The following is a 57671-nucleotide window of genomic DNA, read 5'->3' on the forward strand; positions in this document are numbered from 1 at the left end:
CTTCGACATGTTTCGGTTGGAACCAGCTGTTTCCGGACTCGATGGGCCTTTCACCCCTAAACGTAAGTCACGAGAGGGTATTGTAGGACACCAACTCTAACAGGCCTCCACGCACCTTTCGGCACGCTTCACCTTGCTCACGCCTAGATCGTCCGGTTTCGGGTTGTGCCCGTTTGACTCCCCGCGCTTGAACACGGTGGCCCTCGTCGTAAGACTGCGGCCATATCGGTTTCCCTACGCCTTCCTCGATAATCGAGTTAGACTCGTCAAACAGGCACACTCCCTGGTTCGTTTTTCAAAACGTACGACGGAACATCGGCTTCCTGTATGGCTTACTATAGGTTCGCACCTAGTTCATTGTATACAGGACCTTGTATGCCCCGTCGCTCTATCGCCAACTGATTTCACGCCCTATTGCACCTCCCTTCTGGGGGTACTTTTCAGCGTTCGTTCACACTACTTGTTCGCTATCGGTCTTGAGGAGTGTTTAGTCTTTGCAGTCGATGCCTGCAATATTCACGAGGGATATCCAACCCCCGATACTCTGGAGCTGACTCGTCTCCTACTGATCTACACTACGGGACTGTCACCCTGTTTCGTGCTCTATTCCAAGAGACTTCCTGCAGATGGTCAGAGAGTGGTCGTCAGTCCGAACACCACATTGCCCGTGAAGGCTTCGGTTTGGACTTTATCGCGTTCATTCGCCATTACTAACGACATCACATTCGTTTTCTTTTCCTGTCGATACTAAGATGTTTCAATTCTCGACGTTCCCCATTGCGCGAAGCAATTGCGGTGGGGATTCCCATTCGGAAATCCTGAGTTCTTAGCCTCCGTGCGGCTCCCTCAGGCTTATCGCAGCTTGGCACGTCCTTCTTCAGCTCTCAAGCCGAGCGATCCACCAGCTGGCACAGTAGCCACGTTCATCGGATCTGAATTGCAACGGAAGTTGTAATTCAAGAGTGACCCGGGAACGGGTCCAGTGGACGCCTGGACTACACGTACACACGGTCTCATCTGCACGCCGTAGACGCGGCATGCATTAACCCTTCCCAGCCACGTTTACACGGGCTGGTGCATCGGTTTTCGTTCGGATTAGATCAGAATCGCTTGCCCCACTTAAGGGGCACGATTCGATCGCCTCCGAGTGATGGACCCACAGGGATTCGAACCCTGGGCATCCTCCTTGCAAAGGAGGCACTCTACCACTGAGCTATGGGCCCACGTCCACACAAAGTGGACATCGAGACGAAAGCGTTAGCCTTGGTAGTTCTAAGGTGCCCGATCGGCCAACGGTTGGGTCGATCGAACGTGGAGTGTGTGGCGTAAAACGCCACACGAAAGGTGGGTCAGGCCATCGGCCTGATCCCGGTCTGTGGAGGTGATCCAGCCGCAGATTCCCCTACGGCTACCTTGTTACGACTTAAGCCCCCTTGCGAAGCCCAGATTCGACCTGGGAATCCAGGCCTCATCCGGACCTCACTCGGGTGCTTTGACGGGCGGTGTGTGCAAGGAGCAGGGACGTATTCACCGCGCCCTTCTGAGGCGCGATTACTACCGAATCCAGCTTCATGAGGGCGAGTTTCAGCCCTCAATCCGAACTACGACCACGTTTCGGAGATTAGCGTCCCCTCTCGGGGTTGCATCCCACTGTCGTGGCCATTGTAGCCCGCGTGTCGCCCAGCACATTCGGGGCATACTGACCTACCGTTGCCCGTTCCTTCCTCCAGTTTGGCACTGGCAGTCCTCTTAATGTACCCAGCCACCACAAGGGTGCTGCTGGCAATTAAGGGTGCGGGTCTCGCTCGTTGCCTGACTTAACAGGACGCCTCACGGTACGAGCTGACGGCGGCCATGCACCTCCTCTCAATGGCTCAGGTAAGCTCATCACACTGACCGTCACTGCACATTGTCGATGCTGGTGAGATGTCCGGCGTTGAGTCCAATTAAACCGCAGGCTCCTCCGGTTGTAGTGCTCCCCCGCCAATTCCTTTAAGTTTCATCCTTGCGGACGTACTTCCCAGGCGGTCTGCTTCTCGGCTTCCCTACGACACACCACAGGCTCGTAGCCTGTGGCACATCTAGCAGACATCGTTTACAGCTCGGACTACCCGGGTATCTAATCCGGTTCGTGACCCGAGCTTTCGTCCCTCACCGTCGGATCCGTCCTCCAGAGGCGCTTTCGCCACCGGTGGTCCGTCCAGGATTACGGGATTTCACTCCTACCCCAGACGTACCCCTCTGGTCTTCCGGTCCCAAGCCACACAGTTTCCACCGGACGCCTGCTCGTTAGGCGAGCAGATTTCCCGATAGACTTGCGCGGCCAGCTACGGACGCTTTAGGCCCAATAATAGCGGTCATCACTCGTGCTGCCGGTATTACCGCGGCGGCTGGCACCGGTCTTGCCCAGCACTTATTCCACCACCACCTTACGGTGGTGAAAAGCGAGGACTATATGCCCTCGCACTCGGAGTCCCCTTATCGCACTGGCGTGCAGTGTAAAGGTTTCGCGCCTGCTGCGCCCCGTAGGGCCCGGTATCTTGTCTCAGATACCGTCTCCGGGCTCTTGCTCTCACAACCCGTACCGATTATCGGCACGGTGGGCCGTTACCCCACCGTCTACCTAATCGGCCGCAGCCACATCCTATGGCGCCGGGGCATTTCGGATTCTCTGCAGTTCCAGCGGGAGAATCGTATCCAAGATTAGCCTCAGTTTCCCGAGGTTGTCTTGGTCCATAGGGTAGTTTGGCCACGTGTTACTGAGCTATCTGCTACGAGTCTAAACTCGTACAACTAGCATGGCTAAATCGGACTCCAATAGCAATGACCTCCGGCAGGATCAACCGGAATGCTATATTACTCCCGACCTTGTGGTCGGGAGGGTTCATTTGGCGGTGAATGTAAATTCTTGTACACACTCACACATAAATGGGTCCACGTTCGGCGACCTCAGACCGCGACCGGTCGAGCGTCACCGAACTACCAAGGCTAACATCAGATCCCTTCTGTACGGCGGACCGCAGGGGAAGGATCCTCATTTCCTTCGGATCTATTCATAGGTTGTCCGGGGTACATAACCCCTTCGAACCCTGTTGATCCGAGATGACGGAGCGAGTTGAACGCCCCGTCGATCACATATTCGTTTGCAATCCATCCGAGTGCCCTCGTACACTTAAGGGCATCGGATCGCAGATCGCCGAAAACCGCATCCGGCGAGTCGGTTGCGATCCGAACTGAACGCCCGGCCACGTATAAGGGCAACGGATCGTCGCGACCGGCGAAGCCGGCCACGAGCACATCACGTTCGGAACGCCCATATACGGATAAGGCCATCGGATCGAACCGATGGCAGTCGTGCGAGAGTGGATGGAGTGTCTACCTCCGTGCCGGGAAACGGCCAGAGGGAACGTGGCGTCGTGCGCCACGTTGTTCGCATTAGTATCGAGTGCCGGGTTACTATATAAGGCCGTCGAACGATCCGGCCATCGGAACCCGCTACCATGGCACGGTTTTCCATCGGTCAGTCACTGCGTTTACACGACCACACACAGCCGTTGCTCGAGCCCGAGTCGTTCCGGGCGATCGAACTCCGAGTAGAATATCACGCGGGCGGAGGTCGGCCGGTCATTCCACCCTTGCAGGCGCGGTCGGGCCGAATGAGACCCGCGTACGTCGTGTTCGAGCGTGCACGCGCAAGAACCTGTCGTGATTCGAGTGGCCGTGCCGGACAACCGAACGGGTTCGGACGTAGCGGGGACAAAGAGCAGATGCATCGATGCCGATAAACCACGTGCGTCGTAAGAGCTAGACGAATGGTCCGGAACCCGATCGCTTCGGAGTCAACGCCGTCAGCGGAGGAGATCTGCTCCGCGCTCGACGACCCCGACTGCCGAGAGATCATCCGGAATCTCGAGGAACCCATGACGGCTTCAGAGCTGACGAAACGGTGTGAGATCCCGCAGTCGACACTCTATCGAAAGCTCGAGCTGTTGACTGACTCGACGTTACTCGAGGAGTCGACCGAGATTCGCCAGGACGGTCACCACGCGAGCAAGTACGCGGTTGCGTTCGACGAGATTACGCTCACGTTGGACGAGGACCGGTCGCTGGCGGTGCAGATCGAACGACCGGCCCGGACGGCGGACGAGCGGCTGGCCGAACTGTGGTCGGAGGTTCGAAAGGAGACATGAGCCCACATCACACCGGCGCGACCGAACTCGCACTCGCACTCGCGGTCGTCAAGACGCTGGTGCTCGTCGTCGGGAGCGTCATCACGTACTTCGCGTTCAAGGCGTATCGGCGGACACGACAGCGTGCGCTCGGGATGCTCGCACTCGGGTTCGGACTCGTGACGCTCGGGCTCGTCCTCGCGGGAATGCTCTACGAACTGCTCAACGTCCAGTTGGCGCTGGGAATACTGCTTGAGAGTCTGCTCGTTCTGGCCGGCTTCGTGGTGATCGCGTACTCGCTGTACGTACAGTGAGCTACCCCGGAGTCAAGTGATTCGAGAAAGCAACACTCTCTCGTCACCACGTGGAATTTTCGATCCCGAGAGGTCGTCGGGCGGCAACGCCGCCCGAGTGCTCGAGGGACCGAAAGTCCCTCGCTGTCCGCGAACCCGAAGAGTTCGCTCGATCACGAAAAGTTTTCTATCTTCCGTACCCCCTGTTCAGCGAAGTCGACGACCTGTGGTGGCTCGGTGTACTCGTAGTCGGTCAGCGGACCGTCGTCGCCGTCCGCGTCGTCACCATCATCGCTCGAGAACAGAACCCGTACAGCCGGCGAGCGCACCGAGTGCGCCCGTGCCGGCGACAGAGTGGACGGCGTCGACTGCGGCGAGAGGTGTTGGATGTTATGGTCACACCTGAACCGAAGGGCCGACACGTGAAGGGGTATGAAGCGACTTCCCCGCCGGGCAGGAAGTCCGTCCCCGGTTTTCGGGCGTAACGAGTCTGTTGGGGTCGAAAAATCGGTTTCGACGATTCGATGGGGGGTACCGTCCCTATCGGTTCAGCGTGTGGATTGCGTGGCCGAGCGCGTTTTCGGCGGCCTCCATCACCGACTCCGAAAGCGTCGGATGAGCGTGGACCGTCGACGCGACGTCCTCGAGGGTCGCGCCGAGTTCGATCGCCAGTCCGAGTTCCCCGATCAGTTCGGAGGCTTCGGGGCCGACGATGCTGGCGCCGAGGACGTACCCCTCGGATTCCTCGGCGACGATTTTGACGAAGCCGTCCGAGTCACCGGTCGTCAACGCGCGGCCGCTGGCCCGGAACGGGAACTGACCGACGACCGTCTCGAAGCCGGCTTCTTCGGCCTCGGACTCGGACATCCCGACGGTCGCGATCTCGGGATCGGTGAAGACGACCGCTGGCATCGCCTGGTAGTCGATCGCCGACGGCTCGCCGGCGATCACCTCGGCGGCGATCTGTCCTTCCATGCTCCCCTTGTGGGCGAGCATCGGTTCGCCCGCGACGTCGCCCACGGCGAAGATGTGATCGACGTTCGTGCGTGCGCGCGAGTCGGTGTCGATGAAGCCGCGCTCGTCGGTCTCGACGCCGGCCGCCTCGAGATCGAGCGTGTCGGAGACGGGGCTGCGGCCGACGGCCACGAGCACCCGTTCGACGTCGAGTTCGAGGCGTTCGTCTTCGACGGCTTCGGCACTTCCACCGTCCGCTGCAGCGTCCTCGACGGGGTCAGCGATGACGCGAAGGCCCCCGTCCGGTTCGTACCACTCCGTGGCGGTGTAGCCGAATTCGAACTCGATCCCCAGTTCTTTCGCGCGCTGTTTGACCGGGCGTTTGAGGTCGTCATCGTAGCCCGGCAGGATCGAATCGAGCATCTCGACCACCGTCACATCGGTCCCCAGTTTCGCGAAGACGCTGGCCAGTTCCATCCCGATGTAGCCCGCGCCTACGACGACCATCGAGTCGGGAATGGAGTCCAGCGCGAGCGCCTGTCGCGAGTTCAGGACTGGCTCGTCGTCGAACGAGAAGTCCGGAATCGAGATGGGGCGCGAGCCGGTCGCGACGATGGCGTGTTCGAACTCGAGGGTCTCCGATCCCTGTCCCTCACCGCCGTGAGAGACGCGGACGGTGTTCTCGTCGACGAAGGTGGCCGTCCCCTCGAGCAAGTTGACCTGATTCGCCTTGCAGAGTTTCTCGACGCCGCTGGTAAGCTGATCGACGACGCCGTCTTTCCACGCGACCATCCCCGAGAGGTCGATCGCGGGGTTGGCGTGAATACCCATCTCCTCGGCCGTAGCGGCGTCGTGGGCGACATCGGTCGCCGTGATCAGCGCCTTCGACGGGATGCAGCCGTGGTTCAGGCAGGTGCCTCCGTAGGCTTCCTTCTCGACGAGCGTGACGTCCAGGTCGAGCTGTCCGGCCCGGATCGCGGCCACGTAGCCGGCCGGACCGGCGCCGATAATCAGCACGTCAGTCCCGGTAGTGACATCTCCGACAACCATCAGTTCGTTCCCTCCCTCGTGTGTGGTGTTACTGTGTACATGATAGTGGTAGTTGCTGGTAGGTATCCTACGCTACTCGAGCAATAGTAGGTGTGGATTCTCGAGGTACTCCATCACCGTGTTCGTGAACTGAGCGCCGACAGCGCCGTCGATCAGTCGGTGATCGAACGATAGCGACAGCGTCAGCACGGATCGCGGTTCGATCGACTCCTCGCCCGTCTCCTCGTCGACGACGACGCGCGGTTTGCGCTTGATCTCGCCGAGCGCGAGGATGCCCGCTTCGGGGTAGTTGAGAATCGGCGTCGCGTACTCGCCGCCGATACCGCCGACGTTGGTGATCGTGAACGTCGAGCCGCGGAGTTCGTCGGGGCTGATCGTCCGTTCGCGGGCCTTCTGGACGACCTCGTTCATCTCCGAGGAGAGCTGTAAGAGCCCCTTCCGATCGGCGTCGTCGACGACCGGCACCATCAGGCCGACATCGGTCGCCGTGGCGACGCCGATGTTGTAGTAGTCGCGGTAGACGACCTCCTCGTTTTCCTCGTCGATGACCGCGTTCATCTCGGGGTACTCCTGGAGCGCCGCCACGACGGCTTTCATGACGAACGGCATGTAGGTCAGCCGGATGCCCCGGTCTTCGGCTCGAGGCTTGAGTTGCTCTCGCGCTTCGACCAGGTCCGTCACGTCGACCTCGTCGTGGTGGGTGACGTGGGGCGCGCTGTACTTCGACTCGACCATGGCGTCGGCGATCGTCTTTCGGACGCCCGTGAACGGTTCGCGGCGCTCGCGCTCGCCCTCAGCGAACTCGGTTCCCTTCGAACCGACGGACTCGCCGGCCTCGATCGCTTCTCTGTCGGCCTCCTGGGCGCGTTGTTGGGCGTCGGCGTACTCCCGAACCGCCTCGGGTGTCACGAACGCCTCGCCGTCGCGCTCCTCGTCCGTCGGAACGGCGTCGATATCGACGCCCGACTCCTCGGCGATCCGTCGGGTCGCGGGCGCGGCGAGCGTCTTCTCGCGGTCGGCGGACTCGACGTTCGCTGGCGGTTCGCTCGACGGTTGCGCCTGGGTCTGGCCCCGACTCGAGGCACCGGCTGCTGTCCCCTCGCCAGTTCCTGCGCCGCTCGAGTCATCGGCGTCCGCCGCGGTCGATTCGTCCGCGGTTGCTCCGCCGGATTCCTGCGTCTGCACCTGTCCGTCGCCGGCGGGTCCGTCACCCGCGGCGGCCTGGACGTCCGCAGCGGTGATCCGACCACCGGGACCGCTGCCTCGAACACGCGTGAGGTCGATCCCTTCCTCGCGGGCCATCCGTCGCACGCGCGGGGGCGCGAAAACTCGATCTTCCGGCGTCTCGGCCTCCTCCGTCTCGGCACCGAGCGCGCCGGGACTGCCGGCGGGTTCGCCGCCTTCGGCCTCGTCCGCCTCGGCTGTCTCGTCCGGCGAGTCGACGCCTTCGGGTTCGCTCGCTCGCTCCTGTTGCTCGTCAGTCGTCGCCTCGCTCTCTTCTCCTTCCACGTTGAACGAGATAATCACCGTTCCGACCGGGACGACCTCGCCCGCTTCGACGTGTAACTCGCGGACCGTTCCGTTGACTGGCGAGGGAACCTCGACGAGCGCTTTGTCGGTCTCGACCTCCGCGACCGGCTGATCCTCGGAGACCTCGTCGCCCTCTTCGACCAGCCACGAGACCAGTTCGCCCTCTGCGACCCCCTCGCCGACGTCCGGTAGTTCGAACTCTCTGACCATCTTAGAACCCCACGGCGTCGCGGATGCCGTCCTCGATTCGTGCCGGTTCGGGCAGGTAGTAGTCCTCGAGCGCGTACAGCGGGAACGGCGTATCGAAGCCCGTGATTCGCTCGACCGGTGCCTCCTGATAGAGGAGCGCTTCCTCCTGGAGGGTCGCGGTGATCTCCGCGCCGAGCCCGCCCGTCTTCGGTGCCTCGTGGACGACTGCGGCGCGACCCGTCTTCTTGAACGACTCGACGATGGTGTCCTCGTCCAGCGGCGATAGCGTGCGGAGGTCGACCACCTCGGCGTCGATCCCCTCCTCGGCGAGGTTCTCAGCGGCCTCGATGGTCGGTCGGGTCATCGCTCCCCACGTGTAAACCGAGATGTCGCTACCCTCGCGGCGAACGGCCGCCTCGCCGAGGGGCACCTCGTAGGACTCCGTCGGAACGTCCCCGCGGAACGCCCGGTAGATGAGTTTCGGCTCGAGGAAGAGTACCGGGTCCGGGTCGCGAATCGCACTGATGAGCAAGCCCTTGGTGTCGTAGGGCGTCGAGGGGATGACGACTTTGAGTCCGGGCTGGTGGACGAACATCGCCTCCGAGGACTCGGAGTGGTGTTCGGGGGCGCGAATGCCGCCGCCGTAGGGTGCTCGGATAACCATCGGGCACGTATATCGTCCGCGCGAGCGCGTCCGCAGGCGCGCGGCGTGGGAGACGATCTGGTCGAACGCGGGGTAGATAAAGCCGAGGAACTGCATCTCGGGAACGGGACGCATCCCGTAGGCGGCCATCCCGATGGCCGTGCCGACGATGCCCGACTCCGCGAGCGGGGTGTCGATCACTCGATTCTCGCCGAACTCGTCGTACAGCCCCTCCGTCGCGCGAAAGACGCCGCCGTTCTTCCCGACGTCCTCGCCCATGACGACGACATCGTCGTCGCGTTCCATTTCGGTGTGCAAGCCGTCTCGAACCGCCTGTACGAGCGTGAGGCTCTCCGATGCTCCGTCCGCGTCTCCGTCCGTCTGTGTCTCTGCTGCCATTGTGTTACTCCAGGAGTGCGTCGTCGCCGTGTCGTTCGCGAACCGATTCGAAGTACTCGAGCTGTCGTTGCAACCGTCGTGGCATTCCCTCGTAAACGTGGGCGAAGATTTCTTCGGGGTCGGGCCGCGTAACGGCCTCTGCGGCGTCGATGGCGTCGGCCACGCCCGTCTGAATCTCCGATTCGATCTCCTCGACGCGTTCGTCGTCGAGGATCCCCTCGTTCCGGAGGTACTTCTCGAGGCGCGGGATCGGATCCTTCTGTTTCCAGCGTTCGACCTCGTCGTCGTCGCGGTAGACGGACGGATCGTCGGCCGTGGTGTGGGCACCGAAGCGATACTGGACCGCCTCGATGAGCGTCGGCCGGAGTTCGCCCTCGCCCGGGTTTTTGGCCTTCTCGACGGCATCGCGGGTGACCTTGTAGACGGCCAGCGGATCCATCCCGTCGACCTGGACCCCTTCGAAGCCGTACGCTTCGGCCTTCTGCGCTAAGGTGTCGCTGGCCGTCTGGCGCTCTCGAGGAACCGAGATCGCCCACTGGTTGTTGTTACAGAAGAAGACGTTCGGCGTGTCGAAGACGCCGGCGAAGTTGAGCCCCTCGTGGAAGTCGCCCTCGCTCGTCGCGCCGTCGCCGAAGTAACAGAGGAAGGCCTTCTCCTCGCCCTTGAGCTTCGAGGCCCAGGCGGCCCCAGTCGCGTGAGGGATCTGGGTCGCAATGGGCACGGCGACCGTGAAGATGTTGGCGTCTGCAGGGATCTGGTTGCCCTGCTCGTGGCCCATCCAGTAGAGCAGCGTGCGTTTCAGGCTCATTCCGCGAACCAGCGCGGTGCCGTGCTCGCGGTAGCTGGGGAACACCCAGTCGTCCTCCGCGAGCGCGTAGGCGCTGCCGATCTGTGCGCCCTCCTGGCCCGACAGCGGCGGATACGTTCCCATCCGCCCCTGACGTTGAAGGCTCACCGCCCGCTCGTCGAAGTGGCGAATCAGCCGCATCTGTTCGTACATCTGGACGAGTTCATCGGCGCTCAGGTCGGGCACCTCGGCGCCCTCGAGGACCCGACCGCCCTCGTCGAGTATCTGTACTCTGTCCCGGGGGTTTCGCTGTAACGTACTCACGGATAGACCCACCTGTACATAGACTAGGGAACTATCGCTCGGGATAAAGGAGTTTCCCAAAAAAGTTTACTATGAGAGAGATTCTTGCCAGCCACGCACAGGAATATCGGTTGCTCTCCGCCATATTCGAACGGGGTTGTTCAGATATGGATATTATGAATCATTCGTCTAATTTTGGCTCGAGTGGAGAGCGAAGAGTGGACAAAGCAGGAGTTTGACGGGAAGCGATGCGTTGACAAGCGACACAGCGTTCACGACGAGGCGTTGTCTCTCGTTCAGAAGCCGGTTCGTTCGGTTTGTTGCACACTCGAGTCGCGGGCGTCGGCTCTCGCTTCCTCGACGCTCTTGCCCTCCCGAAGCACGGCGTCGACGAACAGTTCGCCGGCCTTGTACGACGAGCGGACCATCGGGCCGCTGGCGCAGTACAAAAATTCCAGTTCGTCCTCGGCGACGCGACGCCATGTCTCGTACTTGTCCGGGTGGTCGTAGCGTCGCACCTCGAGGTGATCCGTCGACGGCCGGAGATACTGACCCAGCGTCACGATGTCGACGCCGCGCTCGCGCAGGTCGGCCATCGTCTGGTAGACCTCGTGGTCGTACTCGCCGTGGCCGAGCATGATCGAGGTCTTGGTGTAGATGTCGGACTCGCGATCGACCTGCTCGAGCACCCCGAGACTCTGCTCGTAGCCCGCGCGCCGGTCCCGGACGGGAAACTGCAGGCGTTCGACGGTCTCGACGTTGTGGGCGATCACGTCCGGATCGGCGTCGATGATCTTCCGGACGAGCCGTTGCTCGCCCTGAAAGTCGGGTATAAGCACCTCGACGAGAATGCCCGGATGACGGTCCTTGATCTGCCGGATCGTCTCCGCGAAGTGGCCCGCGCCCTGATCGGGCAGGTCGTCCCGATCGACGCTCGTCAGGACGACGTAGTCCAGCCCGATTTCGGCGATCGCCTCCGCCACGTTCGCGGGTTCGTCGGGATCCAGCGGCTCCATCCCGCCGGTCTCGACGTCACAGAAGTTACAGGCTCGAGAGCACCGATCCCCCATCAGCATGAACGTGGCCGTCCCGCCCGCGCTCTCACCGGTTCCCGCTCCGCCGGACCAACACTCGCCCAGATTCGGACAGTTGGCCTCCTCACAGACGGTGTGTAGGTTGCGTTCGCGCAGCGTCTCCCGGATGCCCGCGAACTCCCGGCCCGACGGCGGCCGCATCTTCAGCCAGTCGGGCTTGCGTGCGCTGCTCATACCCGTACGAAGGGGCCCTCGGTGAAAAACCGTGGTGGTTCCGGGGGTTGACATCCCCTGCCGCGCGACCTCGAGATCGCCCAGACCGTTCGAGTATCGCGTATGTCCGGGTTACGTGAGTTTAGGGGCCTCGTACCCCCGATAGCGTTATGCGGGCGAGTGGAATACCCTCGAGCGATGGCCTTCAGCACGACTCCCGACTGGTTTCACATCAGCGACGACGACGACGTCGTCTGGGAGAGCCGTCCGCACCCGATTACGATGGGCGCGGGGCTCCCGGTCGGGGTCGTCGTCGCGCTGCTCGGCCTCGTCCTCGCCGGCTGGACCGCGGGCGACGGCGCCGGGTTCCTGACGATCATGGGTGTCCTCGTCGCCCTCGGCGGCGCAGGGCTGGCGTTCGCACGCTACCTCGTCTGGACGAATACCCGCTACGTGATCACCACCTCCGAGCTGTACAAGAAGTACGGCGTGGTCTCGCGGGACGTCACCCAGTTTCGCCTCGACCGCGTCCAGAACACCAGCCTCAGCCAGGGCGTGGTCGGCCGCGCACTCGGCTACGGCGACCTGACCGTCTACACCGCCGGCTCCGGCGACCCCGAACTCACCTTCGAGCGAGTCCCCAGCCCCGAGCGCGCCTCGAGTCTATTGAGCGACCAACTCGAGGAGACGTCGACCGACGAGTCGGTCGTCTGAACTCCGACCGATCGACGGTATTCGGGAGCGGACGGAGGGCCACGAGCGCGGCCGTGCAAAAACCTGCACGTTGAATCGCATCTGATCGCGCACAAATGTTCGAAAGGGAGATATTCAAGCTGGCCAAAAGTTATATACAGCTATCATTAGTAGCTGAAACAGGTATTCACTAATGGCAGAAGCAACTGCAGGAGCAACCACGAACGACAAAGAAATAAACGAAGTGCTCGCAGCACTCATTTCGTTCCTCATCCCGGGTGTCGGACAGATTTACAACGGACAAACCTCTCGCGGACTCGCCTTCCTCGGCATCTACTTCGCGTTCTGGGTGTTCACTGTAATTATGATGTTCCTCCTCATCGGATTCATCATTATGTTCATGGCACCGCTGATTCACATCGCTGCCGCCGCCGACGCCTACATCCAGGCGGGGAAGATCAACGCCGGTGAAGTGAGGCTGTAAGTCGGAAAGAGTGAACGGATCGGCGTTTTCTGCGCGGTTGAGAATTACACGAATAGCCGATAGATGGAAATATTCTTCGAGTCAAATCACAAAGCCCATTAGATAAACCGACATCCAGGCCGACACAATGACGCCACAACTGTCGACAGCCACCGACGGCGCGGTATCGCGCGGTTCGAGCGTCGCGGCGAGTGCGGGACTCGGAGTCTTGGCCGCCGCGATCGGCTACCTCGTGAGCTACGTGCTGATCGTCGACGAAGTCCGCGACGCCTTCGGCGGCGACGTCGCCGACTGGAAGGGCGTCGCCTGGTACTTCTACAACGCACACCTGGTCGACATCGAGACGACGGGTTCGTTCGGCGGGTTCGGCGGCTCGAGCACCGTCGATTTTATTGCTGAGTCCAGTGCGACGAGCGCAACGCTGCTGTACGTCGTCCCGCCGCTCGTCTTGCTCGGGATGGGAGCCATGCTCGCCCGACAGTGGAACGTCGCCGATATCGGCGAGGCCGTCACCGTCGGCGCGCCGGTGACCATCGGCTACGCCGTCGTCGTGGGTCTCGGCGCGCTCGTCGCCGAGTCCAGCGCCGAGGGATCGTTCTTCGGCATCGAGGCGAGCGGCTCGGTCGCGCCGGAACTGCTGCCCGCGATCGTTCTCGGCGGCATCCTCTACCCGCTGGTGTTCGCCACCGCAGGGGCCGTGCTCGTGGCCGTTTTCGGCTCGCGGTAAGCGAAAACTCGAGTTCCGTCACTCCGCCGAAACGCGCCTCGAAGGAAACGCCTTTGACCCGTCACTCCCCGTGTGAGGGTGATGGAGGTCGCCGAGGTTCTTCCCGAATTCGCGGACGCTTTTGCCTTCGAGGAGTTCAACCGGATGCAACGCGAGGCACTGCCAGGGCTGCTCGAGTCCGACGAAAACGTGGTCGCGAGCGCGCCGACGGCCTCGGGCAAGACCGCGCTCGCGGAGCTGGCGATCTGTAAGGCGCTCGCCGACGGCGGGACCGCGCTGTTTATCGCCCCGCTGCGAGCGCTGACGAACGAGAAAGAAGACGACTGGGATCGCTTCGAAGAACTGGATTACTCGGTGTACGTCGTCACGGGTGAGCGGGATCTGAATCCCCGACGCGCGCGACGCGCGGACATCCTCGTGATGACGCCCGAGAAACTCGACTCGGCGACCCGCAAACACGACTCTCGACGCTACGACTTCGTCACCGACATCGACGTCTGCGTCATCGACGAGGTCCACCTGTTGGACGCCGACCGCAGAGGGTCGGTGCTCGAGGTTACGATCTCTCGCCTCCGGCGACTCTGTGACCCCCGCATCGTCGCCCTCTCGGCCACGATGCCGAACGTCGACGACGTGGCCGCGTGGCTCGACGCGCCCGACGAGACCACCTTCGAGTTCGACGAGAGCTATCGTCCCGTCGACCTCAAATCGGGCGTCAAGACCTACACGCACGGTGACAACGCCTTCGCGGACAAGTACCGCCGTCTGTATCGTGCGATCGACCTCGCGGAGCCACACCTCCGGGAGGACGGCCAGTCGCTCGTCTTCGTCTCCTCCCGCCAGGACACCGTCCAGGCGGCCAAGAAGGCGCGAGACGAAATCGCCGAACGAGACATCCCGATGGGCGTTCGCGGCGAGTACGAGTTCCACACCGATCTGAAGGAACGACTCGACGACGACACGCTCTATCACTCCGTCCTCGACGGCGTCGCCTTTCACCACGCCGGGCTCTCGAAGAACGACCGCGACCTCGTCGAAGAGTGGTTCAAAGAGGGACACATCGAACTCCTCTTCTCGACCTCGACGCTCGCGTGGGGCGTCAACCTCCCCGCGCGCTGCGTCGTGATCCGGGATACGAAGATCCACGACCCCCTCGAGGGCGAGGTCGATATGAGTCCCCTCGATGTCCTCCAGATGCTCGGCCGCGCGGGCCGACCGGGCTACGACGACGTCGGCTACGGCTGGGTCGTCTGCGACGGCGCGGACGCGGACAAGTACCGACGGCTGCTTCGCGACGGCAAGGAGATCGAATCCCGCCTCGCGGAGACCTTAGAGACCCACCTCAACGCCGAGATCGCGATGGGGACGATCACCGATCTCGAGGACGTGATGGACTGGCTCGAGACGACCTTCTACTACGTCCGCGGCCAGTCAAAGCCCGAGGAATACGAGTTCCCGAACCTCCGCGGGCGCGTCCGGGACTGCCTCGAGCAGCTGGTCGAGCGCGGCTTCGTGGAGATGGACCCCGAGACCCTCTCGATCGAGGCGACGCCGAGGGGCGTGCTGGCCTCGAAGTACTACCTGCGCCTTGCGACGGCCGTCACGTTCGCAGAGCTGTGCGACCGCGCCGGCGAGGACGGCGGAACACTCGAGGCCGACGACATCCTCGAGGCGGTCGCGACCGCCGAGGAGTTCGACTCGGTCTCGGCCCGCCAGTCCGAACGCGACGCGGTTGACGCGGTGCTCGTCGGCCGAGAGACGGGCGACCTCGAGGCAGGCCAGCGGAAGGTCCTCGCAATTCTCCGGGGGGCCGCGGACGGATCGACGCCCGCGGAGCTCTCGAGCGACGCGTGGGTGATCCGTCGCAACGCGACGCGACTCATCTCCGCGCTTGGGGCGTTTCTCGACCGTCTCGCGGGACCCCACGCGGCCAACCTCGCCCGCCGGGTCGAAGCCCGAATCGAGAACGGCGTCGCCGAAGACGCGGTCGGCCTGACCGCCATCGACGGCGTCGGACCGGGGCGAGCGAGCAAACTGGCCAAAGACGGGCTCTCGACGCCCGGCGACATCGTCGAGACTGGTATCGAGGGGCTCGTCGCTGCCGGCCTCTCGGAAGGGGTCGCAGAGCGCGTCTACGAGGGTTCCCAATCGCTCCCCGCAATCGAGATCGACTGGGGTGAGTTCCCCGAAACCGTCGCGACGGGCGAGAACGAGGTCTGTGAGGTAACGGTTCGGAACGTCGGCGAGCCTTCGCGGGCCGGCCTCCGGGTGACGGTAAATGAGGTGGAGATGACCGCCACGAGCACCTACCTGCGCGACGAGGACACCGTCCCCGTCGGCGTTTTCGGAGCCGACGCCGAGGACCTCGAGTACACCGTCAGTATCGTCTTTCCCGAGGAGCCACTCCTGCCGATCCGAGAGCAGCGGACCGTCGACGTCGTCTGAGCGCGCGGCGGGCGACGACCACGCCCACGCCGGTAACTCGAGCGCGGTGGGTGACGCTCGCTGAAACGCGGGTTAGTCGCTCGCCCGACCCGGCGGATACGGAAGGCCGATAGCTCTTTACAGTTCTGTTGACCAGTTGTGCTATATGCAACCGGACCGCTGGGTAGCGGAACGGGCGTCGATCGCTGATTGGTCGGTCGCTACGGTTCGGGAGACGCAGGCGACCGGGTGGGGAATCGACCGATCCGATGCGGTCGTTGCCGTTCTCGGAAACACGGGGCTGATAGCGACGCTCGTAATCGGAGTGCTCGTACTGCTCGCTGGTGGACTGATAGTCGTGATTCGATCCGGATCGGCGGCGTCGACTAACTCCAGCGCTGAGCCGGCGAACCAGACCGAGACGGAGGCGACGACAGCGACCGAGACGGCTGATCCGAAAGCCGAGTTCGAAGAACGAATCGGATCCCAGACACTCGATCGACTCGAGCCGATCGCACCGGAGGCGGTCGAGCGCGTCCGGACCCGTCGACCGGGCGACCGTGAGGAACGGACTGAAACGGTCGATCAGCTCGAACGCGAGTTGCGTCGAGGCGTCGAGGATGCGATTGTGAACGGCGACCTCGACCCGAGCCTGACCTCGCGATACGGAGAATCCTACGAAATCGTCAATCTCCCGAGCCGGTACCGCGAGGTTACACTGCCGCCGTCGAACGAGACGATACACATCACGGATCTCGAGAGCGTCGCAGGAGATGCCCTCGAGCACGAAGCGGGGGTTCGGACCGTCGAGAAAACCGTCTCGCCACTGTACGATCACTGTCGAGAGATCGAATCGTACGTCGAGCAACGGGAAGAGGCGTTTGCAACGCAGTATACGGCCCTCGAACGGACGCTCGAGGATATCCGCGAGCTGACCGACAGGCTCGAGGGGTCGCTGGGCGAACGGATCTCCGAATTCGTCCTAGAGGGACGACACGGCGAAATCGACGGCGTCGTCGAAATCGAACGGCAGCTCGAAGCAGCGACCCGATCACTGCACCGCTGTGCGTTCGACGAGGCAACACGGACGCTTCGCGACGCACGCCGAGAGAGCGACGAACTACTGCTCACCGTGGACTTTCTTGGCGGACTCGTCGGAACAATCGAGCACGGGAGCGCCCAAATCGAGATACCCGATGGCGTTTCGGTGGCGTTCATCACCGACCTCACGTCGGTCGTCGAACGCGCGTACGACGTCACTGTCGAACTCGAGGGTCGAACGATCATCGTTGACGACCATTCTGAGTCGGTGACGGGCAGTGACCGAACGGCTGATTCGACGGTGACATCGGTGTCGTCGGACGATAGCGCATCGCAGACTGGTCAGCAACGAGAGCGAATCGCGCCGGAATCGGTTGCCGACGAGCTCCTGTTCATCCTCCGGGAACTCGACAGCGTCGGCGATAGCGAGACTGTCGAATGCCAGACCGAACAGCTGCCGGAGACCGTCGCACGACCCGAGGTGCTCTCGGAGTTGGCGACGTTCTGTCGGCGACAGACGGATATCGTTGCGACGGTCGAGTTACAGGACGGCGCGCCGCCGGGATTTCTCGAGCTCGAGTTCGTCGACCAGTTCGGGGCAAGTAGCGGACTCAAAGCGCTTCGAGAGCGATTTACAGATCGGTACGGCGGCTGAAAAGTAGGAAAATCTACTGCCCCGAGAGCGGAGGATAATAACCGTACTGGCCGTTCTCCGGTATCCACCACACGTAATACTTTAGATAGTTCCGCCGTACGGGTAAGATATCCGGAATGACCAACATCTGTAAAATCTGTATGCAACGGGCAACTGAATGGCAAGGTGACTCGCTCACCGACCACGTTCGAGCCGCACACGGTGACGAACCGGCCTCGGTGGAACAAGTGTATCCGGAGTTAGCGGGCGCGCTCGAGGAAGCGGCTCCCGACGGAGAGTCACCGGTGACGGACGGCTCAGCGATCGACGGTCCAGACGACCGGCCAAGCGACGAGTTGATGGACGACTCCTACGGGAAAAAATGGTTCCTCATCGGTGTTGGCGGCGCAGGAAACAACATTCTCGACGCGGTGTTGCTTCGACGCGAGACGCTCGAGGAGAACAACGAACGACGGGCGCGGATCTGGAAGGGGGGCCTCGCCGGCTACGGGCTGTTGAACACGAACGTTAGCGAACTCGAACAGACCTACTACGCCCAAGAGGAGAAAGAATACAGCCGTAACGACCTCCTCCCGAACAGCATCATCGGGTTCGGAAAACACGACTACGCCGGCGCTGGCTACCGCTGGGACATCGGCAAAGAACTCATCGAGGCGGATTTTGCAGACGACGCCGATCCCTTCCGGGAGCGATGGGATCTCCGAAAGGATCGGATTCAGGACTCCCAGGCCGTCATGTTCGTCCACAGCGTCACGAAAGGGACCGGCTGTGGGTCGACACCGGTGCTGGCCGAGAAGATCCGCAACCAAGTTCTCGAGAACGATTTCGTCGTTCCGAAACCGTTGTTCAGTAGTATCGTTATCCCATCAAAAGGGACCGAATACTCGGAGTTCGGCGGGCGAGCAAAAGTCAACGGGATCGTTGGTCTCGCGCGTGCCTCTCGAACGGTCGACGCGATTATTCCGTTCGACAACAACCGTCTCGAGAACGTGCAGGCGGATATCCGTCCGCGAATCGACCGCCTCGACGAGTATAATCCGCCACAGTACCAGGAGATCAACAAACCGCTCGTCGCGTTTCTCGAGGCCTTTACCATGTCGTCGGTCCCGCAGTTCCTCGATCGGGACGCGACGATGTCCATCATGGGCGACGTGTTCGACCCTGCGGACAGTTTCCGTCCCGTCCAAGACAAGTACCGGCACGATCCGGATAACGAGTTCACGCCGGCAGTGATTCTCGCCCCCGTCTTGGGGCGGTCGCGCGCGAACTCGTTCGACCGCTCGAAACTCGAGATTCTCGTCCGGAACGCACTGTTCCAGAACAAACTCGCCGAGTTCGATCCGACGACCGCGTGGGGCGGAACCTTCCTCGTCTACGGTCCCGAAGAGAAGATGGCCGAAGTCTCGGAGTTCGTCGCCGACGGAACGCTCTCGAATATTATCGCGGGCGAGCAGTTCTTGGATGCCGGCGGAACGAGCGGAATCGAATCGATCGACATCCATCTCAAACAACTCGTCACCCCGTACCTCGACGACGTTTACCTCTGGGGAACGCTCTGGAATCCAGAGATGCCGTCACTCGAGGAGATGTACAACCACGCCCAGACGCTCAAGCAAGAGGGGAACAGCCAACAGGCCGAAAACGTTCGAGACGCGTGGGAGAACGTCGAAACGCTGTTCTCCTGTCTGGGACGAGAGAATATGGCGTGACGTGGTTTGCTGTAACGACGTACCGGTGAGGCCGTAGGACCGAATCACGGCCCCACCGAAAACGACTGACAGTAGACAGTTCGAGTCGATCGAGACGTACTCGACGGTGCGGCGACAGCAACCGACCGGTCTCGTCGGCGTCCTCGATCGGCCTCGAACACGGCCAACGCCGAGAGGGGAAACGATCGGACGGGACCGAATTTCGATCATCCAGCCGAGCTAGCCTCGGAATAATCCGTAAACGAGACATATCAGGGCAGAAGGTTAATCACGGATTGCACTCATGCGTTCGCTGTGCAATGGCAGCGGATGGTAATACGCTCCGGTGGAAGCTCGGGTGGTCACCGTGGCTCGTGATCGGCAGTATCGTAATCGTCAGTACAATCGTCGGCGTGGCACTGGAAGCCACTGGTTGGTTCTTCATCCTCGGACTCGCGGCGGGATTCGGGACATGGTATTGGGGTGTTGTAGAGATCAACAACAGCTATCAGCCGTATATCGAGAGCTTTCTCAGTCGATCCGAACAGAACGCGAAACGCGGAATCAATGTCGAAGACGGTGAGCTGTACAACCTGACGTACACATCTGGACAGTCCCCTCTGCTGGTCGAACCCGATGATACGTACTTCAACACTACGATCGTCGTGACCGAGACATCGATCAACCTCAATAAAGGGGCGACGTACAACATGAAATCCCGCTCAGGAAAGGGTGGCGGGACGAACGAAGAGATTTATTATGATCAAGTGACCGGAGTTCAGTCCCATCAGGGCGGGAACGTCACCGAACTCGAGATTCAGATGTCCGGCGGCAACTCGACTAAAATCCGATCGAACAAGACGGATACCGTCGATTCGGTCGTCTCCGACGTCAGACAGCGTGTCCGCAAACTCAAGCGGCCCGGAGCCGGCCGTCAACGGCCGGATACTACCGGCTCGATGGCTCACGCTGCCGGCAGTGAACAACAGGAACCCCCACGAAGATCGTCGGCAAACGATTCGACGGACCGCTCTGCGCCCGATGACACAGGAACCGAGTCCTCGAGCCACGATTCGTCACCCCACCCCGTCACAGCAGTCGCGGACAGTGTCGGCAGGGACGCGAACCCACGTGACCCGCTCGCCGAGGAGTTATGTCGCATGCTCGCCGATCCGTCAGCAAACGAAGCGCAACTCGAGACGACGCTCGAGACCGTAGTCGACCGACTCGAACGGACGAAAGCGGTTACGGACACCGTCGAACGGATCGACGACCCGACAGCGACGACACAGGTCGAATCAGCAAAACGAACGCTCGTCGAGCAGGACGACACGCTTTCGAACACCGTCGAACGACTGCTCGATCGACTCCTCGAGGGTGAGGAGGCGTCCACCGTTACCGAACTCGAGGAAACGCTATCGGAGCGTGAAGCCGAACTGGAACGGCACAAAGCTGTCGAGAACCGCCTCCGAGATGCAGCCAGTTCGATCTGCCGAGATGCCAGCCAGCGCGGTGTCGTTTCCTTCCAATCGGAGGATGTCATCGATCGATTGGATCGGCTCGCAGCCGCACTCAAACGCGAGGATATCGTACTCGAGACGCCAGATTCGACGGGAGGATTTTCGTCGGTCGTCGACGATGTCGAACGGACGGCCCGACCGCAGACGGCTCAATCCAGACAGCTCCTTGAGACGATCGGTAACCCCGAACAAACCGAAGCGCAGAGACGGTCGGCTCTGCAGTCGGCGGTCGAGACGCTCGACGAGTTCGCCGATTTACAGGCCGCTGTCGCGGATATCGGCGAGCGCGACGTTCGTCGGCGGCTCGACTCGCTCGACGATGAACTGCAGTCAGAAGACGGAGCGGTCTATCGCCACCTCGCCGATCGAGTTCGGGAGTTGGAGTCGATGCTCAACCGCGGTGGCGTCGATGACGTGCAGTTGTACGCGATCTATCAGGAGAGTACGTTCTACGATCGGACGTTTCTGCCGCGGTTGTCGCGGTCCCAAACCGAGTCGGAGTCGGTCGATACCGATCAGCTCCGCAGCACTGTCGACGCGCGCATCGCGTCCATCGAGAACGAATACGTTTCCGTCAGAGCCGATCACAACCATACGATCCCGACGCACTTCCTGTCGCTCGCGGAGGAACTCAGCGCGGAAGCGGACTCGCTCGAGAGACGACATCCCCAACGCGCGGCCGGTGTCCTGTCAGCTACAGATGACCTCCTCGGCCACGTAGAACAGCTGTACGAGCGAAACGAGTACAGCGTCATGCTTCGCCGGCTCCGTGGGTGATCCCCGCTCGAGGCGTGCATCGATATCAGTCGGTCGACCGTCACGCGACACGGACGTGTATTCTTTGTTAGTACGCATTCATATTTCAGCATATACTCCTCAAATTACGCCTTAATGGCGCGGAAGGGGCGATAAACGCGGAAGGGCCAATATCTTTAATAGGTGATATTCGAGAAAGTCTATTATCAATACATGTGCCAGTCAATTACTATTTTCAGCGGAAAGCAGAACCGCTGGCTGATACGCAAATGACGTACCTGTTCGTAGGGGCGGGACAGGCGGGTGGTGCGATCGTCGATTCCATCTTCGAATACACCGACGATTCGATGCTCGGACTGTTCGAATCGACCGACATCTCGACTCTCGGTCGACCACTGGTGTTCAATTCGACGATGCGTGATCTCCAGAACCTGTCGAACGTTCCCGCCGAAGATCAGTACGGTGTGGCAGAACAGCACGGACTGGTTCAGGGAACCGAACCGGGATTCGAAGAGATGGTGACTGGCGGCTTCGGGCGGAATCCAGTTGCCGCCGACGAGGTGATGGACGAACACGCGTCGGAACTCCAAACGATTCTTGGCGAGAAGTTCGGTACCGCCTTCGAGTCGGACCTCGACGAAGAGAGCGACGAGGACGCTGGAGAGATCGATCCGAGTGGGAGCGACACGATTCAGTTTGCGTTTCTCTTTCTCGGACTCGGCGGCGGAACGGGCTGTGGAATCGGTCCGCACCTCGCCCGTCAACTCAAGGAGTTCACCGATGGCCGGACCCAAATCGTCGCGGTCGCAGTGCTCCCAAACACCCGAGGAGGAGCGACGGGGGACGACGACACTAGTGCAGGCCGGCAGGCGTGGAACACACGGTACGGTCTGGACCGCCTCGAAGACGAAGTCGACGGCGTCATCCTCGTCGATAATCAGCGCCTCTCCTACCTCGATTCGGCAGGTGGCGAGTTCGGAAAGTACAACGAGTACGTCGCCACGGCGATTCACGATATGGTTGCAGGACCGATGCTGAATAGCGTCGACGCGAGCGAGGTCGATGGGATCGACACACCGGACATCGACGTTCGAGACCTCCTCACGTCGCTGTCGTTCGGTGTCGGCACCGACGAGGCGAAGCCGGGATACGGTGCGATCGGCCGGTCGGTAACCATGACCAGATCATTGGCGGGCTATCTGTTACCGGTCGTCGGTAAGCGCGCGATCGACAGCGCGGCGATTTCCAGACTCTCAGTGTCGAAACAATCACTCGCGAACGCCGATATCGGCGACGCACAGAAGGCCATCGCGTTGATCAGAGCACCTAGCTCGAGGCTGGGTGCTGGTCCACACAGCGTCGAGACGGGAACGGTGAAAGAGTTCCTCGAGGGGAGTTCTCAGTTGGGAGAAGTCAACCTCGGCGTCGCACTCAGCGATCGGAACCTCGTCTCGGTGACGAGCGTCCTGACCTACCGTCGCGAGGATATCGATCGCCTCGAGGAGATCGAATCGGCGGCCGACGCCTACGAGGAAGAGACGGAGGAACTGCTCGCATGAGACGCGGGCGGGTGCGGATCGTGACTGGCGTGCTCGCGTTCGTCCTGACAGTCAGTGTGGCTGCCGGAACGAGCGTCGCAGCTGGCACGTCGTCGGTCGGGCAGGCCATTGACGCAACCGAACTGGCGATGACGACACAGACGCTCGCTGGCCAGCCACTCCTCATCGCGGCCGGCGGACTCCTTCTCGGCGCAGGTCTCGGCGTCGCGGTTGCAAGTGGTCTCACCTACTGGTACAAGAACAGAGAGATCCAGGGGCGACTACGATGATCGGGCGCAGACAGCTCGCAGTGGGCCTAGTGATACTGGCGATGGGACTCGTCGTCGTCACCGGGACTGGCGTCGCAGACACGGCAGAACACTGTGACGACGAGGAGGCGGCGATCGTGAGTGAGTTCGACGAGACCCTTGCGAATAATGAAACGCTCTCACTACACGAAGAGACGACGTTCGAGGTCGCCCACTGCGGTGAGACGAGAACGCAAGACGACTGGTTGAACCACTCGAACGCGGAGGGGTTCAACGTGTCAGATCGGAATAACGGCGTCTACACCGTCGAAATTACCGGGAAAACGCCGACGTTCGACTTTGCAGACTACGCTGAAGTTGACGAATTCGAAGACGAACCCGACGGACTCGTCGTCGAGGTCCCTACGCCGGCGACGTTCGGCGAGGGCGGCGAACCTGCCGATCCCGACGGAGAGTACGAAGCACTCGTCGCAGAGTACCACGATGCAACTGTCAATTTCGAGAACGCAACCGACGAGTTGGACGCGGTTCGGGAGACCATCGAGTCGAGCGACGATCCCGATTTGGAAGAGGCACTCGAGACGGTGAACGCGGTCGAAGAGCGCCAGGAGAGGATGACCGGCGCGGAAACCGCGGCTATCGAACACGTGATCCAAGAGATGGATGATGGGAATATGACGGGCGCTTTCGGAGCCATCGCGACGATCGAAGCACAGCAACACGAACGCGCGGATTCGCTCGAGAAGTCGACCGAGACCTATCGGACGACGGTCGAGAACGAACGGGACGAGCCACAAATGACGGTTCGACTCACGCTGGGTGGCTCGCTACTGGGCGGGCTCCTGGCCGGGGTTCTTGCGGGCGCGGCGATACCGCTCGTCGCCGCGAAGCGCGTCGAGTCGAAAATGCGACTGAGTCGGAACGTGACGTACAATCGCAACACTGCACTGTTGCCGATTCTCGTGGGCGTCGTCCTCGTGATCGGCGGGATCGCGGTGCTTGCCCTCGTCGGCTGGGCGGATCTAGTGGGGGTGATTCGATGAACGCGAACGCGAAGACCGCGTTCGGCATCGGCGCCCTCGTCGCCCTCGCAGCAGCGGCCAGTGCCGGCGTCTTCGTCTGGTCCGGCTCGCAGGCGGCAACCTGGTTCGTGATCGTGGGCATCCCCCTGATCACCGTGGCAGGAATCGCACTGTATGTCCGCGGCGTCATCGCACGGAGCGGGACGAGCGAACAGCAGTTCGTTCGAACCCGTGCCCAATCGACTGCCGAGGAGTTTCAAACGTGTATTCGTCGGATAAACGAACTGCAGAACGCTTATTCCGACTGGAATCCCGCAATCGACGCACGGCTGGACTCGGTCGCCGGTGACTTCCGAGCGGAGGGCGTCGATTTCGATCTCGAGTCGGGCGCGTACGATCTCGGAAAGGGAGTCAACAACGCCGATCTACCGGCGTTCGAACAGCTTTCTACGGAGGTCGACAATCTCGAGACGACCGTCGATGCGTCGTTGCGAGAGTTCGGAGAGGAGGAGCTCTCACGAATCGAAACAACCCTCGAGCGACTCGATGAGGCCACCCTCGTCCAGTTCGATCGACGGCTGCAGCGTCCCGTAGACGACGCGCCGATTCCGGAGTTTCGGGACGCAATCGACAGTGCTCGGGAGGACGCAGTCGAGACGATCGAGACGGCCATCGAAACCGTCCGCGAGATGGGGCGTGGCGAGACTCGGCCGGACGACAGTGAGGCGGTCGAGCGGGACCTCGAGTCGGCTAGCGAGGCGGTCGACCGATACGAGTTCGAGTCGGCCGCCGACTCAATTCTTGCCGCACAGGACCGGCTCCGAGACGAGTTCGCCGGTTCGTTCGAGATGGAACGAGACGCCGTGTTGGCACTCACTGCCGCAGTCACGGAGGCGGACGTTGCCGAACACGTCGACGCAGACTATCTCGACGACGTCTCTCGGATCGAATCGACCGTCGACGGAATGGATTCGGCACTCGATCTCACGGAACTGAGCCGTCCACGGTCGGAGCTCCGTCGAACCTGCGTCGACATGATCGCGACGATGGAGCGCGAACTCGCAGCAGACGTACGAACGCTTCGAAACGCGGACCTCCCGTCGGGCTACTACACGGAGCCCGCAGTCGTCGACGAACAGTTCGTCGACGAGATCAACGAGATCGACGACTTCGGCGAGTTTACCGAACGGTGGGCGACGATTGCAGCGGAGTTACGTGACGCGCTGGACACTGCGAGTACGAAAGCAGCCGTCATCGATGCCTACGACGATGTCGCCGAAACGATCGAGACGGAACTCGAGCAACACGGGGAGGTGACGGGTGACGCGTTACCGGTTCGACATGCCGATCAGTTCCTCGGGCTCTACTTCCGTCGAAACGACTCAGTGGAGTTCGATCCGGATACTCCTCTTCTCAGGCGGGGAACCGTGGAGACGCACGAACTGACGATCGATATCACGTACGATCGAGGCGGAGAAACCCGGACGGCGACGATCGAACTAACCGACAGCGGGTACACGGAGACGGTGACGATCGAGACGCGAATCGCCGGAACGGCCACCATCACCGACGTTCCGGCCGGAACCTACACGCTCTCAGCCGATCCCGGCGACGAGATGTTCGGCCGCGTCGAGCGCGAGATCCGTCTCGAGGAGGAGACGACGACGAGCATCGAGTTTACCGAGCAAAGCCTTCGCGAACAGGTTTGTGCGGACGTCGAGACGGATATCGAAGCGATCCTTCCGGAGGTACGTCCCCGGCTCGAGACGCTATTCGAGGACGAAGGCTACGTCTCGACGGCGACCGATCTCCCCGTACGGTCGTCGTACGCACCGTGCGTGCTGGCGGTGTGGGCAGATCAAACCAGCTACGACGTGTGTCGAGACGGCGAGGCGGTCGTCGTCTACGATCGGGACCAACTCGAGCGGGAACTGACCAACGTCCTCCGGTACAACGTCGAGTCCGGCGATCGACTCGCGTTCGACGAACTCGAGCAGAACTTCCTTTCGGCACCGGTTCCCGGTCCGGTTATTCGAGACGTGATCGAGGGAATCGACAGCGAACACCGCGTGACGGCGACCGAAACGGCGATCGAGGTACACTGACAAATGGCACAATCGGATACGTTTACGAGATGGAGCGTCATCGCCTCGGGAGAGGGTGGCGGGCGCATCGCGTCACAGTTTTTCGACCGAAGCGAAAACCCAGGAATCGACGATCGGATTCTGGTGATGAACACGAATCGGGCCGATCTCCGAAACACGATCGATCGGATGAAGGGGGAGTTGAGGGCCGGTCAAAACAGCGAAGAGGTCATGGAGTCACACGCCCTGGAGTTCGGGTCACAGCAGGGCGCGGGAAACTTCTTCCCGAACGGCGAAGCCTGTGCACAGGAGGACCTCGGCCGGATCGTCAGCCGGATCAAGGACTTCAGTTCGACTGACGCGTTCATGCACGCCGTTACCCTCGGCGGCGGAACTGGGAACGGCTCGATCCCGTACGTCGTCGATCAATTCAAAAACGGACTCCACGATCTGGACGACGACAACGTGTTCGAAAACTGGATGGACAGCGTCATCCACACTGCCTTCGGCGTCTGGCCGCACTACTACGAGCAGCCACAGCGGCACTTCAACGCGGTTTGTGGCCTCTCTCGACTGCTTCGGACCGAAGACGGTGAGCAGAACGCCGACATGGTGTTGCTCGCATCGAACTCACATCTCGACGAGCAAGAGAGTGGGACCGGTCGCGAGTACGATTCGATCAACGAAGCGATCATTACGGCGGTCGATCTGATGATCGGTGCCGGACGCGAGACGCGAAGCGTCATCGACGTCAAAGACTACGTGACGCTTCCGTCTCAGATGGACGCCTACCACTTTACGCCGGCAGTCGCGACCGATCTCAACGGCGACGTGTACGAACTCGAGTACATGTTCGACAAGGCGACGGAGAACGCGTATATTCCGATGGACGTCGGGACGACGGCGGCCGCTTACGCCATCGTGCGTGCGCCCGAACGAATGATCGAGAACGGGGAGATCACCGAACCCGACGTGTACGGCGCGTTCCGCGAGTGGACGGGAAAACACGAGATCAACGTGGCCGGCCAGGCCACCCTCACGCCGAAGCAGGGCCGTGGCTCCGACGTCGACGTCCTGTTGTTGCTCGGCGGGTTCGACCTCAACCCGCTGCTCGAGCACTCGTGGGATGACTTCGAGATGCTCGGTGACAGCCTCACCGGACACGGTGGCGGAAGTGGTGACCTCTCTCGAGCGGAACTCGATCGGATCGTCGACAACCTCGATTCGTACGTGGCAAAGAACGCGGAGTGATCGTCGAGGATGAACGCACACGAAGTCACCGCAGACGGCCACCGACAACCGACGAGCCGTCTCCTGCTCGCACTCACCCTCGTTGTCGCGCTCGCACTCGCCGGCACGCTCTTCGCCGGCGCCGTCGCAGGCGAAGACGATGGATCACTCGAGCGCGATGGACACAATCTCTCGGTCGATCTATCGGGCATCGACGGAGACCCGGACGAGTTGATCGTCGAGGTGAACGAGCCAGCAGGGATCACCTACACGGAGAACGCGAGCGGTGAGACGGGCGACATCGACGTCGACCTGACGGATCCGGACGAACCGATCGGAAACGAGTCGCTGACGGCGGCGAACGTCACGGTAACGGTGACGCTTGCCGACGACGAGCCAGAGACCGTCCCCCGCAACGAGATCGTCGGGCTCCACTACGCGACGTTCGACGAGACGGTCCCAGTCTGGATCGCGGACGGCGAGGTCCGAATTGCACTGGCCGACGACGGAACCGGCGGACTCGTCGGCAACGAGACCGTCCAGATCGCCGCCGACGAATCCGGAGACACCATCGACGGGACGATTCGGAACGGTGGGACACAGCTCGCGATCGACCATGATGAGTTCGTAGACCACGTCTCCGCAACCGACGAGTTCACCATCGATATCTACGAAAACGGAGGGACGGTAACGGAGGGCCACCGATCACTCGGGCCGGAACTGCGATCCGTCGACGATCAACTCGTCGTCTGGCACCCGCTCCTCGAGACCGATCGGGAGTACGATATCGACGCAGAAGACGCCGACGGACGGTACGTAGCGACCGACGAACCATCCGAGCCGGGAACGCTCGCGCTCTCGACGCTCTCTCTCGGCGACGACCTTTCCGTCGAAGTAAGCGAGACGGACGGGGACGAACTCCAGTTCGAGATCGACGACGCAACCGCGATCGATCCGATCGAATTGAACGCGACGATCGTCGACGACTCGACGCTCGAGTTCGAACAGGGCGTCGCTGGACTGGACGTAAGCAACGCGGTGCTCGCGTCGAACGACACGCGGCAGTTCGACGTCGACGGCGCTATCGACGAGAACGGCCGGCTCGACCTCGGCAACGAAACCGTGACGGCAGACGACGACTTGCTGCTCGCAACCAGTGCCGGCATCGCGTCGGTCGAGCTCGACAAGAGTGAGAGCGAAACGGAAAATGAGGGAACTTTCAGCAGCGTTCTCGACTACATCTGGTACGGAATCGCGATCGGCCTTCCGCTCGTGTTCGGCGTCGTGGTCGGAATCATCGGAACGCGAATCGGTGGCTACCCGACCCGAAAGAGACTCGGGGTCGCTACCGTTCTCGGATTCGGGGTCGTGCTGACGATCGTCATTTCGGTCCTCTGGCTCCAAACGACCGGGTTCTGGCCGCTAGAATCGACCGAACCGAGCACGTACGGCCTCATCGCTGGGGGCGTGCTCGGAATCGCTCTCGTCCCGACAACCTACGCCGTGCTCGGTCCGCGAATCGCGGGCAGTAGTCCCGCGTTTTCGGCAACCGTGACCGTCACCGACGGCAATCAACCCCTCCAGGGACAGACGACGGTATACTATCGGAGCGCGGCCAACGAAGATATCAACGGAGCCGAGACGGTTACCGATGGAACAGGCGCGATAACGATACCGGAGCGCGGAACCTGGGAACTCGCCGCCAAACACGGTTCACAGACATCCAATCCCGTCACCATCACCGGTCGACGCTCGAGTGCGACACTCACGATCCCGTTCTCGTCGACGATCACCGTCACGGATCAGCGCGGGGATCCGATTCCCGGCGCGTCGATCACAACTGACGACGAGACTGTCGAGACGGATACCGCCGGAACGGCGACTCTGTCACCCTCGGACGACGCCTCAAGCATCGATGTCTCGGTCGAGCACGAAAAGTACCGACCTGAGACGATGACAGTCGAGTTCGGAAAGCGTTCGGACAAGCGGCTCACGCTCACGGCCCAAACCGGACGCGTCAAGCTTATCTCCCAGATCGACGGCGTTCGAACCGGGGCGACGAGGCTCCAGCTCACGCCAGCACGTACCGAACAGTACCTGCAGCAACGATCGGCGGGAACGACCGTGACGACGGGAGCCGATGGCGTCGCCACGGTCGATGGGGTCATGATCGGCAACTATCGCGTCGAATCCTCGATTTCGACCGGACCGACGAGTCCGTTCGACGGAGCCGACAGCAGTCTGACAGTTGCGACGGACGGGACGGCGAGTGCAACGCTCGAGACGCGGTTCACCTGGTCGCTCTCGCGGAGGCAGCGGGAACGGATCGACGAAATCCGGCAGGATGTTCGATCGCTTTCCAGCTACTCAGGACGGGACACGAGCATCCCGAAATACTACGGCTCGGTCATCGAATCGATGCTCGAGACGGTCGAGTCGATGCCCAACGCGGGCCACCACTTCGTGGCGTTCGACGACGAGCCGGATGTGGTTGCAAACGCAATTCTCGACTCCGCGTCGCGGACGACCGAGGCGATCAACGAGGCGATGACGACCAAACGGAACGCCGACCTCTTCGCGGCCTGTGCGGATATGCCCGATCCCAGAATCGACTGGAGCGGGGAACATTCGCTGTCGGAACTCCTCGAGCGCCTCGAGTCCGATCCGGGAACGCAGCGCAAAGCGGTCAAAGAGCGCTACAAGGAGGTAGGAACGCGGATCGAAGCGCAACGCCGGGAGGTCTCGGAGATCGCACCCGCACAAGAGATGCACCAGTGCGCCTGGGACCTAATTGGTGAGACCGACCGCGGGGGGGACGCGATCGTGATCGGCTACACGTCCTTGCTCCTCCTCGACGCGGTCGAACAGCTGTTCGAACACGATGCACTCACCGAACGACTCTCACGGACGGTGTTCTAAGTAGATGACCGACACACACACGACTCGGCTGACGCTGATCGTCATCGCCGTCGTCGTTGCGACGCTGGTGACGATTCCGCTGTTCGGCGCCAGCGTCACCGCTGCCGATGGCGACGACCCCGAAACGGCGAACGAATACTTCGAGACGTTCCGTGCGATGGAGGGTGTCGACGCCTACGAGGAGTACGACGAACTCGAAACGATTCGTACGTACGCCGTCTCACAGACCCAAGAGACCGGGACGCTCGACGACGACGAACGCGACGAACTCGCGGCCGTCCTCGCAACGATGACGGCGTTCGAGCGTGCGTACACCGAGGCCGAAGACGGGTCTTACGAAGAGAGTCTCGGAGCGGCCGAGGAGACCGGCGAAGCGATATCGGAGCTCGAAACGCACGAACAGACACAAGCGACGCTTGCCGATCTCGCCTTGACTCGTTTCTACGAGACACTCGGCGACGGACTCCACGACGACGTGGAAGCTGCCGAGCGAACGCCGGAGCGGATCGATCTGCTCTCGATGACCGCGACAGCGTACGAACGAGCAAACATGCCCGAGGAATCGGCGGAGTTCAACCTGCAGGCCGAACAACTGACGGCCGAGTACGACGGTGCACTCGAGGAGATCGAGACCGCCGAATCCGACAGCGAGTCGTTCCTCGAGACGTGTGCCGACTGTACCGAGTTCCAGGCGGCCCTCGTCGGAAGCACGAATCCGCTCGAGACGTTCGAAAACTATCGGAGCGCCCTGGACGTAAGCGCCACGCTCGGCGATGCAGAAGACGAGGCGGCGACACACGGGCTCGAGGAGCGCGAGGAAGCGCTTGCTGCGGCCGGCAGCGACGTCGGCGACGCACGGCTCTCGCTCGCGCTCGCCTCGAGTGCGGTGCTGATCGGATACGGGACCGTCGTGGGACTGTTCGGAGCGATCGTCGTCAGCCGGATCTTCAGCTGGCGACGGACGTACGACAGGGCACAGATCGGTTCCGTCGTGACGGCAGGTGAGAACGATGTCTAAACGAGTGGTAGTATTGGCAGTCGTCGTGGCCGTGTTCGGATTAGCGATGCTTCCGGTCGGGCAGGCGGCTCAGGTCTCCGATGTGACCGTCGACGAGGGGAGCGTAACCGTTGCACCCGACTCCAACGAGGAGACGACGACGAATGAGATCACGATCAGTACCGACGGAGAAGATGGAACGGTTAGCCCCAGTGTGAGAATAACAGAGACTCCGTCGGGCATAGATGTCGATTCCACCGACCCCGGAGAAATCGAGGCTGGCGACTCGGATACCGCAGAGTTGACGATTACCGTCGCCGCCGACGCGGACAGCGGAACGGTCGAGGGTGATGTCGACGGTGTGGCGTTCTCCTTCGACGTCACCGTGGATAACCCGCCGCTCGCCGAGATCGATGACGATTCGCTGGATCTCGGTGACGCGTTGGTCGGCGAAACCGAGTCCGGCGAGATCGTCGTCGAAGAAGTCGGCGGTGATCAGGGACTCGACGGCGTCGACTGGGAAGTGGTCAACGACGACTTCGACGGTGATCTCTCGCTCACCGATATGGATGGAAGCGGCTTTGGTGAGGGGTCGATCGAGACGACGCCCGGTGGCGAGGACACCGCTCAGTGGGAGGTTACCGTCGATGACAGCGTCGACCAGCACGAAACGCTTGAGTGGACGGTCGAACTCTCCGACCAAAGCACGCAGGCGACCCGCGAAGTCGACGTCGAAGCTCGAGTGATCTATCCCGCCGAGTACGGCGAGATCGAACTCGACGCCGCCGGCATTCGGCCACACCCCGAGTTCGTCTTCGACGAGCCGCGCGACCAAAACGACGAGCTCACACAGACGTTCGAGTTCGATCTCACCAACGACGGAGATCTCCCGCTCGAGCCCTCCGACGTGTCGGCATCGTCGTCCGAAGCGGGACTCTCGATCACCGTGGGAGATCTTCCGGACGAGATCGAAGGCCAGTCGAGCGAAACCGTCGAGGTGACCGTGACCGCCGACACCGATCTCGAGGAGGGCGAGTACGACTTCTCCATGTCGGCGAGCGCCGAAGACTTCGACATCGACGACGAAACGTACGACGAGGACCTCGAGATCAGTCACGAGGCCGAACTCGGCGTCGAGCACACCGTTTCGATAGGAGATGTGCCGATCGGGGAGAGCGAACAGGTTGCTACCGAGATCGGTGAAGAACTCGGTTACTACGACGTGTCCAACCTCGAGATCACGCTGGACGAGGGACCCGATAGCTGGCTCGAACTCGAAGAGTCGCCGACGGAGCTCGAGGCCGGCGACGCGAGCCAAGCCGTATTCGAACTCGAGTTCGATACCGAAGCCGATCTTGGAACCGACTACGAGTGGCAGTACGAGGTCGAGGGGGACGATGTCGAATCGGAGACGATAACGGTCATCGCGTCGCCGGTTCCGCTGGACCTCGATCCGATTCGGAACGACCTCTCGAACCACGACGGAACGGTCGCATCGGACACGCTCGAGATCGTCGACGCGATGGACGACGAGATGGAAACAGCAGACGCGGGCGACGTCTCGCTGGTCCTGAGCTTCGGGAGTTCATCGACGCTGTACCTCGAATCGATGGCTGACGCCACCGAGCTGATAGAGAACGGCGAGCACGACGACGCCCAACGCGAAGTCGTTCAGGCTGCGGCCGCGTACAACACCATGGCGCTCTACGCAGAGCAGTTCGAAAGCGCAGAGTATCGCTCGGACAGCGAAGCCGTCCTCGCGGAGGCGGAAACCGATCTCGAGGAGTTGACCGATACCCAAGACGCCCACTACGAAGAGCGCCTCGAGTCGGGCGAACGCTCTCTCCTCGAAGCGGCGACGATTCATCGAGAGCTGTCGCGCATCGCGCTGCTTCAGGGAGACGAAGACCGTGCCGACGAACACCAAGACGACGCCGACGAGGCATTCGAGGCCTACAGCGAGTCTGTTTCGGAGGGGGAAACTGCAGCTCAAGAGGCCGAGGAAACGTGGACGGCGATGGAGGACGACCAGTTCGTGACGGTTGCCGGACAGCCCCTACTGTTGAACCCCGCGAACTACGACGCGGTCACCCGGCAGAGTGAGGAGCTCCGCGATCAGTACGAGGCGGCGACGGCAGCCCTCAACGACGCGGGCGAGACGAGTCGCGCCGATTCGGTGGCCTCCGAACGCGACGAGCGCCTCGCGACCCTCGGAACCGCCCAACTGTCACTCGTTGTCGCGACCGGCATCTACGGACTGGTCACGGTCGGAATCGTCATCCGAACTGCGAGGAGAATGTACGTCTACGTCCAGGACACTCGCGAGTCAGTCAGCGGCGATTTCCTGTTGTAACCTCGGGACACCGTCGCGGGCTCCGTTTTCGAGTGGAAAGAGAGTACAAACGGACTGTTGCTCGAATGCTGTTGAGCATCGTTCGCAGAAATGCAAGGAGGGAGCCAACGACTTCAGTCGTTGGGGGAATCCGACTTGCGACCGACGAACAGCGTCGTCGACACGATTCGGTCCACGAGGCGACGCTTACCGCGTTCGAAACGACGTCGAGAGTGACGGTGGTAATTCCGGACCGGTCCCGGACGATCCCTCGAGGCGATCGATCGACCACGCCGACAGGTGCTCGTCGGACCAGTTCGCCTCCTCGTCGACGGCCGGCCCAGACGCTCGAACGCTGTACTCCTGTTCGGTGTCGTCGACCGTGTAGCGAACCGCGGCATCGAACGTCGGTTCGTCCACGTCCGGGCGCAGGTCGACGAAGTGCTCGATCCAGTCGCCAGCCTCTAACAGCTCTCGGTGGGCCGGCGAATAAAACGTCTCGTTGATCGGGTCACCCGTCGCGTCCACCGACACGTTCGATACCGCGCGATCGCTCTGATTTTCGAAGACGAGGACGACGGATCCGTACTCGCCAGCGGCCCGGGTCTCCGAACCGATCTCGCACCCGAGTAACACCTCGCTCGTGTCCGCTTCCGAGTCGGCCTCGGACGGACGATCAATCGGTGAGACGGCCGCAAGCGCGTCGATCGTCTCCTCGGACCCATCGTCGTCTCGAACCGCGATCGATACCTCGAGTGCATCAGCGTTCGACGGTGTACTATCCGTCGGTATCGTCAGCGTAGAAAGACCGCCGGCCTCGAGTCGCTTCCCGACTGACTCCTGGTGGTCTCCGACCACGAGCCCGAGAAGCTGGCAGCCTCGCGGACGGTGGTTCTCGAGTTCCAGACCGACTGTTCCGTCCGTCGGGTCGACAGCCGCTCTAACGTCGATCCCGTCCCCAGCGACCTCGAGCGTGCGTTCGGGGATTCGATCGACAACGGTTCCGTTTACCTCGATCGTCGCTGACGGCAACACGAGTTCGTCACTCGAACCGACGGCGACGGCCCGCGAGAGTGCGACAGTCGCGCCCGGTTCCAGCGGTCCGAGATCGATGCGTTCGTCATCGGCAACGACCGTGACCGCGTTCTCGGAGTCACCGCCGTTCTGGACGGAAATCCGATCGCGGACGACGTGGCCGACGGCCGGAGCGTCACCGTCGATCTCTCGCGTTGCAGTGATCGAGCCGCCAGTCGAAGGCGACGCGGTCGACGGCTGACTGCCCTCGAACGCGTTCGAGTCAGGTTCAGCGGACTCGTTTTCCGCTGGTTTGGACGATACGGCGTCACCCACATCGACCGTCGAACGGGTCTCCGAAGGAGCGTCGGTATCGGGGTTGTCGTCCGTCGGGGTCGAGGTCGGCGTGTCTGGCGGTTCAGACCGGTTTCCAGCCGCAGTGGCAGCCGTAGTTCGCTCGTCCTCCGGTTCGAGACGATCGGTCGAGCCGGTTCGGTCCACACCACCGACGCTACTGCGGTCGCGACGGTCACCGGTCGGCCCGGCGGGCCCGGCGGATGTCGTAAACAGCCCCGATCCGCGAACGGACGCCTGCTCGGCGACATCGATCGAATTAAACCCGATTCGAGCGGTGCCCGACTCGTACTGTGGAACGACGAGTATCACGTCGTCGTCCGCGATGGTTACCGGCGTTCGAACCCGACCAGCACCGGGAAGTTCGATCACGAGCTGGTCGACGATTGTGACGCTGTCAGAACCCGTGACAGTCGCGTGTAGCGCGTCACCGTTCGATTCGATATCGATAGCCGGCGGCGACGGGAGCGTACACGTCGGCGCGTGTTCCCGAGATCGGTCGCCGACCGAGACCTCGATCCCGGCAGTTACGCGTCGTTCGGGTTCGTACGGCCGCGTAACCGTCGTCGTCCACTGTTCGCCGGCTCGCAGATCGGTTCCCGAACCGGTCTCGAGAACCCGTACCGAGTCGAGCGCCCCGTCACCGACGTTGTCGACGGTAAGCGTCAGTTCGGCGACTCCATCCTCGATCACCGTCGGCTCGAGTCCGATCGCAACGCTCGGAATCTCGGTCGCGGTATCCTCGACCGAGATCGATTCCTGCTGGACCACCGAGCCCTCGATAGCAACGTCGACCTCGGCTCGTCCAGTCGACTGGACTGACGTGACTGGAAACGCGACCGACGTCGTTTCGCCCGGGCCGACGGAGACCGGACGCTCGTTCGGTGACAACGTACACGCCGAGACATCGACGTCGAGAGTGAGCGCTCGCTCGCGATCCGACGGATTCGTAACCTCGATATCGATCGTTTCACCGACCTCGACGAAATCAGTCGTGACCGCAATTTGGACCTGTTCTCGACGGAGAGCGTACGTCGAGACCGTTCCGTCGCGAATCGTACAGGCAACCGATCCATCGGTTGCCGCGTAAACGTCGCCACTCGAGAGATCGGTGACGGGGTCCGTCGATCCATCAGAACTGATCGCTTGAATCCCGGTAGCCGTATCCGCCAGCACCGATGTCTGACCGGCCGGCGACACGTGGGTCGTCTCGAGATCGGTGTCCCACCGTGAGTCCCCACTCGGTACGTCGAGTCCGACCAGACGATCGTTCTGGAGGGCTGCGACGACGACATCCTCACAGTATCCGACGCTTCTGATAACGGCCGCGAGGTCTCGGTCGAATTCGATTTCGCCACCGCTCGAGACCGCGGTGAGAAACGACCAGGTGGCGATCAGAAAGCCGGACGGCACGGCGACGAGCGTATCGTCGGGACCGCCAGGGCGCGTCCGCTCCACGTCGAACCGGTCCTGACCGGTCGGAACGTCGATAGCGCGGAATCGATCCGGTCCGAGGATGCCACAGCAGTCGCCGTCGACGGTTGCAGCGATCGCGTGCGCATCCTCGATCGGCCGCTGCCAGATTTGGTTTCCATCGCGCGAGTATGCAGTCAGGTCGCCCTGCGAGAGGACGAGTATTCGGTCGGCAACGGCGACGTCGACGATACGGTCACCGTGGCTGATCCCGTCCAGTTGTGTCTCTGTCACGATCTCGAGGTGGTCGTCGATTCCGATCGCGATAACCGACTCACCGATACCGACGGCCTCGACGCGACCGCTCTCGAACGACGTGATCGATTGATAACTACTGGCCATCTGGGTCACCACCGTGAGCGCTATCACCGTCACTGCGGCGACCAGTTACAGGCTCCTCTTGGCCCGCGTGACGGCTAGTCGGCTCCGATCCATTTCCGGATGAATCCTCCGGCCCATAACTGGCTGGACCGTCGTCGCCAGCCGCTGTCGAATCGCCGCCGAACAGTTGTTCGAGTGACGACGGGCCGTTGCCGAGTTGCATTCCCAGTCGGTCGGCCTGTTCCTCGACGTATCGACGGAGTTCGGGGTAGCCTTCGAGGTCGTCGATCTTCGTTCGAACACTCGCGACGTACTGGCGGATCGTCTTGGGTTCAGTCCCCTCGAGTCGCTCGAGGAAGTAGTCGGTATCGGGGTCGATCGGCTCCCGGTCGGAGAGATACACGCTCTCGACGAACTCCCGCTGCAGTTCGCTGCCGAGAACGCGGTCGGCGATCTCCGCCGGTGTGTATCCCTCCGAGGCCGAACCGAGTCGATCGTATCCGATGTCGTCCGTGCCGGTCATCGACGAGAGATGCTTGCGCCAGACCTCGGCCATCACCTCTTTGTCGGGTTGGGGGATGAACTGCTGGATCGGAAATCGTCGAGTGGCTGCCGGATCGATGGTGAACGGCATGTTCGTCGCCCCGATCACGAGCAGGTTGTCTTCGATCTCGTTCATCTCCTGTAAGAAGGCGTTGGTCAGCGAGCGCTCGTGCCGTTGCAGCGAGTCGTCCCCGCGATCGGGAATTAAGGTATCGACCTCGTCGAAAAAGAGGACGGCGAACCCCTCCTGGGCGATCCCGTGAGCTTTCTCGAAGATCGCTTCGACGCGTTTCTCGGATTCGCCGGAGTACTTCGAGAGGACGTCGCTTCCTTTGATCTCTAGGAATTTAACTTCGCCGTAGCTGTCCTCGATGTTCGAGTTGTACTTCGCCTCGTAGGCGATCGCCTCCGAGATCAGTGTCTTTCCACACCCCGGCGGCCCGTAGAGTAACATGCTGTTCCCCCGGGAGGCGAACTCGTCGCCGTAGCGGTCGACGACCTCGTCCCGGACGTCGGGATCGAACAGCGCCAGCAGATTCTCTGCGGTTCGCTTGACTGTCGGGAGCCCCGCCACGTCCTCTTCGAAGCTGACGGTCGGTTTCTTCGGCTCGAGAGAAACCTGGACCGCTTCGTCATCGCTGGCCCCCTCTTCACCGCGGCCCGCGGGACCGCCGCGGCTCGCTGCGTTTCTGGTAGCCCGCAGTTCTCGGAGTTCGCCGGCATCGATGAACTCGAGGTCAGTATTAGGGGTTACCCGCAACGTGTTGTAATCCGACGGCTCCAGCGAAGCGACCTCGAACGTCGTTAAGCTGTCACCTTTTGGCACGACTTCCTCCATCGGGTGAAGCAGATAGTTGTTCTCGCGAAGGAACGGTTCGAGTTCGTCCGGAGCGAGTTCGCTCGTATGGATCTTCGCCGAGGAGCACTCGACGACGTCACGTTTGGCCGCGTCGGGATCGACGAGAAAGTCCTTACCACGATCGATCCCCCCGAACACGGTCTTTACATTCCGGTGCATCCGGACCTTGTTTCCGATTCCGTCGACGATCGTATCGTCGATCGGTTCGACGTAGAAAAACGCCCGGCGGTCGTTGTGACGGATCTCGACCATGTCGGTGTTCGGTCCGACTTTTTTGGCTCCGATTTTGATGCGGGACGTCGGCTGATCTCGTTTCAGTATTGGCGTCAGATTAAGCATTGTGATCGCTCCCTAACTGTGTCGTGGCCCGTTCGATCGTGGATAACAGTTCAGCCTGGCGCTGGTCGGTCCGCCTGTGAACGTATCTGGAATCTGCGACGGCACGACGAATAACGAATACCAACGTCTCGAGCATCTCGACGACCGTACCACAGTCGGCCCGCAGTGCCCGATCGCTTTCGGCGACTCGAACGCGGCGTTCGACCCGCCTGAAATCCTCGAGGATTTCGTCGAGGTGCTCGAGAAGCGTCTCGATGACCGGATGCCAGTTATCCGCGTACGGTGCGATCGACGAGAGCGGAACGATCACCCACGAGTCGACGGTCTCGAGTCGGTCGTCGGTCGTAACCCGATCGACAGTCTCCGAATCGAACAGTTCGATCGGCGCCGACCCTCGCTCGTAGCTTGTTTCGAGCACCCGACGAACGAGGTCGTCCCGTCGCGAGTGAGTATCGGTCGCTCCCCCGCCCTGAAAACCGCCATCAGGACGGTACTCGAGCGATTTTCGTTCGGTGTCCGTCCCGCCACTACGACTCGGATCGCCCTCGGTCCGCGGCGGGAACGGTGCCCCGGCGCGCAACAGTTCAGCGAGGTCGAGAAGTACGTCTATCGTCTCGTCGATCCGCCGAGAGGGGTCGGTATCCGAGAACGTTCGCACGGCGAGAAGTCGGTCCCCCTGTTCGTCGACCCGGCGAACCCCCTGTAGCAACGAGTCTGCGCGCATCCTACGACATCTCGAGTTCGGTCGGTTCGGTTTCCGCGTCCTCCTGTACGGCGTCGCCGGCGGTCTGTTGGGCTACCTCGCCGACACCGTCGATTCCGCCGAGCACGTCGTCGACCAAACTATCGACCTCGTGGTCTGGCGTTTCCGAAATCGCCTCCTCGATGCCGCCGACACCCGCGAGTTGAGTCGTCAGTTCGCCCATGTTGTCGACGATGTTCATCGCCTCATCCGGAAACGTCTGCTTTTTGAGCGCCTGGGTGCGGACCTGCTCGCGCTTGTTCGCAAGCGTGGTTTTGGCGGATTTGAGCATCTCGATGTTGTCGGCGAGTCTGTCGGCTCCGCTTTCGACTTTCTTGGCCAAGTTCTCCTGATCGGCCTCCTTCATCTTCTGGTGATAGATTAGCTTTCGTTTGAGTTGCTGGAACCGCTCCTGTTCGTCTTGCGAAAGCGTCGACGGATCGCTCGGAACGCCGGCACCGTCGCCGAGGCTTTTGAGTTCCTGGGCCGTTTCCTCCAGGTGTTCGTCGATCTGTCCCGACTCCTGATCGATATCAGCCATTCGGTTTTCGAGTTTTTCTTTGGCACCGTTGACTCGATCGATCGTCTCGGTGATCTTTTCGACGCAGGCGTCGATCGCCGCCGCCCAGTTGAGGACCATTCGACCGTTTATTTCATCGGGGTTCTCGCTCGGGTTGCGCAGCATCACGACCTCGCCGTGTTGGAGGTCTAGAATGTCTTCGTCAGCGAAAAACTCGATGAGCGCCTCGGCCTGTTGTTGGCTGGTAACGATGTCGCCGTCCTCGTCGCTAGCCGACGCGAGCGTCTCGATCGCCTGTCGTCTGTCGATCCGACCGTTCCCCTCCTTGAGTTCCATCGATCCCAGAAGATCGGACTTGATAATGGCTCGAATAGCCCGTTCCCACTCGCCTTCGACATCGTCGCCGTCGATCCAGCGTGCGTCCAGTCGAACCGACTCGTTCGTCTGGTTAACCGGATCCGCGATTACGTATTCCTGCCCGTCACTTTCGATGCGTTCGAACTTGTATTTTTGAGACATTTTCGAGTCGTTGAATCGTTTGATATCAGTTCCGCGTTAGTTACTCCGCCATACCGCCGAACTCCTCCTCGTTGACGAGCGATCGATACCGCTCCCGAACCGCGTCGCGGACGTACTCGTTGACCGCCGTCGAGTTACTGACCTGTAACTCCGCGAAGTGGTCGTCGGCCAGTTCGACCCACTCTGGAAGCGTTCCGGGCAGTTGATCCTCCTCGGCTTTCAGATTGGTACGGACTCGCCTGGCGTGATCCTCGACGATATCTTCGAATGGACCGGTCGCTTCGACCATCTCTCGTCCCTCCTCGAGACCGAGCTCGTCGAGTAACGTGTTTCGAGTCCCCTCGAGGATTTCCCGGCGAACGCTTCGAGCCTGCGAAAGGACATCGAACTGGCTGTCTATCTCGTTTTTGACGATCTGTTCGAACTCGTCGATTCGGAGCACGTAACTCGACTCTTCGAACTCAGTTTCGATGGCGTCAGCGATCTCTTCGCCGAGATACCGAGCGTACTCGTCGATCGCTTCCTCGACCAGATACTCGCCGTCGAGATCGACGATGTACCCCTCTCGGTCGAGATATCGAATCACGTCGGAGGTCGCATCCACATCGATGACGCTCTCGAGATCGTTGTGGGCGATTTTTCCGTTCGAAGCTTCCCGCTCGAGTCGAGAATCCAGGCCGACGTCGTCGGCGTGCTCTTTGAGCTGCGGGCCGATAGTGTAGTAATCGCGCTTGCCCGCGGTGATCCGCCGAACGTAGTTTCTCTCGGCGAGTTCGTCGGCGAAAAACTCCATGTCATCGATAGCGAGCGAAAACCGCGAGCGGAGCGTCTCGCCGGTGACGACGAGGCGCTGTCCGAACAGATTGGTTAGCTCGCGGGTAATGTTCATGTTCCCCTTGACACCGAACGGATCGACGTAGAAGATGCCGTCGCGCAACTGTTCTAGATCGACGAACTCGTCCGCGGACATCTCGACTAGCGCTTTGCGCATATCGCTCGAGGACAGTGAGCGCGCGTTGACGAGACCGACATCGGCGTTCTCGTACGCGGATTTGATCTCCCCTTTCTGATCGGAGACGTACACAAATCCGTAGTTGTTCTGTGCGATGTCCCGACACACGTCCTCCAGGACATCGGTGTCGACCGGCAAGAGTGTCATTGCATCGTGATTTATATGCTCTCATACTAAACCTTGCGACCGAATAGATTCATTTCCCACCACTGAGCGGCTATTTCAACCAATTTCCGGAATATCACTTCGTGTAGAACGCCGGGGGAGCAAGACCGCGATTCGTGCCAACTATCGTCGACAATCGATTCGGTTCGACGCATAGTCAGTCGAGAATGGCAGCTATCCTATCAGTGATCGATACGGAGACTGCGGTGATTTCCCCTCCGCGGTTTCACGCGACCCGCTCGAGCACTGCCTCCCGAACCCCGGCGGCCGAATCGACGACCTCGTCCGCCGGCGAGTAATCGATATCTCCGTGGGCGTCGATCCGGTAGGCGACGACGACCGTCCCCGCTCGAGCCGCCGCCTCGATACCGTTTTCTGAATCCTCGACGACGACACAGTCCTCGGCCGGGACGCCGACCTCGTCGGCCGCGTGCTCGAAGACGTCGGGTTCCGGCTTGCTCGCCGCATCGATGTCGTCGGCGCTGATCACGCGGTCGAACTCGCCCTCGAGGTCGAAGCGCTTGAGGACCATGCCGATCCAGTCGTGCGGCGAGGAGGAGACGACTGCGGTCGGGATATTCTCCTCGTTCAATTGCTCGAGTAACTCGTGCGTCCCGTCCAGGAGGTCGACACGCTCGGTGTAGATCTCCTCGGCGGCCTCGTTGAAGCGCTCGATCCACTCCTCGCGAGTGATGGCGGTTCCGTACTCGTCCTCGAGGTATTCGTAGATATCGCGGAAGTTCATCCCGCTGGTTTCGGCGAGATCGACATCGTCGTCGGGAACGGCGTCGGGGAAGAGGTCTTCACGCTCGAACTCGACCCAGTAGTCCTCGCTGTCGACGAGGACGCCATCCATATCGAACAAGACTGCGCTCATGTGGGCTGGCTACCCGGTCGTCACGGATAGCCGTTTGGCAAGCAGTCGGTTTCGAGCTGAAACCGCCCCAACTACCCGCTCGAGAGACCGGTACGATTATGCCCCGCGTATTTGATGACTGGTAGTAACTCGCACATATTCGTGTCGGGAACGGTGGCGATAGACGCTCCGTCGTGGCCGAGCCGAAACGACGTCTCGTTGGGCGAGAGCGGCTACCGGGAGAACGCATGATTCAGGGTTTCGAACCGTACCTCTGGCTGAACGTCGTCGGCGTCGTACTGTTCAGTGCGATCGCGGTCGTGGCGTGGCGTCACCGCGAGCAGCCTGCAGGGCTCCCTCTCGTCGTGTTCAGTCTCGCCAGCGCGGGCTGGGCGATCGTTCCCGACCTCGCGTTCGTCGCGCTCGGCATCAGCTGGGTCTACTGGGGAACGATCCTCGGCTACGTCTTCATCGACCTGCTCGTCGTCGCCTGGCTTTACATCGCCGTCGAGTACTCGAGTCGCGAGCTGGCGTGGCTGCCGTCGATGCTTCCAGTGCTAGTGGCGGTCCCTCTCATCGATCAGTTCGCTCAGTGGACGAATCCGTATCACGGACTGTTCTACGCGACGCTCGAGGTCGTCGAACCGGGACCGCTGTTCCACGTCCACGCACTACTGGCGACCCTCGCAATCGTCGCGGGACTCGCGCTCGTCCTCGACGAGTACCGGCGTTCCCGGGGCATCTACCGTCGGCAAGCCCTCGCGATGGCCTGGGCGATGGCCCTGTTCGTCCTCACGACGGTCGCCTACATCACCGACCTCGCTCCCGGCGGCTCGAGCGTGTTCTCGATCACCGGACCGGTCGTCGGCGGCGTCTTCCTGTGGGCGCTCTTCTACGCCGACTTCCTGGAGGTCGCACCCGTCGCTCGCCAGACGCTCGTCGACAGCATGAGCGACGGCGTGGTCGCACTCGATACACAGGGTCGCATTATCGAACTCAATCGGGCCGCACAGGACATCCTCGAGGTCGAATCCGCCGTCGTCGGCCGTCCGGGTGATACCGTCTTCGACACCTTCCCGGTACTCCGAGATCACGTCGGTGCGGGGGTCGAAACGACGACGGAGTGTACCGTCGAGCGGATCGGCGAGACGAGACACTACGACCTGCGAATCTCACCCGTCTACACCGACCCGAGAACGCTATCCACCCGACTGATGGGCCGCCCCGAGGAGTACGTCGGCGACGTCGTCGCCATCCGCGACGTAACCGACGGTCGGCGCAAGGAACTGGCGCTCGAGCGAACGAACCGACAGCTCGATCAGTTCACTCGGTTCGTCAGCCACGACCTTCGAAGTCCGCTTGGCATCGCCTCGAGCTACCTCGAGTTCGCCCAGGAGACGGGCGACGACGAGGACTTCGAGGCGGTGCGCGACCGACTCGAGCGGATGGACACGATCCTCGACGATCTCCTGGGGCTCGCCAGGCTCCACGGAAAGAGCGTCGAGCGCGAACCGTGTCAGCTGACGGCGGTCGCACGCTCCGCCTGGAATCACGTCGACACCACCGGGGCATCGCTCACGCTCGCAGACGATCTGACGCTTTCCGCCGACGACGCCTACCTGCACAACGTGTTCGAGAACCTCTTCCGGAACGCTGTCGAACACGGTTCGACAAGCCCTGCTTCGCAAGCTCAGCAGGACGCCGTGGAGCACAGCTCCACGAGCCCACGGTCGCAAACTCCCGGGGACGCCGTGGAGCACAGCTCCACGAGCCCTCGGTCGCAAACTCCCGAGGACGCCGTGGAACACAGCTCCGCAAGCAGTCGACCCCAGGCCGACAACGGTCTCGAGCACGACAGCGAGACCGTCACGATCGAAGTTGGCGCACTCGAGGACGGAACCGGCTTTTACGTCGCGGACGACGGTCCGGGAATTCCCCCTGGGATGGAGACTGCGATCCTCGAGCAGGGGTACTCGACGAAGCACGACGGGACCGGGCTAGGGCTGTCGATCGTTCAAACGATCGTCGACGCTCACGGCTGGACGCTTCGCGTTGGGGAAAGCGAGAGCGGCGGTGCCCGCTTCGAGATCGAGACCTGAAAATTCGAGTCCCGGACGATGTTACCGAGTTCGGAACAGCGCGATAGCGAGGAGTGCAACGAGGGCTGCCACGAGTCCGAATCCGGGGATTCCGTCGCCGGGTCCGTCTTCGGATTCGTCGTCGTCGGATTCGTCGGCACCACTCGAGGCGACGTCGAAGGTCACGTCGTACGTGACGTCGTTTCCAGCCGCGTCGGAGAGGGAGACCGTCGCATCGTACGAGTTGCCCGCCTCGACCTCGAGGGTGTGCGTTGCGGATGTCGACGTAATGCTCGTGCGTTCGTCGCCGGTAACGTCCGTGCCGTCGACCGTGAGATCGACCGTGCTGACGTCGACGCCGGAGAGGGCGTCTTCGTACTCGAAGGCAACCGTCGTCTCGGTGGTGTCAGCGTCCAGCGTCTCTCCTGAGTCGGGGGAGGCCGAGACGAGTTCCGGCGGCTCCTCGTCGACGATCAACGCACCGTACGTCGAGAAGCCTGGGACCTCGGCGGTCACGAACGGATCGCCGTCGATCGCCGTGACGCTCGAGTCAACGGCGTTCCACTCCCCGGCGGGTTCGTCGTAGTGGTGCAGAACCGCGTCCTCGGCGTCGACGCCGTCGGCGAGTTCGTCCTCGTCGATCGCCAGCTCGATCGTCGCGCCTTCGATCGTCCCCTCGTCGAGATGGTAGTCGACGAAGTTGTCGAGTTCGGCGGTCAGGAATCCAGCGCCGTACTCACCACCGTCGAGGTTCGCGTCGACGGTGTTCTCGGAGAGCGCGAGGAACAACTCCTGTTCTTTGATCGCGTCCTCGGCATCGTCGGCGAGGTCGAACTCGATCGTCGTTCCCGTCTCCTCGATCACGATCACGCCGTCCGCGAGCGTGAACGCGGTGTCGACGACCACCGACGCGGTGTCGGTGTTTTCGTTGCCGGCACGGTCAGTTCCGGTGACCGACACGGAGTAGTTACCCGACTCGTCGAACTCGAGAGTTCCGGTGAATTCGGTTGCAGTAGCGCTCTCGGGATCCATCGCCACGTCTACGGACTCCGTCGAGCCGTTGTCCGGGTTCGTAAACTCGGCCGAGACGTCCGGCACGTCCGAGAGCGGTTCGTCGCTCTCGACGACCACGGTCGCATCCGTGTTGGTGACGTCCTCGAGGCTCACCGCCATCGCGGGGGCGTCCCGGTCGACGACGAGTGTTTCTGCGGCATCGCTCGAGCCCGCGTTGTCCAGTTCGTCGACGGCGACGACCGACAGCGCGTACGAGCCGTCGTCGGGGATCGAATCGAACGGAACGTCGGCGATCCACCGGTCGCCGCTCTCGTGGCTCGCCGTCGTCGAGACGGTGTAGGTCGTCTCGAGCGAGTCGACGAGCACAGTCACTTCCGCGAGGTCGAGATCGGCCTCGACGTCGATTTCGACGGTCGCGTCGTCGCTCGCGTACACCGCGTCGGCCGTTTCGGGCGTCTCACCGGTCGAATAGCCATCGACGGCCACGATGGATGGATCGACGACAGGTTCGTCGACCTCCACCCAACCGGCGTTTCGGTCCCCTAACTCGAGGTCGTACGTCCCCGGCTCGTCGGGGACGTAGCTGATGTTGATCGCCCCGAGGTGGTAGAATCCGGGCGAAAGGGTCACGTCCTGGCTGCCGACCACTGCCGTCTCGCCAGTTTCGTTGTGCGTCGCGGTGAGTTCGATCTCCTCGGTGCCTTCCACGTTTCCGGCCTGGTAGATGCTGCCGACGACGTGAGTCTCCTCGCCCTCGACGAGTTCGACGTCCGATGTCGAGGCCGCGATCACCTGGATGTCAGATTCGGCGGCGGCGACCTCGACCGTGCCGGCGTTCTGATCGCCTAACTCGAGGTTGTACGTCCCCGGCTCGTCGGGGACGTAGCTGATGTTGATCGCCCCGAGGTGATAGAATCCCGGCGACAGAGTCGCCTCTTGAGAGCCGATCACGTCGGTTTCGCCGGTTTCGTTGTGCGTCGCGGTGAGTTCGATCTCCTCGGTGCTCTCGACGTTGCCGGCCTGGTAGATGCTGCCGACGACGTGGGTCTCTTCGCCCTCGATCAGTTCAACCTCCGACGTCGAGGCTGCGATTACCTGAATGTCAGATTCGGCGGCGTCGACTTCCACCCAGCCGGCGTTCGTTCCGCCTAACTCGAGGTCGTACGTGCCCGGCTCGTCGGGGACGTAGCTGATGTTGATCGCCCCGAGGTGGTAGTACCCTGGCGACAGAGTGACCTCCTGACTCCCGACCACCGTCGTCTCGTCGGTTTCGTTGTGCGTCGCCGTGAGTTCGATCTCTTCGGTGCCTTCGACGTTGCCGGCCTGGTAGATGCTCCCGACGATGTGGGTCTCCTCGCCCTCGATCAGGTCGACCTCCGACGTCGAGGCCGCGATTACCTGAATGTCCGATTCCGCGGCGTCGACCTCGACCGTGCCGGCGTTCTGATCGCCTAACTCAAGGTCGTAGGTTCCCGGCTCGTCGGGAACGTAGCTGATGTTGATCGCCCCGAGGTGGTAGTACCCTGGCGACAGGGTGACGTCCTGACTCCCGACCAGTTCGGTGTCGCCGGTCTCCTGGTGGGACGCCGTGAGCTCGATCGATTCGGTCGCCGTATCGCTGCCGTTCTGATAGACGCTCCCGACGACGGACAGTTCCTCGCCCTCGATGAGCTCGACATCGGAGAGCGAGGCCCCGACCACTCGAATATCGGTGACGAGCTCGTCGACGGTCACCGTCCCGACGTCGCGGTCGCCCAGTTCGAGATCGTAGTCACCCGCGTCCTCGAGTTCGGCGGACACGTTGAGCGCTCCGAGGTGATAGAAACCGGGCGCGAGGGAAACTTCCTGACTCCCGAGGACGGTCGTCTCGTCCGTTTCGTTGTGCGTCGCGGTGAGTTCGATCGCTTCGGTGCCTTCGACGTTGCCGGCTTGATAGATGCTGCCGATGACGTGGAACTCCTCGCCCTCGACGAGTTCGACGTCCGACGGCGAGGCCGCGATCACCTGAATGTCCGAGACGGCTTCCTCGACCTCCACCCAACCGGCGCTTCTGTCACCCAACTCGAGGTCGTACGTGCCCGCTTCGTCGGGAACGTAGCTGATATTGATCCCCCCGAGGTGGTAAAAGCCTGGCGACAAGCTGACTTCCTGGCTCCCGACCACGGTCGTCTCGCCGGTTTCGTTGTGCGTTGCGGTGAGTTCGATCTCCTCGGTGCCCTCGACGTTGCCGGCCTGGTAGATGCTCCCGACGACGTGCGTCTCTTCACCCTCGATCAGTTCGACCTCCGACGTCGAGGCCGCAATGACCTGAATGTCCGATTCCGCGGCGTCGACCTCGACCGATCCAGCGTTTCGGTCCCCTAACTCGAGGTCGTAGGTGCCCGCTTCGTCGGGGACGTAGCTGATGTTGATCGCCCCGAGATGGTAGAACCCCGGCGAGAGGGTCGCCTCTTGGCTCCCGATCACGTCGGTCTCACCGGTCTCCCGATTAGTCGCCGTGAGTTCGATCTCCTCGGTGCTCTCGACGTTGCCGGCCTGGTAGATGCTGCCGACGACGTGGGTCTCCTCGCCCTCGATCAGTTCGACCTCAGATGTCGAGGCCGCAATGACCTGAATGTCCGATTCAGCCGCATCGACCTCGACCGTCCCGGCGGAACGGTCGCCGAGTTCGAGTTCGTACGTCCCAGCCTGCTCGGGCGCGAACGAAATGTTGAGCGCGCCGAGATGATAGACGTTCGGCGCGACCGTCACGGTCTGCGTGCCGACGGTCGTCGTCTCGTTCGACTCGAGGCGCGTCGCGGTGAGTTCGATTTCCTCCTCCTCCGCGATGGTGCCGGCCTGGTAGACGCTACCGATCACGTGTAGTTCCTCGCCTTCGATGACCTCGGTCTCCGAGGCCGCCGCCGCGATTACCTGGACGTCGGTGTATTGGTTATCCACCGAGAACTCGCCGACGAAGAAACCGTTGACCGTAATGGAGACAGTCGTCGAATCGTCGTTCGCTGGCAGGTCGTCGATCGACGGCGTCCACAAAAGCGTCGCCGCTCTCGATGTGGCGCCGGGATCGACCGACACCAGTTGGGCATCGACAGTCTCGCCGTCAACTTCGAGTACCAACGGCTCATCGACGGTGTTCTCGCCGCTGTTGAACAGATCGACGCTGACGGTGAATGGTTCGTCGACCAGGAGCTCGTCTTGGTCGGCGCTCGCCCCGTAGACCACGACCTCACCGGACGGTTCGGGTTCGGGCTCTGGAGCTGGCTCGGGTTCAGGGTCTGGGTCGTCCGCCTCGACGACTGTGACCGTCTGGTGTGCGTAGGCGACCTCACCAAAATCGATTTCACCCACCACAGGGTCACCTTCCCGAGGTTCGTCACCTACGTCGAAGTCGCTTTCCTCGAAGGTACACTCATCTGCGTTCGAGATGTCACAGACCTCTTCAGGAAGCTCCGTTGCCAGCTGATCGATCCCGTCGCCGCTGAGAGCAAGTACGACAACATCGTGGTCGCCGGCCGTCGCAAAGCTGTGTTCCGTGATAGGATCGGTCGTGAACCGGTCAGGGAACAAGTCGTATTCGCCCTCCACAATCTCGAAGACCCAGAGATACCCTTCGGCTTCGGCGTCGGGAGGTGACAATTCACTCGCGTCGAACGTCACCGTCTCGTCGACGACCGGTTCAGCAGGTTCGAACGTAACTGGCTCAAATGGATCAAGTTCGACATCGAGGAGCGTCGTCTCGTCCTCACTTATTTCGACATCTTCGACGACTTCGGGTATGAACTCACCCTGTTCGGAGAACTCGACTTCGAAGAGAACGTCGTACGTTCCGTCCGGATTTTCGAGGTCATAGTGTCCACCAGCACTCGTCATGACCGCATACGTTTCGCCGGTGCTCAAATCGGTCGCCGTCACGGTGGCACCCTGGATACCGTTCCCCGTTTCAGCATCGGTTACGGTCCCCGAGAGTGTTCCCGAATCCGGAACGGGATCGTCGTGGATGACCGATACCGACGCCGTGGCATCGTCGTCATCGCTACGAACCGTCACCTCACCGCTACCGGCGTCACTCATGACAGTCTCCCATGTGAGCGTGGCTGCGTGATTCTCGTCCGGATCGAGTGAGAGCTCCTCGAGCGAGTCGACGACCGAGCCGTCGAACGCCTCGAGATTGATTATCTGCGTTCCCGCCTCGGTGCCGGTGTTTTCGACGGTGACGTCGACGGTGAGCGTCTCGCCGAAAGTGATCGGTGAGTTCGTCTCCGTGATCGACACCGCGAACTGCGGCGCGTCGTCGACGGGTTCGGTCCCCGTCCACGGGTCGAATCGTACGTCTGAACTCACGGAATCGCCGGAACCGCTCGCCGTGGTTCCTGTTTCGGGATCGGAGACTCCTCCACTCGGGCCGCTCTCGGCGCCCCACCAGTTCCAGCGGGCGTCGACCTCGTCGCCGCCCGAGACGAGGCCCTCGGGGTTGCCTGTGATGACGTTGTCACGGAGCGTCGCGTTCGTCGCGTCGACGTAAAATCCCCGTTCGCCGCTATCGGTAACAGTGTTATCCGACAGGACTGCGTTGGCCGAACCGGAACCGACGACGACGCCGTCGACGACCGATCCCTCGATCGTGTTATCCTCGACCGTCGCGTCGATCGCCTCGCTGAGTTCGATCCCGCTCCCGTACGCCCACCCCCAGGTCGGATCGACGTGTCCGTTATCCGTGATCGTGTTTCCTTCGATCGTCGCTGCTGCGGCCTCCTCGAGCAGAATACCCTCTCGACCGTTGTCGCTGATCTCGTTCTCCCGAATCGTTGCGTTGTACGGCGCGTCTCCGCTGGTAAATCCACCTGGTGGTTCGAGCTGGATGCCCTGGTGACTGTTGTCCGTGACGGTGTTGCCTTCGATCCACAGGTCCTCAGTATTCCGTCCGGCGACGATTCCGCGGGTGTTCTCGGAGATATCGTTGTTCTCGAGAACCGTCCGGTCGGCGCGTTCGAGGTGGATTCCATCGTCGCTGTTGCCGGAGAGCTCGTTGTTACGCACCACCGAATCTGCTGCGTTCCACCGGATCTGGAGACCGTGGCGATCGTTGTCTTCGAGCGTGTTCCCTTCGACGAGCGTCCCATCGGTGTACTGGGCGACGTGGATCCCGTCGCTGTACGAACCGGTGACCGTGTTGTCACGGACGACGTGATTTTCACCGTAGCGCTCGAGGTGGATCCCGAACGTGTACGCTTGGCTCGATCCCGTTGTGTCGCTCACTGTATTGTCTCGGACCACGTTTTCGGAGCCACCGACAAGTTGGATCCCGTACTGGACGCTCGAGACGTCGTTGTGCTCGATGACGGAGCCGGTCGATCCCATGTCGACGATGCCACCCTTCTCGCCGTCGACGCCGTCGGAGATCGTGTTGTGTGCGACGGTCGTTCCCTCGGTCACACCGAGTTGAATCGCGGCGACGGTGCCATCGAGGTCGAAGTTCGAAATCTCCACGTCCATCGAATTCACCACGATGAGCTGTGCGGCATCGGGATAACTGGACGGAGTGATCGTCTCACCGTCTACGTCGCGTACGTAGACGAGCTCATCGCCCCCGACCGTGTTGTCCTCGAACTCGTGGAGGAAGTGGGCCGCTTCCTGTTCGTTCTGCCCACTCGACATGGCGACGCCGTGAGCGAACGCGTTGTCGCGGACCGTCGCGTCGGTCGTCGAGGACAGACTGAGGTCGGACCCCTCGCTCGAGATCGTGTTGTGCTCGACGAAGAGCGAATCCAGTCCCCTCGAGTAAATCCCCTGTCCGTTTTCGTCGAGGCGGTTGTCGACAATATCGACCGAACTCGAATCTCGCATCCAGATGGCGGACGCTGACAGTTCCTCGATGTCATTGTCACGAATCTCGATCAAAGAGACCTCGCTGAGGTGAATGCCCCGCGAGGTGTTCGTGATCGTGTTCCGTTCGATCAGGGCGTCGGACGAGTATTCACGGAAATCAATCGCGATCTGCCCGTCGTGCTGGACATCGTTGTCGACGATGGTCGTGTCGCTCGAGCGCCTGAAGGTGATCGCCGGCGAGCTACTCGTGCCAGTATTGTCCCTGACAGTATTGTCGGAGACGAAGGTTCCGGACGCACCGTTCGCACCAGTCGAGGCGATGGCGTTGATCGCGTGGTACTCGTTGTGCGTAATCGTATTGTCCGTGATCTCGACGTTCTCCTGGGGTGACGACCCGGAGAATACGATCCCGTTCCCTACGTTCGACGTAATAGTGTTGCCGTCGATGACGGTTCCAGTGACTTCCGCGAGGTGGACACCGACGTCGTTTGCCGTCAGTAGATTGTTCCGAACCTCGACGTTGTTCGCATCTGACGCCACATGGATGCCTCGAGAGAACTCCCGGACCTCGAAGCCCTCGACCGTGACGGCGCTGGCGTTGACGTATACACCGGTCGACGTCTCGTCGTCGGGGACGAGCGTCACGTCTCCCGTCGCGACCAGCGTCAGGCTGCCGGTGTCGATCCACAGATCTTCCTCGTAGGTTCCAGACTCCACGCAGACCGTCTCATTCCAGTCAGCCGTGGCGATCGCCGACTGAATAGACCCTCCGGATTCGACGATCAGGTCACACGACGCATCGGTGGCGGATATCGTCGACCCCTGTTCGGGAGCAGTTAAACCACCAACCGGTTCGTCGTTCCCGTCTAAGGAACGCAACCCATCGTCGGTCGTCGACGCTTGCTGTGTCGAGTCACTACTCGCCAAGGCGAGTTCCGCATCGGTCGTCGAATCCACCGCTGTCACGTCGGAGCTACCCACTGCGGCGACCGGAGCGACGACCGACGTGATCAGTAACACCGAAAAGAAAACTGCGAGGAACCGAATGGATAAATTCGGTTTCGAATGTTCGGACTTCATGAGCGTTATGGCCGCTGACCCCCCAAATACTCGCGCGTACCCGGTGGTTGTAGCATAGGTGACCTTCAGGTAATCTAGGCGATTCAGAACAGTTTTTGCTCGAAACTAGGTAGCAGAACCACGCCATCAGAACCAGCGTCGACACAGCCACGATTGGGGTGCGGGTCGGCGACTAGAATCACTCACAGATAACGGAAATCGCCGGGACCACGCCGTCGACACCAGAATTCCCAGTGTCGTCGCCGCCGAGACAGTTGGCGGCGCTCGCAACGCCTGCTACTCCCAGCGTCCAAAGAAGCGACCGACGGTCGAAGGGTCCGGTCTCAGCAGCGATTCAGACGTACTCCTCCGCGACGCCACCGACGATCGGCAGGCCGTAGCGGTCTCCCTTGTAGGCTTTGACGATGAGGAAGAGCCAGAGGACGAAGATGATCGGCGCGAGGAGCAGCGAGACCAGACTCACCATGATCGCGAAAATCCAGCCGACGAACGAGATCTGGACGAGTATCGTCTGGAAGATCAGCAGCGCAACGACGGTCGCAAACAGTCCGCCGAAAACGATCATGCTCTGGAGAGCGTGAAACCGCACGAACTCGTTTTTGCCCTCGAGGAGGTAGAGTACCAGGCCGGTAAACGGCGCGAAGAGGTACGCCAGCGCCCCGGCGACGTTTTCGTCGAGTCCGCCGACGATCGGTTCCGTCTCCACGTGGTCAGTGTCGGTTCGGCCAGCGGCCAGTTCCGTTTCGGTAGATTTCATCGGAAATTGCTCGTACAGTTGTCTCACTGCATCGCGGCTTAATGGTTATCTGAGCTGAACGTATGCGCAAAGGTTACCGCAGCGTAACCGTTCTCGCACCCGGACCCGTCTGCTCGTCCGGTGATCGTAAAAAACGAACTCAGCAGTTCGACGGCGGGTCGACCAGGAACTCTTCACCGGACGAGCGGACTTCGACCTCGAGGTCGGCACATGTTTTTCGTTGACGTGAGAGTATTCGGTCGCGGGCGGCTCGGTCGGTCACTCCGTAAGAGCATCAGCGAGCGCCTCGAGTCGCGACTCGAGGTCGCGGTACGCCGCCTGCCGTGTGAGGTGATCACGCGAGTACACTGACTCGAGAAGCGACCGCTTGGCGGCCAACGAGGCGCGTTCGCGGTCGTCGGCTGACTCTCCCCGTCGGCGCAGTTGGTCGTCGATCGCCTCGAGCAACGTCTCGCGGACGATCGGTTTGCGTCGCACGTCGTCGCAGTCGACCTCGAGCAGGTCGAGTTCGGGTCGGTCACCGAGGAGCAGGATCGTCCGACAGTCCGCTCCCACGGCGGCAGGCACGTCGGCTGCGCTGACGCCCGGAAGGCCCTCGTCGTAGACTACGACGTCGATCGGCTCGCGCAGGTAGCGGTCGACGTCCGCAGCAGTGTGCGCTCGAGCGACGGTGTACCGATCGGTTAGCCACTGTCCGTACAGATCGGTAATTCGTCGATCGGCATCCGCAAGCAGGATCGTCGGTGTGGCCGCCCCGAGGTATCGTTCGCCCCATGCACCGAGGTCGTCGAAGATCGGCTCGAGGTCGGCCCCCGCCTCGGTGAGTTCGTACTCGACTCTGAGCGGCGACTCGCTGACGACCGTTCGGTCGACGAGCCCGGCGTCTCGCAACGCCTCGAGCGTGTCGGTCAACACCTTCCCCGAGAGATCCGGAATCGCCTCGAGGAGCCCGTTGAATCCGAGCGAGCCGTGGTGGTGAAGCGCGGCGACGACGACCGGATGCCACTTCTTCGAGAGCAACGCGAACGCGTCGAGCGCCGTACGAGTCGCCCGTGGAACGTCCAGTTCGCGACGAGTCATGTGAGAAGATCCGAATACAGGGGCTTAGCTATTCGGTCTCGTGGTGTGTTCGCCCGGTAGGCGAAGCGATCAACGGGGAGGAGAGCGTTCCGTTCTCCGCGTCGTTCGACCGCTCCGGGTCTCTGATCGGGACACTCGCTCGAGTCGATCGGGTACCGCAGAGCGTGACAACCGGACGAACACTATCGGAACTAATAGCATGATCGCACCCCATGGTCTGGGAAATGGATTCCTTGCGTGCGGTCGACCTCCTGCTCGTCGAGGACGACCCCGACGACGCTCGGTTCGTCGACCGGCTGATCACGGAACACCAGACTGCACTCGAGCGGAGCGGCCGTGAAGCCGCGGTCAGCATCAACTCGGTCGAGCACGTTGATCGACTCTCGGCCGGCATCGAACGAGTCGGGTCCGACTCGCCGGATGTCGTCTTGCTCGATCTTGCGCTGCCGGACAGCGCCGGTCTCGAGACGATCGACCGGCTCGTCGACCGTGCCCCATCGGTTCCGATCGTCGTGCTGACCGGGCACAACGAGGGAGAACTCGGCGTCGATGCGATCCGCTGTGGCGCACAGGACTACCTCGTCAAGGGCTCGATCACGGCCGAACTACTTCTGCGAACGATCGGGTACGCGATCGAGCGGGCACGAACCCAGCGCCAGCTTCTCGATAGGAACCACCGACTCGCGCTGCTGAATCGGCTCATCAGGACCGACATCCGCAACGACCTGAGTATGGTCGTCGGCTGGGGGGATCAGCTCCGATCGAGCGTCGATCCCCGAGACGAACCGGCCCTCGAGGCGCTGCTCGAGGCCGCGACGCACACCCTCGAGCTTACCGATACGGCCGCCGAACTGATGGACGTCCTCGCCGCCGACATCGATGTCGAGCGCGAAGCCTGTGACCTCGTCACCGTGCTCGAGACCGAACTCGATCGCCTCCAGGGCGAGTTCGGTGACGCCGTCACCGTCGACCGAACGGCGCTGCCGGACGAGTCCGTCGTCGTCTCCGCCTCGCCGACACTGGGCTCCGTATTCGCGCAACTGCTCTCGAATGCGGCCGTCCACACCGACCGGCCAACCGCGTCGATCACGGTTGCACTCGAGACGACGGCCGATCGAGCGACAGTCGTCATCGCGGACGATGGGGTCGGCATCCCCGACTCCCAAAAGCGCCTCCTCAGCGATCCCGACGCCAGGTTCGACGCCGACTCGGGAATGGGAACCGGTCTCTACCTGGTGACGACGGTCCTGGATATCTTCGACGGCGACCTCGAGATCACCGACAACGATCCGCGCGGAACGGCCGTCTCGGTGACGCTCGATCGAGTTCGGGGGCAGTAGGAGTGGCAAGAACGAGCCGTCATCACAGAAGAGATCGCCACAGGGAGATCATCGCGGCGAGGAACGTCACGAAGTCGACTCGTCAGGGGACGAGTCGAGACGGCATCCGGAACTGATATCGCGTGTTCTCGGCGTCGAACCACAACACTGCGATCTCAGCCGAACACTTCGCCGCGCTCGTACTCCATCAACGCACTCACCTCGCTCGCGATCTCCTCGCCGAACTCGCGCTCGACGATCCACAGCGCGAGATCCAGCCCCGACGTGACGCCGCCCGCGGTCAGCACGTCGCCGTCGTCGACGATCCGCTCGTCGACCACGTTCGCCGCGGACGCCTCGAGGTCCTCCTCCGCGACCGGGTGGGTCGCCGCGGGCCGGCCCTCGAGTAGGCCCGCTTCGGCGAGCACCATCGCACCGGTACAGACCGAGGCGACGGTCGCCCCCTCGGTGAACCGTTCGTCGACCGCGGCGGCCAGCGCTCCGTCGTCGACTGCCGCGCGGACGCCCCCGTTGGACGTCGTCCAGCCCCCGCCGGGGACGATCAGAATGTCAGGCTGTCCCAGCGTCCCCTGCGATTCGACGCGCAGGTCGTGGCTCGCGGTCACCATGTCCGTCTCCTCGAGCGTAACGAGGCTGGTCTCGAGGTCTGCACCCGCCTGGGCGGCGTTCTCGAGTACTTCGTAGGGACCGATCGCGTCCAGTTCGTCGAAGCCCTCGAACAGCACGATTTCGGCAGTGGTTTCGGCCATACCCGGACGGAGGGCTGGGGAGGTAAAACGTATTGTGCCAGAATGGGAAAGACGGGAGGGACACCACGCTCGCCGACGCTCACCGCCGGACGGTCTCGTCGACGACCTCGTGGAGCGCGTCGAACACCGCTTGGTTTCCGGCGGCGACGAACCACTCATCGCGGTCCTCGCTGTTCCCACCGTCGCGACCCTCGCTACTCTCCCCGCCGCGTGCCGTAAGCAATCCACTTTCGACCGCGAACAGCTCACCCAACAGCTGTTCCTCCGCGTCCGGCCGGTAGCAGACGATACCGTCCAGTCGCCCGCGAGCGAGCAGCCCCCAGTGGACCGTCGGCGACCAACTCTCGAGGCGGCGCTTGCAGCGATCCTCGAGCGCCCGGTTGATCGACTCGGAGACCACCGCCTGTTCGGGCCGGCGTTTCACGTCGTGGCCGATGACCGAGACTGCGGTCGCCGTCTCGGGGCTGGCATCACTGTCCCCGTCGACCGGCTGCCCGTCGTGTCGGACGCCACCGCCTCGAGCGGCGACGTAGAGATCGTCGAGCAGTGGGACGTAGACGACGCCGAGAACGGGTTCCGAGTCGGGGATCGACGAGCCGGAGTCGGCGGCCTCGAGCACCGTCATCGCCGTCGCGAACGCGGGCAGTCCCGACTCAAAGTTGTTCGTCCCGTCCAGCGGATCCACGAGCCAGGTGTACTCGCCCGACCCCTCGTGGCGACCCGACTCCTCCGCGACGATGGGGTGGTCGGGGAACGCGGCCCGGATTACCTCGAGAATCCGCCGTTCCGCACCCGTGTCCGCGCTGGATTTTACGTCGTGGACACCCGCATCGACGTCCGTGTCCTCCGCGCGGTAAGCGTCGCGCAGGTACGCGCCGCCGACGGTACAGGCCTCGATCGCGGTTCGCTCGAGTTCGTGGAGGGTCGTCATGGAACTCGAGTACGGCCGATCCGCACTTGGTCGTTATTCTTCCCCGACCGGTTCTTGGTTGGACCAACCGCGTTTCGGACGGTTCTTGGCGCTGGGAACCCACGTAACGGTATGAACGACCAGCAAGCCGCAGTCGCCGATTTCGTCGAGACGTAC

General features: G+C 61.9%; 37 protein-coding genes, 1 tRNA gene, 1 rRNA gene and 2 other annotated features (1 of these 41 only partly in view). Of the genes, 20 read left to right on the plus strand and 19 right to left on the minus strand.

Features of this window, described 5'->3' with window-relative positions; translation table 11 throughout:
* Positions 1-22 precede the first annotated feature (22 nt).
* Positions 23-278: a sequence feature (23S ribosomal RNA rRNA prediction is too short), on the minus strand.
* Positions 279-288: 10 nt separating this feature from the next.
* Positions 289-911, minus strand: a sequence feature (23S ribosomal RNA rRNA prediction is too short).
* A 240-nt stretch (positions 912-1151) separates the two neighbouring features.
* A tRNA-Ala gene (locus NATTI_RS0106780) sits at positions 1152-1223 on the minus strand.
* A gap of 153 nt (positions 1224-1376) precedes the next feature.
* Positions 1377-2850: ribosomal RNA gene (locus tag NATTI_RS0106785) — 16S ribosomal RNA — on the minus strand.
* A 962-nt stretch (positions 2851-3812) separates the two neighbouring features.
* On the opposite strand from NATTI_RS0106785, the gene NATTI_RS0106790 reads away from it, so the two are divergent.
* Positions 3813-4190 carry a winged helix-turn-helix domain-containing protein gene (locus NATTI_RS0106790; RefSeq protein WP_006088639.1) on the plus strand — a complete coding sequence of 126 codons (378 nt, stop codon included), beginning with the start codon at positions 3813-3815 and terminating at the stop codon, positions 4188-4190.
* Complete coding sequence (locus NATTI_RS0106795; protein ID WP_006088640.1) at positions 4187-4483, plus strand: DUF7521 family protein; 297 nt, start codon at positions 4187-4189, stop codon at positions 4481-4483. Before NATTI_RS0106790 ends, NATTI_RS0106795 begins: the two co-directional genes overlap by 4 nt.
* Before the next feature lie 152 nt (positions 4484-4635).
* Here the strand turns inward: NATTI_RS0106795 and NATTI_RS26440 are convergent, their stop codons facing one another.
* From NATTI_RS26440 to lipA, 6 genes are all read right to left on the minus strand, one after another.
* On the minus strand, positions 4636-4791 hold the full coding sequence (locus tag NATTI_RS26440; protein ID WP_019991695.1) for a hypothetical protein: 156 nt from the start codon (positions 4789-4791) through the stop codon (positions 4636-4638).
* A 211-nt stretch (positions 4792-5002) separates the two neighbouring features.
* A complete protein-coding gene (gene lpdA / locus NATTI_RS0106805) occupies positions 5003-6466 on the minus strand; it encodes a dihydrolipoyl dehydrogenase (RefSeq protein ID WP_006088641.1) in 1464 nt (487 codons plus the stop codon).
* Positions 6467-6538: 72 nt separating this feature from the next.
* A complete protein-coding gene (locus tag NATTI_RS0106810; protein ID WP_006088642.1) occupies positions 6539-8206 on the minus strand; it encodes a dihydrolipoamide acetyltransferase family protein in 1668 nt (555 codons plus the stop codon).
* Position 8207: 1 nt separating this feature from the next.
* Entirely contained in the window at positions 8208-9227 is a 1020-nt protein-coding gene (locus tag NATTI_RS0106815; protein ID WP_006088643.1) for an alpha-ketoacid dehydrogenase subunit beta, read from the minus strand.
* A gap of 4 nt (positions 9228-9231) precedes the next feature.
* A complete protein-coding gene (pdhA, locus tag NATTI_RS0106820) occupies positions 9232-10338 on the minus strand; it encodes a pyruvate dehydrogenase (acetyl-transferring) E1 component subunit alpha (RefSeq protein ID WP_006088644.1) in 1107 nt (368 codons plus the stop codon).
* Positions 10339-10613: 275 nt separating this feature from the next.
* Positions 10614-11585, minus strand: a complete 972-nt coding sequence (lipA, locus tag NATTI_RS0106825; RefSeq protein ID WP_006088645.1) for a lipoyl synthase — start codon at positions 11583-11585, stop codon at positions 10614-10616.
* Between the two features lie 177 nt (positions 11586-11762).
* On the opposite strand from lipA, the gene NATTI_RS0106830 reads away from it, so the two are divergent.
* The 15 genes from NATTI_RS0106830 (at position 11763) to NATTI_RS0106900 (ending at position 33964) form a co-directional block, all read left to right on the plus strand.
* Positions 11763-12278: a PH domain-containing protein gene (locus NATTI_RS0106830; protein ID WP_019991696.1), complete on the plus strand. Its 516-nt coding sequence runs from the start codon at positions 11763-11765 to the stop codon at positions 12276-12278.
* A 172-nt stretch (positions 12279-12450) separates the two neighbouring features.
* Positions 12451-12741, plus strand: coding sequence for a hypothetical protein (locus NATTI_RS0106835; RefSeq protein WP_241434268.1), 291 nt, complete (start codon positions 12451-12453; stop codon positions 12739-12741).
* A 127-nt stretch (positions 12742-12868) separates the two neighbouring features.
* Positions 12869-13468, plus strand: coding sequence for a hypothetical protein (locus NATTI_RS0106840; RefSeq protein WP_006088648.1), 600 nt, complete (start codon positions 12869-12871; stop codon positions 13466-13468).
* Between the two features lie 81 nt (positions 13469-13549).
* Positions 13550-15913 (plus strand): DEAD/DEAH box helicase, encoded by a 2364-nt coding sequence (locus tag NATTI_RS0106845; RefSeq protein WP_006088649.1) that lies wholly within the window; start codon positions 13550-13552, stop codon positions 15911-15913.
* 145 nt (positions 15914-16058) lie between these two features.
* The gene (locus NATTI_RS0106850; protein ID WP_006088650.1) at positions 16059-17588 is read left to right on the plus strand and encodes a hypothetical protein; all 1530 of its coding nucleotides are present in this window, start codon (positions 16059-16061) and stop codon (positions 17586-17588) included.
* Between the two features lie 116 nt (positions 17589-17704).
* The gene (locus NATTI_RS0106855; protein WP_006088651.1) at positions 17705-19297 is read left to right on the plus strand and encodes an FtsZ/tubulin family protein; all 1593 of its coding nucleotides are present in this window, start codon (positions 17705-17707) and stop codon (positions 19295-19297) included.
* A gap of 299 nt (positions 19298-19596) precedes the next feature.
* Positions 19597-21573, plus strand: a complete 1977-nt coding sequence (locus NATTI_RS0106860) for a hypothetical protein (RefSeq protein ID WP_006088652.1) — start codon at positions 19597-19599, stop codon at positions 21571-21573.
* A 248-nt stretch (positions 21574-21821) separates the two neighbouring features.
* Positions 21822-23111 carry an FtsZ/tubulin family protein gene (locus NATTI_RS0106865; protein WP_006088653.1) on the plus strand — a complete coding sequence of 430 codons (1290 nt, stop codon included), beginning with the start codon at positions 21822-21824 and terminating at the stop codon, positions 23109-23111.
* Entirely contained in the window at positions 23108-23380 is a 273-nt protein-coding gene (locus tag NATTI_RS0106870) for a hypothetical protein (protein WP_019991697.1), read from the plus strand. Before NATTI_RS0106865 ends, NATTI_RS0106870 begins: the two co-directional genes overlap by 4 nt.
* Positions 23377-24402: a hypothetical protein gene (locus NATTI_RS0106875; protein WP_152423927.1), complete on the plus strand. Its 1026-nt coding sequence runs from the start codon at positions 23377-23379 to the stop codon at positions 24400-24402. The genes NATTI_RS0106870 and NATTI_RS0106875 overlap by 4 nt, the downstream gene beginning before the upstream one ends.
* Positions 24399-26486, plus strand: a complete 2088-nt coding sequence (locus NATTI_RS0106880; RefSeq protein ID WP_006088656.1) for a carboxypeptidase-like regulatory domain-containing protein — start codon at positions 24399-24401, stop codon at positions 26484-26486. Before NATTI_RS0106875 ends, NATTI_RS0106880 begins: the two co-directional genes overlap by 4 nt.
* A 3-nt stretch (positions 26487-26489) precedes the next feature.
* Positions 26490-27716: an FtsZ/tubulin family protein gene (locus NATTI_RS0106885; protein ID WP_006088657.1), complete on the plus strand. Its 1227-nt coding sequence runs from the start codon at positions 26490-26492 to the stop codon at positions 27714-27716.
* 9 nt (positions 27717-27725) lie between these two features.
* Positions 27726-30614, plus strand: a complete 2889-nt coding sequence (locus NATTI_RS24960) for a hypothetical protein (protein ID WP_019991699.1) — start codon at positions 27726-27728, stop codon at positions 30612-30614.
* 4 nt (positions 30615-30618) lie between these two features.
* Entirely contained in the window at positions 30619-31632 is a 1014-nt protein-coding gene (locus tag NATTI_RS0106895; RefSeq protein WP_006088660.1) for a hypothetical protein, read from the plus strand.
* Positions 31633-31636: 4 nt separating this feature from the next.
* Complete coding sequence (locus tag NATTI_RS0106900) at positions 31637-33964, plus strand: hypothetical protein (RefSeq protein ID WP_241434271.1); 2328 nt, start codon at positions 31637-31639, stop codon at positions 33962-33964.
* A 186-nt stretch (positions 33965-34150) separates the two neighbouring features.
* Here NATTI_RS0106900 and NATTI_RS0106905 read toward each other — a convergent pair whose 3' ends face one another.
* The 6 genes from NATTI_RS0106905 to NATTI_RS0106930 all read right to left on the minus strand — a co-directional run bounded on the left by NATTI_RS0106905 (position 34151) and on the right by NATTI_RS0106930 (position 42681).
* Positions 34151-37126 carry a hypothetical protein gene (locus NATTI_RS0106905; RefSeq protein WP_006088662.1) on the minus strand — a complete coding sequence of 992 codons (2976 nt, stop codon included), beginning with the start codon at positions 37124-37126 and terminating at the stop codon, positions 34151-34153.
* Entirely contained in the window at positions 37116-38846 is a 1731-nt protein-coding gene (locus NATTI_RS0106910; RefSeq protein ID WP_006088663.1) for an ATP-binding protein, read from the minus strand. Before NATTI_RS0106910 ends, NATTI_RS0106905 begins: the two co-directional genes overlap by 11 nt.
* A complete protein-coding gene (locus tag NATTI_RS0106915; RefSeq protein ID WP_006088664.1) occupies positions 38839-39570 on the minus strand; it encodes a hypothetical protein in 732 nt (243 codons plus the stop codon). The genes NATTI_RS0106910 and NATTI_RS0106915 overlap by 8 nt, the downstream gene beginning before the upstream one ends.
* Before the next feature lies 1 nt (position 39571).
* Positions 39572-40627 carry a hypothetical protein gene (locus tag NATTI_RS0106920; protein WP_006088665.1) on the minus strand — a complete coding sequence of 352 codons (1056 nt, stop codon included), beginning with the start codon at positions 40625-40627 and terminating at the stop codon, positions 39572-39574.
* 40 nt (positions 40628-40667) lie between these two features.
* On the minus strand, positions 40668-41786 hold the full coding sequence (locus NATTI_RS0106925) for a hypothetical protein (protein WP_006088666.1): 1119 nt from the start codon (positions 41784-41786) through the stop codon (positions 40668-40670).
* 244 nt (positions 41787-42030) lie between these two features.
* A complete protein-coding gene (locus NATTI_RS0106930) occupies positions 42031-42681 on the minus strand; it encodes an HAD family hydrolase (RefSeq protein WP_006088667.1) in 651 nt (216 codons plus the stop codon).
* 227 nt (positions 42682-42908) lie between these two features.
* Between NATTI_RS0106930 and NATTI_RS0106935 the strand changes: the two genes are divergently transcribed.
* A complete protein-coding gene (locus NATTI_RS0106935) occupies positions 42909-44759 on the plus strand; it encodes a histidine kinase N-terminal 7TM domain-containing protein (protein ID WP_006088668.1) in 1851 nt (616 codons plus the stop codon).
* A 21-nt stretch (positions 44760-44780) separates the two neighbouring features.
* Here the strand turns inward: NATTI_RS0106935 and NATTI_RS0106940 are convergent, their stop codons facing one another.
* From NATTI_RS0106940 to NATTI_RS0106955, 3 genes are all read right to left on the minus strand, one after another.
* Entirely contained in the window at positions 44781-52535 is a 7755-nt protein-coding gene (locus tag NATTI_RS0106940) for a right-handed parallel beta-helix repeat-containing protein (protein ID WP_244879976.1), read from the minus strand.
* A 457-nt stretch (positions 52536-52992) separates the two neighbouring features.
* A complete protein-coding gene (locus tag NATTI_RS0106945; RefSeq protein WP_006088670.1) occupies positions 52993-53415 on the minus strand; it encodes a DUF4870 domain-containing protein in 423 nt (140 codons plus the stop codon).
* Between the two features lie 258 nt (positions 53416-53673).
* On the minus strand, positions 53674-54495 hold the full coding sequence (locus NATTI_RS0106955) for a winged helix-turn-helix transcriptional regulator (RefSeq protein WP_006088671.1): 822 nt from the start codon (positions 54493-54495) through the stop codon (positions 53674-53676).
* A 212-nt stretch (positions 54496-54707) separates the two neighbouring features.
* On the opposite strand from NATTI_RS0106955, the gene NATTI_RS0106960 reads away from it, so the two are divergent.
* Positions 54708-55835: a hybrid sensor histidine kinase/response regulator gene (locus NATTI_RS0106960; RefSeq protein ID WP_006088672.1), complete on the plus strand. Its 1128-nt coding sequence runs from the start codon at positions 54708-54710 to the stop codon at positions 55833-55835.
* 155 nt (positions 55836-55990) lie between these two features.
* Here NATTI_RS0106960 and NATTI_RS0106965 read toward each other — a convergent pair whose 3' ends face one another.
* Positions 55991-56584, minus strand: coding sequence for a DJ-1/PfpI family protein (locus NATTI_RS0106965; protein ID WP_006088673.1), 594 nt, complete (start codon positions 56582-56584; stop codon positions 55991-55993).
* Positions 56585-56663: 79 nt separating this feature from the next.
* Positions 56664-57515, minus strand: a complete 852-nt coding sequence (locus tag NATTI_RS0106970; protein ID WP_006088674.1) for an inositol monophosphatase family protein — start codon at positions 57513-57515, stop codon at positions 56664-56666.
* 111 nt (positions 57516-57626) lie between these two features.
* Between NATTI_RS0106970 and NATTI_RS0106975 the strand changes: the two genes are divergently transcribed.
* Positions 57627-57671: the 5' portion of a MazG nucleotide pyrophosphohydrolase domain-containing protein gene (locus NATTI_RS0106975; RefSeq protein WP_006088675.1), read on the plus strand. Its footprint extends 264 nt past the window's final position; 45 of the gene's 309 nt are visible here — the first part of the coding sequence; its start codon is at positions 57627-57629; its stop codon lies off the right edge, out of view.

The organism is Natronorubrum tibetense GA33, from assembly GCF_000383975.1.
GTDB classification, from domain to species: domain Archaea; phylum Halobacteriota; class Halobacteria; order Halobacteriales; family Natrialbaceae; genus Natronorubrum; species Natronorubrum tibetense.

Coding starts and splice junctions, on each gene's coding strand:
- NATTI_RS0106790 (WP_006088639.1), top strand. CDS start 3,813: ATGGTCCGGAACCCGATCGCTTCGGAGTCAACGCCGTCAGCGGAGGAG.
- NATTI_RS0106955 (WP_006088671.1), bottom strand. CDS start 54,495: ATGACTCGTCGCGAACTGGACGTTCCACGGGCGACTCGTACGGCGCTC.
- NATTI_RS0106830 (WP_019991696.1), top strand. CDS start 11,763: ATGGCCTTCAGCACGACTCCCGACTGGTTTCACATCAGCGACGACGAC.
- NATTI_RS24960 (WP_019991699.1), top strand. CDS start 27,726: ATGAACGCACACGAAGTCACCGCAGACGGCCACCGACAACCGACGAGC.
- NATTI_RS0106905 (WP_006088662.1), bottom strand. CDS start 37,126: ATGGCCAGTAGTTATCAATCGATCACGTCGTTCGAGAGCGGTCGCGTC.
- NATTI_RS0106815 (WP_006088643.1), bottom strand. CDS start 9,227: ATGGCAGCAGAGACACAGACGGACGGAGACGCGGACGGAGCATCGGAG.
- NATTI_RS0106865 (WP_006088653.1), top strand. CDS start 21,822: ATGACGTACCTGTTCGTAGGGGCGGGACAGGCGGGTGGTGCGATCGTC.
- NATTI_RS0106880 (WP_006088656.1), top strand. CDS start 24,399: ATGAACGCGAACGCGAAGACCGCGTTCGGCATCGGCGCCCTCGTCGCC.
- NATTI_RS0106910 (WP_006088663.1), bottom strand. CDS start 38,846: ATGCTTAATCTGACGCCAATACTGAAACGAGATCAGCCGACGTCCCGC.
- NATTI_RS0106945 (WP_006088670.1), bottom strand. CDS start 53,415: ATGAAATCTACCGAAACGGAACTGGCCGCTGGCCGAACCGACACTGAC.
- lipA (WP_006088645.1), bottom strand. CDS start 11,585: ATGAGCAGCGCACGCAAGCCCGACTGGCTGAAGATGCGGCCGCCGTCG.
- NATTI_RS0106845 (WP_006088649.1), top strand. CDS start 13,550: ATGGAGGTCGCCGAGGTTCTTCCCGAATTCGCGGACGCTTTTGCCTTC.
- NATTI_RS0106885 (WP_006088657.1), top strand. CDS start 26,490: ATGGCACAATCGGATACGTTTACGAGATGGAGCGTCATCGCCTCGGGA.
- NATTI_RS0106795 (WP_006088640.1), top strand. CDS start 4,187: ATGAGCCCACATCACACCGGCGCGACCGAACTCGCACTCGCACTCGCG.
- NATTI_RS0106895 (WP_006088660.1), top strand. CDS start 30,619: ATGACCGACACACACACGACTCGGCTGACGCTGATCGTCATCGCCGTC.
- NATTI_RS0106920 (WP_006088665.1), bottom strand. CDS start 40,627: ATGTCTCAAAAATACAAGTTCGAACGCATCGAAAGTGACGGGCAGGAA.
- NATTI_RS0106810 (WP_006088642.1), bottom strand. CDS start 8,206: ATGGTCAGAGAGTTCGAACTACCGGACGTCGGCGAGGGGGTCGCAGAG.
- NATTI_RS0106850 (WP_006088650.1), top strand. CDS start 16,059: ATGCAACCGGACCGCTGGGTAGCGGAACGGGCGTCGATCGCTGATTGG.
- NATTI_RS0106925 (WP_006088666.1), bottom strand. CDS start 41,786: ATGACACTCTTGCCGGTCGACACCGATGTCCTGGAGGACGTGTGTCGG.
- NATTI_RS0106970 (WP_006088674.1), bottom strand. CDS start 57,515: ATGACGACCCTCCACGAACTCGAGCGAACCGCGATCGAGGCCTGTACC.
- NATTI_RS0106965 (WP_006088673.1), bottom strand. CDS start 56,584: ATGGCCGAAACCACTGCCGAAATCGTGCTGTTCGAGGGCTTCGACGAA.
- NATTI_RS0106870 (WP_019991697.1), top strand. CDS start 23,108: ATGAGACGCGGGCGGGTGCGGATCGTGACTGGCGTGCTCGCGTTCGTC.
- NATTI_RS0106875 (WP_152423927.1), top strand. CDS start 23,377: ATGATCGGGCGCAGACAGCTCGCAGTGGGCCTAGTGATACTGGCGATG.
- NATTI_RS0106960 (WP_006088672.1), top strand. CDS start 54,708: ATGGTCTGGGAAATGGATTCCTTGCGTGCGGTCGACCTCCTGCTCGTC.
- lpdA (WP_006088641.1), bottom strand. CDS start 6,466: ATGGTTGTCGGAGATGTCACTACCGGGACTGACGTGCTGATTATCGGC.
- NATTI_RS0106915 (WP_006088664.1), bottom strand. CDS start 39,570: ATGCGCGCAGACTCGTTGCTACAGGGGGTTCGCCGGGTCGACGAACAG.
- NATTI_RS0106860 (WP_006088652.1), top strand. CDS start 19,597: ATGGCAGCGGATGGTAATACGCTCCGGTGGAAGCTCGGGTGGTCACCG.
- NATTI_RS0106855 (WP_006088651.1), top strand. CDS start 17,705: ATGACCAACATCTGTAAAATCTGTATGCAACGGGCAACTGAATGGCAA.
- NATTI_RS0106835 (WP_241434268.1), top strand. CDS start 12,451: ATGGCAGAAGCAACTGCAGGAGCAACCACGAACGACAAAGAAATAAAC.
- NATTI_RS0106930 (WP_006088667.1), bottom strand. CDS start 42,681: ATGAGCGCAGTCTTGTTCGATATGGATGGCGTCCTCGTCGACAGCGAG.
- NATTI_RS0106935 (WP_006088668.1), top strand. CDS start 42,909: ATGATTCAGGGTTTCGAACCGTACCTCTGGCTGAACGTCGTCGGCGTC.
- NATTI_RS0106840 (WP_006088648.1), top strand. CDS start 12,869: ATGACGCCACAACTGTCGACAGCCACCGACGGCGCGGTATCGCGCGGT.